Below are 48,139 nucleotides of genomic sequence, written 5' to 3'. Positions count from 1 at the left end.
CGGCATGGGCACCGATATAGGCCCGCGCAGAAAAATCGTCACGGCCGACCAGATCACTCTTGCAATCCAGAACAGCCAAGATATATCTCAGACATGTTGAAACATAGAGAGACACAAAGAACCATGCGATTTTCCCAGCACCAGGGTCACCCCCGTCGTTTCGCCCAGGGCGAGTTCGGTGGCGGACGCGGCGGCGACTTCTTCGGCGGCGGGCGCGGAATGCGGGGTGGTCCGGGCGGCCCCGGCGGCCCGCGCGGCGGCGGCGGGCGGCGGCGCGTGTTCGACGCGGGCGAGCTCCGGCTCGTGCTGCTGCGCCTGATCGCCGATCAGCCCCGCCACGGCTACGATCTGATCCGCGCGATCGAGGACCGTACCGGCGGCGCCTACGCCCCCAGCCCCGGCGTGATCTACCCGACCATCACCATGTTGCAGGACATGGGCCATATCGACGAGGTGAAGGCCGAAGGCGCGCGCAAGGCGTTCGCCATCAGCACCGAAGGCAGCGCCCATCTGGCCGAGCGCCAGGCCGAGGCCGAGGCGCTGCTCGAACGGCTCGACCAGCTCGGCACCGTCGCCCGCAAGACGGACGGCGGGCCGGTGAAGCGCGCGACGATGAACCTGCGCGCGGTGCTGCACCAGCGGCTGCATCGGGAAGACGTGCCCGACGACATGCTGCACGACATCGCCGCGATCATCGACGAGGCCGCGCGCCGGATCGAGCGGCTGAAGCAGGGAGGCGACGCATGAACACGCTCGTGGCCCCCGTGCTCGTCGCCCAAGTGCCGACGCAGAGCGGCAGTCGCTATCTCCAGCAGCTGTGCAAGCACTGGAGCCACAAGTTCGCGGTGGATTTCACCCCCGAGCAGGGCATGGTGCCGCTGCCCTTCGGCCGGCTGGACCTGATCGCCCATCCCGACACGCTTGAGGTGCGGATCGCGCCGACATCGCCCGACGTGGTGGACAAGGCGAAGGAGGTGGTCGCCAGCCACCTCGACCGCTTCGCCTTCCGCGAGGCACCGCTGGCGTTCGACTGGCGCGAGGAGGGGTAAGGGGCGGGGGCGTCGGTCTTTGACCGGCGAGCCTGTCCTGTCCTCTCGCCCCTTACGTGATCCCGGCGAACGCCGGGATCACGCGGTCGCCGGAATGACGCGCTCGTCAGCGTGACGGGCTGGATCGGGACAACGGCGGTGTCGCGGCACCGCTCGCGTCGCGGGTTTCAGTCGGGCACCGCCCTCACGGGTTCGGCCCCATCCGGGGCGCGCGCCCGCCGGCCGCGCGCTGGCGGGCGATGCGCAGGTAGGTGTCGACCAGTTCCTGATTGACCTGATCCCAGCCGTAGCGCCGGCTCGCCTCGCGCCCTGCCGCGCCTGCCGTGCGACGGGCATCGGGATCGTCGCAATATTGCTGGATCGCATCGGCGAAGGCGGCGATGCCGCCGGGGCGGACCAGCCGCCCGGTCAGCCCGTCCGTCACGAGACTCTGGCTGCCGGTGGCGCGCGCGGCGATCACCGGCAGGCCCACCGCCATAGCCTCCAGCGTCACGTTGCCGAACGTCTCGGTGACGGACGGGTTGAACAGCATGTCGGCCGAGGCGACCGCGCGGCCGAGATCCTCGCCCTTCTGGAAGCCGGCGAACACCGCCTGCGGCAACCGCCGCTCGAACCATTCGCGCGCCGGCCCCTCGCCGATCACCAGCACGCGGTGGCGAACGCCACGCTTCTGCAACTGGTCGATCGTGTCGGAGAACACGTCGAGGCCCTTTTCCATCACCAGCCGGCCTACGAAGCCCACCACGACCTCATCGTCGGCAATGCCCAGCGAGCGCCGCCACTCCATGCTGCGGCGGGCGGGATTGAAGGTGTCCTCGTCCACCCCGCGCGTCCAGATGCCGACGTCGTAGCTCATCCGCTGCTCGCGCAGCAGTTGCGCCATCGACTCGCTCGGCGCCACGATCGCGTCGCAGCGGCGGTAGAAGCGGCGCAACGCCGCCAGCACCAGCGGCTCGAGAAAGGCGACGCCGTAATAGCGCGGATACGTCTCGAACCGGGTGTGGACCGAGGCGACGACCGGCCGCCCGTGCGCGCGCGCCAGCGAGACGGCGCGGTGGCCGAGAATCTCGGGGCTGGCGACGTGGAAGATCGTCGGATCGAATGCCGCGATGTCGCGCCGAACGCGCGGCGGGATCATGATCGGCGCGCGATATTCGCCGCGCCCGGGCAGCGCCAGCGCCGGCACGCCGACGACCTTGCCGACCGACGGGAAGGCCGGCTTGTCGGTGCGCGGTGAATAGATCCGCACCGCTGCGCCCTGCTTCAGCAGATAACCCACCAGCCTGTTCAGCGCCTGGTTCGCACCGTCGCGCACATAATTGTAATTGCCCGTGAACAGGGCAACGCGAAGTTCGGTAACGTCCATCGCCGCGCTCCTAGCCGCGTGTCCGGGAAAACGCCACCGGAACGGTGCCCGCCCGGTGCGGGTTGATGCCCGCGCAAGATGGAGGCGGCGATGGCGAACAGTTTCAAGGTCGGGCAGGCGGTGTCTTGGCAGTGGTCGGGCAACAAGGCCGAGGGTAAGGTGGCCGAACGGTTCGAGCGCAAGGTGCAGCGCACGTTCAAGGGATCGAAGATCGTCCGCAAGGGGACGAAGGATGACCCCGCCTATCTGGTCGAGCAAGAGGATGGGGCCAAGGCGCTGAAGCTGGGATCGGAACTGACGGCGGGGTAGGCCCGCCCGCCCGGCGGTATCCCGCTTCACCCGCGTCGATCGGGGCAGTAGATCGGGGCAAGGGCACCCTGTGCCAGCGGCGTTTCCCACCCGATGCCGAATGGTTGGCCCGCATGGTAAGGGGCGGGATCTCAGTCCTCGTTGTCGTTCGCCTTGTCCGAAGCGGCCGGATCGTCCGGGCGGGTCGGCGGCAGATGCCTGATCCGGCGGAGGCCCGCATACATCGGCAGCAGCAGCACCACGAGCAGCATCAGCGCGAAGAAGCCCTTGTTCACATCGTCCTCCCCTTAAATCGAAAACGCCGCCGCCCCCTTGGGGACGACGGCGCTTCGGGCATCACCGCAGTCGCGGATCAGCTGTTCAGATAGTCACCCGCATCGGCATCGGTGCCGTGCGTCTCGCCGACGACATCACCGAGCGGATCGTTGCCGGTATCGTCCTCCACCGGGCGGCGAAGCTCGGCGTCATGCTCCTCCTTGGCCGAGACGGGGGCCGCGATCGCCGCCGCGAACGACCGCTGCGAGGCCCGCAGCGCTGCATCGCGGCTGGAGGCGGTGACGCGCAGGCGGTTCATGCCCGCCCCGGTGCCCGCCGGGATGAGCCGGCCGACGATCACGTTCTCCTTCAACCCGTTCAGGTTGTCGATCTTGCCCTGCACCGATGCCTCGGTGAGCACGCGCGTCGTCTCCTGGAAGGACGCCGCCGAGATGAAGCTGCGGGTCTGCAGCGACGCCTTGGTGATGCCCAGCAGGATCGGCTTGCCCTCGGCCGGTGCGCGGTTTTCGAGCACCAGCTTGGCGTTCGCCTCGTCCATCTCCTCACGGTCGAGCTGTTCGCCCGGCAGGAAGGTGCTGTCGCCGGCCGCCGTGATCTCGACCTTCTGCAGCATCTGGCGAACGATCGTCTCGATGTGCTTGTCGTTGATCTTCACGCCCTGCAGACGATAGACCTCCTGGATTTCCGACACGAGATATTCCGCGAGCGGCTCGATGCCGAGCACCTCCAGAATATCGTGCGGATCGGGCGAGCCGCCGATCAGGTTGTCGCCACGCTTGACGTGATCGCCTTCCTGAACGTCGATCACCTTGGACTTCGGGATCAGGTAGTCGATCGGATCGCTGCCGTCGTCCGGACGGATGCTGATCTTGCGCTTGGCCTTGTAGTCCTTGCCGAATTCGACACGGCCCGAAACCTTGGCAATGATCGCATTCTCCTTCGGCTTGCGCGCCTCGAACAGCTCCGCCACGCGCGGCAGACCGCCCGTGATGTCGCGGGTCTTGGCGGCTTCGCGCGGCACGCGGGCAAGCACGTCGCCCGCCTGCACCGACTGGCCGTCCTCGACCGCCACGATCGAGCCGGGGATCAGCCGCGAGACACCCGCCTCACCGCTGTTCTCGTCGAGCAGGGTGATGCGCGGACGGAAATCGTCCTTCTTGGCCTTCAGGTGATCCTCGGTGATGACACGCTGCGAGATACCCGTCGCATCGTCCGTCTCCTCGCGAACCGTGCGGTTCTCGATCATGTCCTGGAAGCGGACGGTGCCCTTCTTCTCGGTGATGACGGGCATGAACGACGGATCCCACTCGGCGATGCGATCGCCCTTGGAGACGATCGCGCCGTCGGCGATCAGCAGGCTGGCGCCGTAGGGCAGGCGATGCGTCGCCCGCTCGCGGCCATCCAGATCGACGATCGCGATCTCGCCGTTGCGGGCGAGCGTGACGCGACGGCCACGGGTATCCACGATCGTCGGGATGTCGCGATACTGGAGCGTACCGTCGGCCACCGCGTCGAGGTTCGACACCTGGTTGAGCTGCGCCGCGCCGCCGATGTGGAACGTCCGCATCGTCAGCTGGGTGCCCGGCTCGCCGATCGACTGCGCCGCGATGACGCCGACGGCCTCGCCGATGTTCACCGGCGTGCCGCGGGCCAGATCGCGCCCGTAGCAGGTGGCGCACACGCCGCCCTTGGATTCACAGACCAGCGGGCTGCGGATCTGCACGGACTGCGGGCCGATCGCCTCGATCGTGGTGATCATCGCCTCGTCGAGCAGGGTGCCCTGCGGGACGACGATCTCGTTGGTCTTGCTGTCGACGATGTCCTCCGCCGTGGTGCGGCCGAGGATGCGCTCGCCCAGCGAGGCGATGGTGGTGCCGCCCTGGACGATCGCCTTCATCTCCAGCGACCGCTCGGTGCCGCAATCGATCTCGACGATCACGCAATCCTGCGACACGTCGACCAGACGACGAGTGAGGTAGCCCGAGTTCGCCGTCTTCAACGCCGTATCCGCGAGGCCCTTGCGGGCGCCGTGGGTGGAGTTGAAGTATTCGAGGACGGTCAGGCCTTCCTTGAAGTTCGAGATGATCGGCGTCTCGATGATCTCGCCCGACGGCTTGGCCATCAGGCCGCGCATGCCGGCGAGCTGCTTGATCTGCGCGGCCGAACCACGGGCACCGGAGTGCGCCATCATGTAGATCGCGTTGATCGGCGCCTCGCGGCCGTCCGGCAGGCGCTTGACCGCCTGGATCTCCTTCATCATCTCGCCGGCCACGCGGTCACCGCAGCGCGACCACGCATCGACGACCTTGTTGTACTTCTCCTGCTGGGTGATGAGGCCGTCCTGATACTGCTGCTCGTAATCCTTCACGAGCGCGCGCGTCTCCTCGACCAGCGGCACCTTGGCGTCCGGGATGATCATGTCGTCCTTGCCGAACGAGATGCCGGCCTGGAACGCGTGCTTGAAGCCCAGCGCCATGATGGCGTCGGCGAACAGCACCGTCTCCTTCTGGCCGGTGTGCCGGTACACCTCGTCGATCACGTCGCCCACGTCCTTCTTGGTAAGGAGGCGGTTGACGGTCTCGAACGGCACCTTGGCGGATTTCGGCAGCGTCTCGCCGAGCAGCATCCGGCCCGGCGTCGTCTCGACGCGCTTCATGTAGGTGGCGCCAGCCTCGTCTGTCTGCGGCACGCGGCTGATGATCTTGGTGTGCAGCGTCACCGCCTTGGCGTTGAGCGCCTGATGCACCTCGCTCATGTCGGCGATCATCATGCCCTCGCCCGGCTCGGCGGTCTTCTCCATCGAGAGATAATAGAGACCCAGCACCATATCCTGCGACGGCACGATGATCGGCTTGCCGTTGGCGGGCGACAGGATGTTGTTGGTCGACATCATCAGCACGCGCGCCTCGAGCTGGGCTTCCAGCGAGAGGGGAACGTGGACGGCCATCTGGTCGCCGTCGAAGTCGGCGTTAAACGCGGAGCAGACGAGCGGGTGCAGCTGGATCGCCTTGCCCTCGATCAGCACAGGCTCGAACGCCTGGATGCCCAGACGATGGAGCGTGGGCGCGCGGTTCAGCAGCACGGGATGCTCGCGGATCACCTCGTCGAGGATGTCCCAGACCTCCTTGCGCTCCTTCTCCACCCACTTCTTCGCCTGCTTGAGCGTCATGCTCAGGCCCTTGGCGTCGAGGCGCGCGTAGATGAACGGCTTGAACAGCTCGAGCGCCATCTTCTTGGGCAGGCCGCACTGATGCAGCTTCAGCTCCGGCCCGGTCACGATGACCGAACGGCCCGAATAATCGACGCGCTTGCCGAGCAGGTTCTGGCGGAAGCGGCCCTGCTTGCCCTTGAGCATGTCGGACAGCGACTTGAGCGGACGCTTGTTGGCGCCCGTGATCGTGCGGCCGCGACGGCCGTTGTCGAACAGCGCGTCGACCGACTCCTGCAACATGCGCTTCTCGTTGCGGACGATGATGTCCGGCGCGCGCAGTTCCATCAGCCGCTTGAGGCGGTTGTTGCGGTTGATGACGCGGCGGTACAGATCGTTGAGATCGGACGTCGCGAAACGGCCGCCGTCAAGCGGCACCAGCGGGCGCAGCTCGGGCGGGATAACCGGCACGACCTCGAGGATCATCCACTCCGGGCGGTTGCCGGATTCGAGGAAGCTCTCGACGACCTTCAATCGCTTGATGATCTTCTTCGGCTTCAGCTCGGACTTGGTGACGGCCAGCTCTTCGAGCAGCTGGGTCTTCTCGCCCTCGAGGTCGAGTTCCTCCAGCATCCGGCGCACGGCCTCGGCGCCGATCCCGGCGGAGAAGGCGTCCTCGCCATACTGGTCCTGCGCTTCGAGGAGTTCGTCCTCGGTCATCAGCGAGTATTTCTCGAGCGGGGTCAGGCCCGGCTCGATGACGATGTACGCCTCGAAGTACAGCACCCGCTCAAGCTGCTTGAGCTGCATGTCGAGCAGCAGGCCGATGCGCGACGGCAGCGACTTCAGGAACCAGATGTGCGCGACCGGGGCGGCCAGCTCGATATGGCCCATCCGCTCGCGGCGGACTTTCGAGACGGTGACCTCGACGCCGCACTTCTCGCAGACGATGCCCTTGTACTTCATGCGCTTGTACTTGCCGCACAGGCACTCGTAATCCTTGATCGGACCGAAGATGCGCGCGCAGAACAGGCCGTCACGCTCGGGCTTGAACGTGCGGTAGTTGATGGTCTCGGGCTTCTTGATCTCGCCGAAGGACCACGACCGGATCCGCTCGGGGGAAGCGATGCCGATCTGGATCTGGTCGAAGGTCTCTGCCTTGACGATCGGATTGGCGAAGTTGGTCAGTTCGTTCATGTTTTCGTCCCTCTAGAGGGTAAAAATGGATCGCGCGGAACCGGCCCCTGCCCGCCGAAGGCAGGGGCCAGGCCTGTTACTCCGCGGCGATGGCCGTGCCGTTCTCGTCGAGCTGCTCGACGGTGTTCAGCTCCACGTTCAGGCCCAGCGAGCGCATTTCCTTGACGAGCACGTTGAAGCTCTCCGGGATGCCCGCCTCGAACGTGTCGTCGCCCTTGACGATCGCCTCGTACACCTTGGTGCGGCCGACGACGTCGTCCGACTTCACCGTCAGCATTTCCTGCAACGTGTACGCCGCGCCGTAGGCTTGGAGCGCCCAGACCTCCATCTCGCCGAACCGCTGGCCGCCGAACTGGGCCTTGCCGCCCAGCGGCTGCTGGGTGACGAGGCTGTACGGCCCGATCGAGCGCGCGTGGATCTTGTCGTCGACCAGATGGTGCAGCTTGAGCATGTAGATGTATCCGACCGTCACCTTGCGATCGAACATCTCGCCGGTGCGACCGTCGAACAGATCGCTCTGTCCGCTCTCGTCCAGCCCGGCGCGGCGCAGCATCTCGGCCACGTCGGCCTCGCGGGCGCCGTCGAACACCGGCGTCGCCATCGGCACGCCGTTCTTCAGCACGCGCGCCATCTCGATGATCTGCTCGGCCGAACGGGCCTCGATCTCATCGTGATACTGCTCGCCGTACACCGTCTTCAGCCGCTCCACGACGGGGGTGGGCATGTCGCCCGCCACCGCGTTCGGATTGGCCTCGCGCCACTCCTCCAGCGCCTGCGTCACCTGCTGGCCGAGGCCGCGCGCGGCCCAGCCGAGGTGCGTCTCGAAGATCTGCCCCACGTTCATCCGCGACGGCACGCCGAGCGGGTTGAGCACGATATCCACCGGCGTCCCGTCGGCGAGGAACGGCATGTCCTCGTTCGGCAGGATGCGGCTGATGACGCCCTTGTTGCCGTGGCGCCCGGCCATCTTGTCGCCCGGCTGCAGCTTGCGCTTCACCGCGACGAACACCTTGACCATCTTGAGCACGCCCGGCGGCAGCTCGTCGCCGCGCTGCAGCTTCTCGACGCGATCCTCGAACCGCTTGACGATGACGTTGACCGCCTCGTCATACTGGCCCTTCACCGCTTCGAGATCGGCCTGGCGCGCGTCGTCCTGCACGGCGAACTTCCACCATTCGCGCTTGTCGATCGAGGTCAGCAGTTCCTCGTCGATCAGGCTGCCCTTGCGGACGCCCTTCGGCGCGGCGGTGGCCGTCTGGCCGAGCAGCATGTCCTTGAGGCGCGAGTAGTTCGCCCGGTTGAGGATGCCGCGCTCGTCTTCGCGGTCCTTGGTCAGCCGGTCGATCTCCTCGCGCTCGATCGCCATCGCGCGCTCGTCCTTGTCGATGCCGTGACGGTTGAAGACGCGCACGTCCACCACCGTGCCGGCCACGCCCGGCGGCAGGCGCAGCGACGTATCGCGCACGTCCGACGCCTTCTCGCCGAAGATGGCGCGGAGGAGCTTTTCCTCCGGCGTCATCGGGCTTTCGCCCTTCGGCGTGATCTTGCCGCACAGGATGTCGCCCGGCTCGACCTCGGCGCCGATGTAGACGATGCCCGCCTCGTCGAGGTTGCGCAGGGCCTCCTCGCCGACGTTCGGGATATCGCGGGTGATGTCCTCCGGCCCCAGCTTGGTGTCGCGGGCCATCACCTCGAACTCGTCGATATGGATCGACGTGAAGACGTCGTCCTTCACGATCCGCTCGGAAATGAGGATGGAATCCTCATAGTTGTAGCCGTTCCACGGCATGAACGCGACGAGGGTGTTGCGACCCAGCGCCAGCTCGCCGAACTCCGTCGACGGGCCGTCGGCGAGGATGTCGCCGGCCTGCACCACGTCGCCCACCTTCACCAGCGGGCGCTGGTTGATGCAGGTCGACTGGTTGGAGCGCTGGAACTTCATCAGCGTGTAGATATCCACGCCCGACTTGCCCGCGTCCGTCTCGCCGATCGCGCGGATCACGATGCGCGCGGCATCGACCTGATCGACGATACCTGCACGACGCGCGCCGATCGCGGCGCCGGAATCGCGCGCCACGGTCTCTTCCATGCCGGTGCCGACGAACGGCGCCTCGGCACGGACGAGCGGCACGGCCTGACGCTGCATGTTCGAGCCCATCAGCGCGCGGTTCGCGTCATCGTTCTCCAGGAACGGGATCAGCGAGGCGGCGACGGACACCAGCTGCTTGGGGCTGACGTCCATCAGCGTGATGTGCTCGCGCGGGGCGATCAGGAACTCGCCGGCCTCGCGGCTGGAGATCAGCTCCTCGACGAAGTGGCCCTCTGCATCCAGCTCGGCGTTGGCCTGCGCGATCGTGTGCTTGGCCTCCTCCATCGCCGACAGATAGACGACGTCCTGCGTCACCTTGTGGTCGATCACCTTGCGGTACGGCGTCTCGATGAAGCCGTACTTGTTCACCCGGCTGAACGACGCCAGCGAGTTGATGAGGCCGATGTTCGGGCCTTCCGGCGTCTCGATCGGGCAGATGCGGCCGTAATGCGTCGGGTGGACGTCGCGGACCTCGAAGCCCGCGCGCTCCCGCGTCAGGCCGCCCGGCCCGAGCGCCGACACGCGACGCTTGTGCGTCACTTCGGAGAGCGGATTGGTCTGATCCATGAACTGCGACAGCTGCGAGGAGCCGAAGAATTCACGCACCGCGGCCACCGCCGGCTTGGCGTTGATGAGGTCGTTCGGCATCACGGTGGAGACATCCACCGACGACATCCGCTCCTTCACCGCGCGCTCCATGCGAAGCAGGCCGACGCGGTACTGGTTCTCCAGCAACTCGCCCACCGAACGCACGCGGCGGTTGCCGAGATTGTCGATGTCGTCGATCTCGCCCTTGCCGTCCTTCAGGTTCACCAGCGTCTTGACGACCTCGAGGATGTCCTCGGCGCGCAGCGTGGTGACGGTGTCCTCGACGTCGAGGTCGAGGCGCATGTTCAGCTTCACGCGGCCCACGGCCGACAGGTCGTAGCGTTCCGGATCGAAGAACAGGCCGCCGAACAGCGCCTCGGCCGTCTCCTTCGTCGGCGGCTCGCCCGGGCGCATGACGCGGTAGATCTCGGACAGCGCGTGATCGCGGTCCTCCACCTTGTCCGCCTTCAGCGTGTTGCGGATCCACGGGCCGGTCGAGATGTGGTCGATGTCGAGCAGGTCGATCGACTCGATCCCGGCCTGGTCCAACGCCTCGAGGTTCTCGGGCGTCACTTCGTCGCCCGCCTCGATGTAGATGCGGCCCGTCGTCTCGTCGATCAGGTCGAACGCGGAATAGCGGCCGAAGATCTCCTCGGTGGGGATCAGCAGTGTCGACAGGCCGTCCTTGCCGGCCTTGTTGGCGGCACGGGGGCTGATCTTCTGGCCGGAGGCGAACACGACCTCGCCGCTCTCGCCGTTCACCACGTCGAAGCTGGGCTTCTGGCCACGCCAGTTCTCGGGGAGGAAGGGCACCTTCCAGCCGCCGTCGCCGCGCACGTAGGTGGCGGTCTTGTAGAACTGGTTGAGGATGTCCTCGCCGTTCAGGCCCAGCGCGTACAGCAGCGACGTGACCGGCAGCTTGCGCTTGCGATCGATGCGGACGTTGACGATGTCCTTGGCGTCGAACTCGAAATCGAGCCACGAGCCGCGATACGGAATCACGCGGGCGGCGAACAGATACTTGCCAGACGCATGGGTCTTGCCGCGATCATGATCGAACAGCACGCCCGGCGAGCGGTGCATCTGGCTGACGATCACGCGCTCGGTGCCGTTGACGATGAACGTGCCGTTCCCCGTCATCAGCGGCATGTCGCCCATGTAGACGTCCTGCTCCTTGATATCGAGCACGGAGCGGGTCTCGGTATCCTGATCGACTTCGAACACGATCAGGCGCAGCGTCACGCGCATCGGCGCCGCATAGGTGATGCCGCGCTGGCGGCACTCGTCGATGTCGTACTTCGGCTGTTCCAGCTCGTAGTTCACGAAATCAAGCTCGGCGGTGCCGGCGAAATCGCGGATCGGGAACACCGAGCGCAGGGTCTTCTCGAGGCCCGAGATATAGTCGTCCTCGGGCCGCGAGCGCAGGAACTGCTCGTAGCTTTCGCGCTGCACCTCAATCAGGTTCGGCATTTGCACGACTTCGTGGATGTTGCCGAAGACCTTGCGGATACGCTTCTTCGCGGTGCCGGCCCGGACGGGGGCCTGCTGTACGGGCTGGGACGCCATGCTTATTACCTCGCGCTCGTCAAATCCGTGCCGCCTCGCTGCGACGTGGGGCCTGTCCGCAAACTCTCGTCCACGAAAAAAAGTGCGGGTCCGGGCCATCGGAACCGCACTGCCTGCGCTGGGGTTTACCCGCCGTCGCCTTCAATTCGTCGCGATCCGAGCGCAACCCGGATCGTGTCCCGAAGGCGGGACGGGTGATTTCCGGTGCCTTTGGGGCATCACGGGAACCGTTTCGTATCTGCCATATAGGCCGACTGTTGGAGATTGGGAAGGGGCTTGACGCGGCCGCCCGTGCCGCCAGCCTGTCGGTGGCCGTCATGCCGGCGGCAGCCATGCGGTGGAGCTGCGAATGGATGTACACCGCCCGCTCCCGATGTCGGCCCCGGCATGAGCCGGATCTCGTGCATCATGGCCTCGCGCGGGGCTGCGTTTCCCGCCCGTCTCGCGATCGAATGCTATCGGCGGCAGAGCTGGGCCGATCGCGAGCTGATCGTCGTGTCGGCTGATCGCAATGCGGCGGTGGCGGGGCTGGTCGCCGCGCTGGGCGATCCCTCGATCCGCTTCATCGCCGCCCCGCCCGACACGCCCGTCGGTCCTCTGCGCAATCTCGGCATCGCGGCGGCGACGGGCGAGCTGATCGCGGTGTGGGACGATGACGACCTTTGCCATCCCGAACGGCTGGCATGGCAGCATGAGGCGATGGCGGCGCGGGATGCCGTCGCGTGCATGATCGGCCGGGTGCTGCTGTGGTGGCCCGAACGGCGACGGCTGGCGGCGGGCGCGTGGCGGACGTGGGAGAACAGCCTGCTCGCCCGGCGTGACGCGATGCCGGCCTATTCGGCCCGCCCGCGTGGCAGCGATACCGAGGTGGTCGATACGCTGCGGGCGCTGGGGCCGCCGGCGCTGGTGGAACGGCTGGACGCCTATCTCTACGTCGTCCACGGCGGCAACCTGTGGGGCGCGGACCATTTCGAGATGCTGTTCGCCAACGCCGCCGAGCTGGCCCCGGCCGATTATGACGCCGCGATCGCCGCGCTGGGCCGGCACATGCCGCTCACCGCCTGCCTGCGTGGTTACGGCCTGTCGGCACCCGCCTAGTGCGCGAGCAGCGTGGGGGCGTCGACGGTGAACTTGAAGCCCAGCACCAGCGCATCGCGCGCGTTGCGGCGGCGGAACGGATCGCCCAGCTGATCCGGGTTCACGATATACTGCACGTTGGGCGATATCCGCAGCGCGGGGGCGATCTGCGCGCCATAGGCCAGCTCCATCATATACTGGTGGCGCGGCAGATCGTCCGTCCGCGCACCGACCGAGGCCCGCGCCGCGCGCAGCCCGCGCAGGGCCAGATCGCTGAACCGCTGGTCGTTGACCATGAAGCCGATCGTATCCCGGTCCCGCCCGCGGAACGTGCCCGTCTGCAACAGCCCAAGTTCGAGGAAGCGCGTCTCGATCACCCGGCCGGACAGGTTCTTCATCGCCACGCCGAAGAGCGTGAGCCCGCGCTGCGAGTGGTCGTCCGGCCGCCAGACCATCTGGTCGAAGCGGACGAAGCCGCCGGCCCGGCCATGCCGCGTGAGGGCGGGCTGCCCGCTCAGCAGCGCGATGGCACCGGCCGCATCCACCAGCGGATCGGCATAGTCGCCGCGATCGATCCAGCCGCCGGCCTGATAATGGCGTGGCAGGCGATCGTTGGCGAAGTCGGTGCCGTAGCCCAGCTCGAACGGCACGATCACGCCGGTGGTGCCCTTGAAGCTGGCGGTGAAGCCGCTGTCGTTCGCCCGCTTGCGGCGCGGGTTCACCTCGTAGGCGCCGACGTGGAGATACAGCTTGTCGGTGAGATGCGCGGTCGCGTGCGCGCCCCAGCTGGAGGCGGGGAAGTAGGTGAAGTTGCTGGTCTTGAACACGAAGGTGGGGTTGCCGCACGCCGAGTTCGACTGGAAATGGCAATAGATCGGGGAGTTGAGGAAGGCGATGTTCGCCACCGTCTTGCCGGCCTCGATCTCCAGCCGGCCGCCCGCCAGTTTCTGCTGCCAGGTGAGGATGGCGAGGTGGGTGTTCTGCGTGCCGAACACCTCCTGCACCGAGGTGCTGGTGCCGATGCGGGTGGCGGCGAGGTTCTGCCCGTGGCGGTTGGTGACCGCCAGATGCACGGTGCCGCCCGCCACCCCGGCGATCCGCGCCATGTCCAGATCGGCGCCGAGGAACACCTGCCCGGTATAGGCCGCGCCCTGCCGCACCCCGCCGCTGGGGTTGGCCGCCGCCTCGCCGGTATAGTTCAGCAGCAGCGTGACGCCGTCCTTCTCGAACGGTTGAAACGGGCGCCGCGCCGGCGCGGCGGGAAGGATGCCGAGCGTGGTCGCGGCATCTTCGGCGCTGCCGGCGGACTGGTCCTGCGCCAACGCCGGGCCGGCCGCCAGCAAGGCCAGGGCGCAGGCCGCGCCATGCGTGATCGGGTGCATCGCCATCGCCCCGGTCAGGCCGTCGCCGGCAGCGGCTTCTTCACCAGCGCCAGCAGCAGCGCGCTCACGATCGTGCCCGCCACCAGCGCCACGACGTAGCCGAGCAGGTGGGTGACGGCGCCCGGGATCGGCAGCACGAACGCGCCGCCGTGCGGCACCTTCAGCTCGGCCCCCACCATCATCGAGATCGCGCCCGCCAGCCCCGATCCCGCCATCAGCGCCGGGATCACCCGTAACGGATCGCGCGCGGCGAAGGGGATCGCGCCTTCGCTCACGAAGGCGAGGCCCAGCACGGCGGCGGCGTTGCCCGCCTCTCGCTCGTCGGGGGTGAAGCGGTTGGCGAACAGCTTCGTCGCCAGTGCCAGTGCCAGCGGCGGCGTCATCCCGCCCACCATCGTGGCGGCCATCGGGGTATAGACCTGGCTGGCGATCAGCCCGACCGAAAAGGCATAGGCCGCCTTGTTGACCGGCCCGCCCATGTCGAACGCCATCATCGCCCCCAGCAGCAGGCCGAGGAACAGCGCGTTCGATCCGGTGAGGCTGCGCAGCCACGCGGTCAGCCATTCGAGGAGCGCCGCCACCGGCGTGCCGACCACGTAGATCATCACCAGCCCGGTCAGCAGCGTGCCCAGCACCGGCAGGATCAGCACCGGCTTCAGCCCCTCCAGCGTTTTGGGCAGGCGGATGGTACGCGACAGGAAATCGGTGCCGTACCCCGCGACGAACCCGGCCGCGATGCCGCCGATGAAGCCCGCGCCCAGGCTGGCGGCCAGCATCCCGCCGATCATGCCCGGTGCGATGCCGGGCCGGTCGGCGATGGAAAAGGCGATGTAGCCGGCAAGCGCGGGCACGATCAGCGCGAAGCCGCCCTTGGCCCCGATCTCGAACAGCGCGTGGGCGAAGGTGCCCTTCTGCGCGTCGTCGCCGGCGTAGATGCCGCCCAGCGCGAAGGCGAGCGCGATCAGCAGCCCGCCCGCCACCACGAACGGCAGCATGAACGACACGCCGGTCATCAGGTGCTTGTACGGCCCGGTGCGGCCGGCGGGGGCATCGGCGCCGGCTGCCGCGTCGGTGCTGCCGCCCTGCATCGTCGCCTCGGCGAAGGCGCGCCCGATCAACGCCTGCCCGCCGGTGATCGCCGGCTTGGTGTTGCTGGCGAACACGCGCTTGCCGGCGAAGCGGGCGCGATCCACCTCGCGGTCGGCGGCGATGATGACGATGTCGGCCGCCGCGATCTCGGCGGCCGTCAGCGCATCCTGCGCGCCGACCGAGCCTTGCGTTTCCACGCGGATCTCGTCGCCCAGCGCGGCGGCGGCGGCGGTCAGCCCCTCGGCCGCCATGAAGGTGTGGGCGATGCCGGTGGGGCAGGAGGTAATCGCCACGATCCGCCGTTTGCCCACAGGCGCGGGCGCCTCGGCGCCGCCGGGCACGGCCGCGAGCACGCCCTGCGGATCGGCCAGCACCTGTTCGATCGAGGCATGGTGGCGCGGCAGCCCGGCGAAGCGGGCGTCGGCGGTATCGGTGGCACCCACCAGCAGCAGGCGATCGCCCGCCGCCGGCGCCGTGCCGTCCGCCGGGGCGAGGATGCCGTCGGCGGTCCGCACCTCCACCTCGATCGCCTCGCTGCGTGCGGCGGCGGCATCGCGCAGCGCCTCGCCCGCCAGCACGCCCGCGACGCGGCTCGTACCGGCATCGATGCTGACCCGGATGGTGCTCATGCCTGCTCTCCCGCATCGGTTATCGTCACATCGTGCGCCAGCGCGTTCACCGTGCCGCGTTCGGGCAGGTTGGGGCCGGGGCGGCCCAGCTTGGCGACGGCGAAGGCGGTGCCGAGCCGGGCGATCCGCTCCAGCCCTGCACCTTCCTTGAGCGCGGCGGCGATCCCCGCCACCATCGCATCGCCTGCGCCCACCGTGCTGGCCAGCGCCCCCGCCGGCAGCCGCGCCACCAGCGCACCCTCGGCCGACAGGAACAGCGCGCCCTCCGCCCCCATCGAGACGACCACCAGCGCGATACCGCGCGCGTGGAGCGCCCGTGCCTCGGCCGCCACGTCGGCGATGCGGTCGAGCGGGCGGCCACGCCAGTCGGCCAGCTCGCGCCGGTTGGGCTTGATCGCATAGGGCGCCGCCGGCCCTTCCAGCGCGGCGGTGAGCGCCACGCCGCTGGCATCGAGCAGCAGCCGCGCACCGCGCGCCGAAAGCGTGGCGGCCAGCGTGGCGTAGTGATCGGGCGCGCAGCCCGGCGGCAGGCTGCCCGCCGCGATCACCAGCGTGCCGGGCGTGGCGGCCTCGGCCAGCGTGCGTTCCACCTCGGCCAGCGCCGCCGGGGGCACGACCGGGCCGGGCAGGTTGATGTCGGTCGTCTCGCCGGCATCGACCAGCTTGATGTTGGTCCGCGTCTCGCCGGCCACGCGCACCAGTCGGTCGGTGATCGGCTTGGCGGCGAACAGCGCATCGAACGCGGCGGGATTGTCCGCGCCGAGGATGCCGCAGGCCGTGACGGGCACGCCCCAGTCGGCGAGGCAGGAGGCGACGTTGATGCCCTTGCCGCCCGCGTCGCGCCGCACGGATTGCGCGCGGTGCACCTCGCCGCGCAGTAGCCGGTCCAGCATCACCGTCTGGTCGATCGCGGGGTTGAGCGTGAGCGTGACGACGGTCATGCACCGGCTCCCGTATCCAGCGCGCGCACCTCGGCGGCGCTTTCGGCCGCCAGCGCGCGTTCGACCAGCGCCTGAAGCGTGGCCATGTCCGTGCCCCGCAGCCGTGCCTTCACCGCCGGGATGTCGCGCGGCGTCATCGAGAGTTCGCCCACCCCCAGCCCGGTGAGCAGCGCCGCGCCGAACGGATCGCCGGCGATGCCGCCGCACACCCCCACCCAGCGGCCGTGCAGCTTCGCGCCCGCCACCGTCATGCGGATCAGGCGGAGGACGGCGGGGTGCAGGCTGTCCGCGTCGCCGGCCAGATCGGGGTTCTGGCGGTCTATCGCCAGCGCATATTGGGTGAGGTCGTTGGTGCCGATCGAGAAGAAATCGACGTGCGCCGCCAGCAGGTCGGCATTGATCGCGGCCGCCGGAACCTCGATCATGATGCCCACCGGCACCGTGGGGGCGTCGAGTTCGGCCCGGATCGCCTCGCACCGCGCCTTCAGCGCCGTCACCTCGTGCACCGAGGTAATCATCGGGAACATGATCGAGAGATCGCCGCCGACCTTCGCCGCGCGGTACAGCGCGCGCAGTTGCGGATCGAGCAGGTCGGGCCGGCGCAGCAGCAGCCGCGCGCCGCGCACGCCGAGGAACGGGTTCTCCTCGTGCGGCAGCTTCAGGTGCGCCACCTGCTTGTCCCCGCCGATATCCAGCGCGCGCACGATCAGCGGGCGGCCCTCCAGCGCGTCGATCATGCCGCGATAGGTTTCGTACTGTTCGTCCTCGGTGGGGGTGTCGCCGCGTTCGAGGAACAGGAACTCGGTCCGCATCAGCCCCACGCCCTCGCCGCCCTGTTGCAGCGCCAGCGGCACCTGATCGGGGCGGTTGACGTTGGCAGCGATGGCGATCTCGTGCCCGTCGCGCAGCGTGGCCGGTCGGCCACGCTCGGCCTCCTCGGTCGCGCGTTTGGCCGCCAGCGCATCGATCCAGTCGCGCGCGGCGGCGAGATCGGCGTCCGATGGATCGAGCCACAGCCGGCCGGCATCGCCATCGACGATCACGGTGGCCCCGTCCGCGACGTCGAGCAACCCGGCGCCGCCCGCCACCACGGCGGGCAGGCCCAGCGTGCGGGCAAGGATCGCGGTGTGCGAGGTCGGCCCGCCGAGCGCGGTGGCGAGGCCCGCCACCTTCGACACGTCGAGGCTGGCGGTATCGGACGGCGACAGGTCGGCGGCGACGACGATCGCCGGCCCCTCGGCGATGTCACCCAGCGACCGTCCGGCCAGCGCCGGATCGATCTGCGCCAGCACCCGCCGGCCGACATCGTGCAGGTCCGCCGCGCGCGCCGCCAGCACCGGGTTGCCCAGCGCGGAAAGCTGTCCGGCCATCCGCTCGATCGCCGCGTTCCAGCTCCACGCCACGCCGTGGCCGGCCACCATCAACTGGCAGGCCAGCGTGATGAGATCGGTATCGTCGAGCAGCCCGGCCTGCGCCTTGAAGATCGCCGCGTCGCCCGCGCCCAGCCGCCGCGCGGTGTCATCGACCAGCGCCTTCATCTGGAGGCGGGTGCGGGCGAGGGCATCCTCCAGCAGCGCCGCGCCGTCGCCGAGCGGGACGGGGCTGTCCGGAATCGCGGCATCCGCCTGCACCAGCAGATGCACCCGCCCGATCGCGAGGCCGGGACTTGCGGCGACGCCCTCGATCGCGGTGAGCGCACCGGCCGGCTGCCACCCGCGCACGGGGCGCTGCGCGGCGCGCTCTGCGGCGCGGGCGGCATCGGCTTTCTCCTGCGCGGAAAGCCCGGTGACGACGCCGAGGAAACGCCGCAGCGCCGCCGTCGCATCGTTCCCCGAAGCCGAGATGGTGACGGTATCGCCCGCCTTCAGCCCCAGTTGCAGCAGCGACACCAGCGCCCGCGCATCCGCCGCCTCGTCGCCGTGGCGGATGCGGATCGGCAGGCCGGCGGCGCGCGCGGCCTCCGCCCATGCGGAGGCGGGGCGGGCGTGGAGGCCGGCGGGATAGTCGATCGTCCATTCAAGGGTTTCGGCGAGGTCGGTCGCGGCGGTGGCGGGCGCGGGGGGCGCGCCGTCCTCGCTCAGCGCCGCCACGATCTCGGCCGGGTCGCCGGTGGCGATCAACGCCGCCAGCCGCGCCTCGTCCTGGATCAGCCGGGTGAGGCGGCGCAGGATGGCGATGTGCGCGTCCGATCGCGCGGCGATGCCCACGACGAGGCGGGCGACCTGCCCCGGGTTCCATTCCACCCCGCCCGGCACCTGCAACACGGCGATGCCGTCGCGCCGCACCAGCCCCTTGTCCTCGCCGAGGCCATGCGGGATCGCGACGCCACCGCCGAGGAAGGTGTTCGCCACCGCCTCGCGCCGCGCCATGCTCTCGACATAGCCCGCCTCGACGCAGCCCGCGGCGACGAGCAGCTGACCCGCCTCGCGGATCGCGGCGGCCTTGTCGGCGGGGGAGGCGGCGAGACGCACCAGTTCCTCGGGCAGCAGCCGCACGGGCGCAACGGTCGACATCTCACCTCTCCTTATTTGACCGTAAGAAAACGTTTTCACGGCGATTTGTCAAGCGGGCTGTCATGGTGTTAACATTGCCGGCAAGCAGAACGGGAAACGGTTTCTTGGGCACGATCGGCATCAGGGACGTGGCGAAGGCGGCGGGTGTATCGCCTGCCACCGTCTCGCGCACGCTGGCCGGGCGGGCGGTGGACCCGGCAATGCGTGCGGCGGTGGAGGCGGCGGTCAGGGAGACCGGCTACCGCCCCAACCTGGCCGCAAGGCGGCTGCGATCACGCGATACCGGCACGATCGGGCTGATCGTGGCCGATATCCGCAACCCGTTCTTCACCGCCATCGCCCGCGCGGTGGAGGAGGCGGCCTATGCGCGCGGCCTGCGCGTGATCCTGTGCAACACCGACGAGGACCCGGCGCGCGAGACGCTGTACCTGCGGCTGATGGAGGAGGAGCGCGTGACCGGCGTGATCCTGGCCCCCACGCGCGAGACGCCGGCGGTGCGCGCCGCCGATCTGGCGGTGCCGGTGGTGCTGATCGACCGCAGCCCGCCCGGCGGCGACCATGACGCGGTGCTGCTGGACAACCGCGCCGCCAGCACGATGCTGGTCGATCACCTCCATGCGCAGGGCTACACCCGCATCGCCGGGCTGTTCGGCGCGACGAGCATGACCGGGCACGAGCGCCGCGCAGGCTACCTCGCCGCGACCGCGCGGCTGGGGCTGGCGGCGGATGCGCGCGCCGTGCCGCATGGCCCGGGCGAGACGGAGGCGGTGGTGGCAGCGCTTCTGGCCCGCGCCGATCCGCCCGACGCGCTGATCGCCAGCAACGGCGTGATGCTGCTCTCGGTGATCCGCGCCCTGAACGCGGCGGGGGCGGGGCAGGCCGGGCCGGCGATCGCCGGCTTCGACAACGAGCCGTGGACCGAGGTCGTCTGCGGCGGCGTCACGCTGATCGAGCAGCCGGTGGAGCAGATCGGCGGCGAAGCGATGGCGATGTTGCTCGACCGGCTCCACCAGCCAGACGCATCCCGGCGGACGGTGATGCTGGGCGGCCGGCTGATCGTGCGCGGCTCCACCGCGCGGCGTGAATGAGATTCCACCTCCCGATCTGAAATGATATATTGTCTCTCCCGCCGGGCGTGGCTATCGCGGTGCCGCCGATCGCATCGGGTCGTTGCGGATGCGGCGATATAACATATTCAGGGATGTCCCCATGTTGCCTCTGCTCCTGATGTCCGCCGACGCCGTGATCGCCCCCGCCACGGCCGGCGACGCCGCCACCGCGTTCCATGCCGCTGCCCCCGCCGAGATCGTCGTGACCGCCCCCTACCAGCGCGACCGGGCAGACGTGCTCTCCGGCGTCGCGGTGTTGCAGGGCGCGGACCTGACCCGCGCGCTGCGCCCGACGATCGGCGAGACGCTGGCGCGCACCCCCGGCGTATCGGCCACCTCGTTCGGCCCCAACGCCTCGCGCCCCGTGCTGCGCGGTCTGCAAGGGGAGCGGGTGCGCGTGCTGACCGACGGCATCGGCTCGATCGACGTGTCGAACACCTCGGTCGATCATGCCGTGGCGATCAACCCCCTGCTCGCCGAGCGGGTGGAGGTGCTGCGCGGCCCGGCGGCGCTGCTCTACGGGTCGGCCGCGATCGGCGGTGTCGTCAACGTGCTGGACAAGCGCATCCCCCGCGCGGTGCCGGACGAGCCGATCCATGTCGATGCCATCGCCAGCTACGGCTCGGCGGCGGACGAGCGTTCGATCGGCGGCGCGGTGGACGTGCCAGTGTCTCGCACGATCGTGGTCCATGCCGACGGCAGCTACCTGAAGACGGACGACCTGCGGATCGGCGGCCCCGTGCTCTCGCGACAGGCGCGGGCGGATGCGCTGGCCTCGGCGGCGGCGGGTGCCTCCACCGGCGACATCGACTTCGCCGCCAACGCCGCGCTGAAGGACCGCCTGCCCAATTCGGCGAGCGAGACGTGGACCGCCGGCGTCGGCGCGGCGGTGATTACCGATGGCGGCAGCTTCGGCCTCGCCTACAGCCATTACGACAGCCTCTACGGCGTCCCCATCCGCTTCGCCACCGCGCCGGGCGAGGAGCAGGAGGCGCCCCGGCTCGACCTGAAGCAGAATCGCGTCGATGCCCGCGCCGAGGTGAATACCGGCGGCGGCCTGTTCCAGACGATCCGCGCCCGCTTCGGCTATGCCACCTACCGCCATTTCGAGCTGGAGGAGGACGGATCGGTCGGCACCGCCTTCTACAACAAGGGGATGGAGGGGCGGCTGGAGCTGGTGCAGGCCGATCGCGGCGCGTGGAAGGGCGCCAGCGGCGTGCAATATACCGCACGCGACTTCGACGTGGTGGGCGACGAGGCGTTCCTGCCGCGCAACCAGAGCCAGCAGGTCGGCTTCTTCACGCTCCAGCAGCTCGATTTCGGGCGGTTCAAGCTGGAGGCGGGCGGCCGCTACGAACATAGCGCGATCGAGGCGAAGCCGCTGGCGGGGCAGGGGCAGTTCTTCGACGGGAAGCGCCGGTTCGATGCGTATTCGGTGTCGGGCGGCGCCTCCTACGGGCTGTTCGACGGCTGGCGGCTGGGCGTGAACCTGTCCCGCACCGAGCGCGCGCCTTCGGCTGAGGAACTGTACGCCAACGGCCCGCACGCCGGCACCGAGGCGTACGAGATCGGCAACCCCGATTTCGCCAAGGAGCGGTCGGTGGGCGTGGAAACCGTGCTGCGCGGCAAGGGCGCCGGCTACACGTTCGAGGCGTCGGCCTATTACAACCGCTTCTCGAACTTCATCTACGAGGACCGCACCGGCGAGATCGAGGATGGCCTGCCGGTGTACCAGGGCCGCCAGGCCGACGCGCGCTATTATGGCGTGGAGGCGCAGGGATCGCTTGATCTGGCGCGGATCGGCGGCACGACGGTGACGGCGGACGCGCTGGGCGACTATGTCCACGCGCGCATTCTCGGCGTCGGCCCGGCGCCGCGCATCCCGCCGCTGCGGCTGCTCGGCGGGCTTGCCGCCAATGCCGAGAAGCTGGGCGGGCGCGTGGAGGTGGAATATAGCGCGAAGCAGGAGCGCGTCTCCGCGTTCGAGACGGAGACGGGCAGCTTCACCCTCGTCAACGCCTCGCTCGACATCCGGCCGTGGGGCACGGAGCGGCCGCTCAGCTTCGCGCTGTCGGCGAACAATATCTTCGACGTGAACGCCCGCCGCCACGCCAGCTTCCTCAAGGATTTCGCGCCGCTGGCCGGGCGCGACATCCGCGTGACCGCGCGCGCGAGTTTCTAGGCGGGCGCGGGTTGCCACCGGCGCGGCGCGGGGCTAATCCGCGCCGGTGTGATGGGTCCATAGCTCAGTTGGTAGAGCAACGGACTTTCGATGGGAGCCCGGCCGGGAAACCGGCCGCGGAAACAGGTGTCAAAGTCGGGGAACCCTCTGGTCAGCGATGGCCGTGGCAATCCCGAGCCAAGCCGGCCCCCGGGTCGGAAGGTGTAGAGGCCAGACGGCACCCACCGCAGCGCCACGGGCGGCGGTGAAGGGATGGTCCAGACCGACAAACGCCTCCCTGTGCGGGGGCGGCGCGGAAACGCGTAGCGGGATGTAATCTGTAGGCCTCGGGTTCGAGTCCCGATGGACCCACCACACGATCCTGCCGCCGAAGCCTGGCTTCGGGCGGCGGACAGGGAAGCGTGGCCGAGTGGTTGAAGGCACTGGTCTTGAAAACCAGCGACGGGGCAACCCGTTCGTGGGTTCGAATCCCACCGCTTCCGCCAGCGCCGCGCCGGAATGCGCGCGGCGAGCCGCCATGCCGGAAGCAACGCCCCCGCGATCATGAACGAAGTTTAATTGACGCCACGGCCGCGTGCCGCGCGTTTGCGCCGGACCTGATCTGATCCAGCACCATGGCGGACGAATGCACAAACCCTTGCCCGACCGGGCCGAACAGAAGCGCCTGGCCGCCGAAGCCGCCGTCGGTCAGGTCGCCGACGGCATGATCGTCGGCATCGGCACGGGTAGTACCGCCGCCTATGCCATCGCCGCGCTCGGCCGCCGGGTGGGCGAGGGGCTGCGGGTGACGGGGGTCGCGACCTCCCTCGCAACGGCGGCCGCCGCGCGGGCGGCGGGCATCGCGATCGTCGATCTGGCGCCGATCGACCGGATCGACCTGTGCATCGACGGCGTCGACGAGATCGACGCGGGGTTGCGGGCGATCAAGGGCGCCGGCGGCGCGATGTTGCGCGAGAAGATCGTCGCCGCCGCCGCCGACCGGATGATCGCGATCGCGGACGAGACCAAACGGGTCGGGCAACTGGGGCGGAAGCCGGTGCCGGTGGAGGTGCTGCCGATGGCGCAGGCGTTCGTCGTCCGTGAAATAGCACGGCTCGGCGGGGACGCTACGGTGCGGTGCGATCCAGCCGGCACTGCGGTACGGAGCGATCAGGGCAACATCATCATCGACGCGGCGTTCGGCGCGATCGCCGATCCCGCCGCGTTGGCGACTGCCCTTTCGACCGTTCCCGGCATCCTCGGGCATGGGCTGTTCCTGGTCGAGATCGACACGCTCTACCTCGGCACGGCCGACGGCGTCGTTACGGTCGATCGCGATCGGGAAAGCGGCGAGCCGCCCGCCGCTCGCATCCAACGCCCGGCGCGGTCGTTATGACCGTCGAACGATCATATCGGAGTTTCGCGATGAATGGCCAATCGACGGCGCCGACCCTCCACGAGGATGGGTCGGCCGGGCGCCTTGCGATCGACACGATCCGCACGCTGGCGATGGATGCGGTGCAAAAGGCCAATTCCGGCCACCCCGGCACACCGATGGCGCTGGCGCCGGTGGGCCATACCCTGTGGCACGATTATCTGCGCTACGACCCGACGACGCCGGACTGGCCGAACCGCGATCGCTTCGTGCTGTCGGTCGGCCATGCCTCGATGCTGCTCTACGCGCTGCTGCATCTTGCCGGCGTGGAGGAAATCGATGCCGACGGCCGCAAGACCGGCGAGCCCGCCGTCAGCCTCGACGACATCAGGCAGTTCCGGCAGCTCGGTTCCAAGACGCCGGGCCATCCCGAATATCGCATGACGACCGGAGTGGAGACGACGACCGGCCCGCTGGGGCAGGGGTGCGGCAACTCGGTCGGCATGGCGATCGCCGAACGGGCGCTGGCCGCCCGCTTCAACCGCGACGGCTTCCCGCTGTTCGACCACGATGTCTACGTGCTGTGCGGCGATGGCGACATGATGGAGGGCGTCTCGGGCGAGGCGGCCTCGATCGCCGGGCACCTTGCCCTGTCCAACCTGTGCTGGATCTACGACAGCAACTCGATCTCGATCGAGGGATCGACCGATCTCGCCTTTACCGAGGATGTGGGCAAGCGGTTCGAGGCGTACGGCTGGAACGTCATTCATGTCGACGATGCCAACGATACGCGTGCCGTCGCGGCGGCGCTGGACGCGTTCAAGGCGACGGCCGACCGGCCGACCTTCATCGTCGTGCGATCGGTGATCGGCTACGGTTCCCCGCGCGCCGGCAGCGAGAAGGCGCATGGCGAGGCGCTGGGTGCGGAGAATGTCGCGGCGACCAAGAAGGCCTACGGCTGGCCCGAGGACGCGCAGTTCCTCGTCCCCGACGGGGTGAAGGAAGGGTTCACGGCGGCGCTGTCCGGGCGCGGCCAGCCGCTGCGCGAGCAGTGGGAGGCCATGTTCAAGCGCTACGCCGCGGACTTCCCGACCGAAGCGGCCGAGTTCGACCTGCTGCGGCAGGGCAAGATGGCGGAGGGCTGGGATGCCGACGTGCCGGTATTCCCTGCCGACGCCAAGGGCATCGCCTCGCGCGAGGCGGGCGGCAAGGTGCTGAACGCGATCGCGCCGCACGTGCCGATGCTGATGGGCGGCGCCGCCGATCTCTCGCCCTCGACCAAGACGAACCTGACGTTCGACGGCGCGGGATCGTTCGAGCCGGGGGATTACAGCGGCCGCAATATGCACTTCGGCGTGCGCGAACATGCGATGGGGTCGATCGCCAACGGCATGGCGCTCACCTATCTGCGGTCGTACACCGGCACGTTCCTCGTGTTCGCGGACTACATGCGCGCGCCGATCCGCCTCGCCGCGATCATGGAGGTGCCGGTCGTCTTCGTGTTCACCCACGATTCGATCGGGGTGGGCGAGGATGGCCCGACGCACCAGCCGATCGAGCATCTGGCGACGTTGCGCGCCATTCCCGGCCTCGACACGATCCGCCCCGGCGACGCCAACGAAACCGCCGAGGCGTGGAAGGTGGCGCTGACCCATACCAGCGAGCCGACCGCGCTCATCCTCTCGCGTCAGGCGCTGCCGACGATCGATCGCGGCACCTATGCCCCGGCGGCGGGGCTGGCGAAGGGCGCCTACATCCTCGCCGATGCGGCCGATGGCGATCCCGAGGTCATCCTGATCGGCACCGGCAGCGAGGTGTCGCTGGTGGTGGCGGCCCACGAGAAGCTGGCCGCGCAGGGCGTGCGTTCGCGCGTGGTGTCGATGCCGAGCTGGTATCTGTTCGAGAAGCAGGATGCCGCCTACCGCGACAGCGTGTTCCCGCCGGCGGTGAAGGCGCGGCTGGCCGTGGAGCAGGCCGGGTCGCTCGGCTGGGATCGCTATGTCGGCCATGACGGCGCGACGATCACCATGTCCACCTTCGGCGCCTCCGCGCCGCTCGCCAAGCTTCAGGAAAAGTTCGGCTTCACCACCGACAACATCATCGAGGTCGCGCGCGGCCTGATCGAGAAGGCAAAGTGATGACCAGCAGGCTGCAACAGCTTCACGAGGCGGGCCAGGCGGTCTGGCTCGATTTCGTCGATCGCAAATTTTTGAAGGCAGACGGGCTGAAGAAGCTGGTCGCCGAGGACGGGCTGACCGGCGTCACTTCCAACCCGTCGATCTTCGAGAAGGCCATGGGATCGGGCGAAGCCTATGACGAGGGGTTCAACGCCTTCCTCGGCAAGGCCGACGCGAGCGTGACCGATACTTACGAGGCGCAGGCGATCGCCGATATCCAGGGCGCGGCGGACGACCTGCGGCCGGTGTACGACCGGCTCGACGGCCGCGATGGCTATGTCAGCCTCGAGGTCTCGCCCTATCTCGCCAACGATACGGACGCCACGATCGCCGAAGCGCGGCGGCTGTGGGCGGCGGTCGACCGGCCGAACCTGATGGTCAAGGTGCCCGGCACCGATGCCGGCACGCCTGCGATCCGCCGGCTGATCGCGAACGGGATCAACATCAACGTCACGCTGCTGTTCTCGCAGGATGCGTATCAGGCGGTGGCCGAGGCGTTCATCGCCGGGCTGGAAAAGCGCGTGAAGGAGGGGGCGCCGATCGATCGGATCGCCAGCGTCGCCAGCTTCTTCGTCAGCCGCATCGATGCGCAGATCGACAAGGCGATCGATACGCGGATGGAGGCCGGCGACCCCGAGGCGGACGCGTTGAAGGCGATCCGAGGCAAGGTGGCGATCGCCAACGCCAAACTGGCCTACGTCCATTATCAGGAGCTGATCGCCGGCGATCGCTGGCAGGCGCTTGCGGCGAAGGGTGCGATGCCGCAGCGGCTGCTGTGGGCGTCGACCGGCACCAAGGATCCGGCCTACCCGGATACGCTCTACATCGACACGCTGATCGGCCGCGATACGGTCAACACGATGCCGCCCAAGACGATGGACGCCTTCCGCGACCACGGCACCGTCGCGGAGACGCTGACCGGCGACATCGAGGGCGCGCGGCACGTGCTGGCCGAGGCGCGGCGGCTGGGTCTGGATCTCGGGCAGGTGACGGCCGATCTCGTCGGGTCCGGCGTCACTCAGTTCGCGGACGCCGCCGATCAGCTGCTCGGCGCGGTGGCGGGAAAGCGCAACGCATTCCTCGGCGATCGGCTGAACGGCATGACCGCGCAGCTGCCCGCATCGCTCGACAAGGCGGTCGAGGCGCGTCTGGAAACGGCGCGGGCGGACGCCTGGTCGCGGCGGCTATGGGCCGGTGACGCGGGCCTGTGGACCGGCGGGGACGAGGCGAAATGGCTCGGCTGGCTGGCCGCCGCGAAGGGCGAACAGGTCGATCAGGCGGCACTTGCCACGTTTGGCGAAAAAGCCAGGAGCTACAAGGATGCGGTGCTGCTCGGCATGGGCGGATCGAGCCTTGGGCCGGAGGTGCTGTCGCTGATCCTCGGTTCGGCGGCGGGCTCGCCGAAGCTGCATGTGCTCGACACCACCGATCCGGGGCAGATCGCGACGGTGCTGGCGGCGATCGACCCGGCGGGGACCCTGTTCATCGTCTCGTCCAAATCCGGATCGACGATGGAGCCGGAACTGCTGCGCGCCTTCTTCTTCGAGAAGGCGGGCGGGCAGGGGGCGCATTTCGTCGCCGTGACCGATCCCGGATCGCATCTGGAGAAGACGGCGGCCAGGGACGGGTTCGCGGCGGTCTTCGCCGGTGATCCGGCGATCGGCGGGCGCTATTCGGTGCTGTCGGCGTTCGGCATGGTGCCGGCGGCGGCGATGGGAATAGACGTGGCGGCCTTCTACACGGCGACGGCGCCGATGGTGTTCGCCTGCGGCCCCGATGCGCCGCCTGCGGCCAATCCCGGCGTGCGGCTGGGCGCCATCCTCGGCGAGGCGGCGGCGATCGGGCGCGACAAGCTGACGATCGTGCCGTCCGCCGGGCTGGCACCCTTCGGTGCATGGCTGGAGCAGTTGATCGCCGAATCCACCGGCAAGCAGGGCAAGGGCATTGTGCCCGTCGATCTGGAGCCGGTCGGCACGCCGGAAAGCTACGGCACCGACCGGGTTTTCGTCCATCTGCATCTTGCGGGTGACGAGGACGACGGGCTGGAGACGAAGCTGAAGGCGCTGGCGGCGGCCGGCCATCCGCTCGTCTCGATCAGCGTCGCCTCGCGCGAGTTGATCGGGCAGGAATTCTTCCGCTGGGAGATCGCCACCGCGGTCGCCGGGGCGGTGATCGGGATCGATCCGTTCAACCAGCCCGATGTGGAGGATGCCAAGATCGCGACCCGCAAGCTGGTCGACGCCTATGAGAAATCGGGCGCGCTCGAACCCGAGACACCGCTCTACGAGGATGCCGAGATCGCCATCTTCGCCGCCGGGGACGCCTCGCTGGCGCCGACCGACCCGGTGGCGATCCTGTCCGCGCGGCTCGCGGGGCTGGGCGCCGGGGATTATCTCGGCATCCTCGCCTATGTCGAGCGCGACGCGGCGCACGAGGCGGCGATCGCGCGCATCCGCACCGCGATCCGCGATGCCAGAGCAGTGGCGACCGTCGCGGGCTTCGGTCCGCGCTTCCTCCACTCGACCGGGCAGGCCTACAAGGGTGGCCCGGCGACCGGCATGTTCATCGAGGTGACGCGCGATCCCGATCCTGATCTGGCGATCCCGCATCACCGTGCCAGCTTCGGCACGGTGCAGCTGGCGCAGGCGCGCGGCGATCTCGACGTGCTTGCCGCGCGTGGCCAGCGGGTGCTGCGCATCCATCTGAAGCATGGCGATCTCGCGCGTCTCGAGACGCTCGTCACCGCCGCCCTCAACGCCTGAAACCGGAGTTATCCATGCGCCTCGCAATGATCGGCCTCGGCCGGATGGGAGCCAATATCGCACGCCGGCTGATGCGCGGCGGACACGAGGTCGTCGCCTTCGACCGCGATGAGAAGGCGGTGGCGACGATGGCCGGAGAGGGCGCGATCGCCGCGACCTCGCTGGAGGACGTCGTGGCCAGATTCGACGGGCAGCGCATCTTCTGGGTGATGCTGCCAGCCGGCGCGCCGACCGAGGAGACGATCGAGACGCTGACGAAGCTCGCCGCGCCCGGTGACATCATCATCGACGGCGGCAACACCTTCTACAAGGACGATATCCGCCGCGCCAAATCCTGCGCGATGGAGAAACTCCACTACGTCGACGTCGGCACGTCTGGCGGCGTGTGGGGGCTGGAACGCGGCTATTGCATGATGATCGGTGGCGAAGAGGCGACGGTCGACCTGCTGGAGCCGATCTTCGAGACGCTCGCGCCGGGCACGGGTGATCTCGTGCGCACCAAGGGGCGCGACGGCCTCGACAACCGCGCCGAGCGCGGCTATATCCATGCCGGGCCGGCGGGGGCGGGCCATTTCGTCAAGATGGTGCACAACGGGATCGAATACGGGCTGATGCAGGCTTATGCCGAGGGCTTCGACATCCTGAAGGGCAAATCGTCGGAAAAGCTGCCCGAGGACGAGCGCTTCTCGCTGAACCTGCCGGATATCGCCGAGGTATGGCGGCGGGGCAGTGTGATCTCGTCCTGGCTGCTCGACCTTACCGCGATCGGCCTCGCCGCCGATCACGATCTCGAACAGTTCACGGGCCACGTCTCCGACAGCGGCGAGGGCCAGTGGACGATCGATGCGGCGATGGAGGAAGCGGTGCCCGCCAACGTGCTGACCGCCGCGCTGTTCGCGCGCTATCGCTCGCGGGTCGATACAACCTTCGGCGACAAGCTGCTGTCGTCGATGCGGTACGGCTTCGGCGGCCATGTCGAGATGCCGCAGTGAGCGATCCGGTATCCACGCCCCCGGCGGCCGAACGCGCGCCGCCGGCGACGCTCGTGATCTTCGGGGCGATGGGCGATCTGGCGAAGCGGCTGCTGATGCCGTCGATCCTCAACCTGATGCGCGACGGACTGGTCGGAGACGACGTCGGCATCGTCGGGGTCAGCCACCACGATGCCGACGACGCGGCACTGCGCGACAGCCTCGGCCAGTTCGTCGGCAAGGGCGACGATGCCGAGACCGCCGGAGCGGCGTGGCAGGCGCTGGCCGGGCGGATCCATTACGTGCGCGGCAGCTTCGAGGATGCGGCGACCTATGCCACGCTGGCGGACAGGATCGAGGGCAACGCCGCCTTCTACCTTGCCACCGCGCCGGGCTTCTTCGGCACGATCGTCGATCGCCTTGCCGACGCCGGGATCCTCGACGAAAGCGCCGGCTTCCGCCGCGTTCTGATCGAGAAGCCGTTCGGGCATGACCTCGCCTCCGCGCAGGCACTCAACGCCCGTATCCTCGCGCGCATACCGGAGAGCCAGATCTACCGGGTCGATCATTTCCTCGGCAAGGAGACCGTGCAGAACATCATGGTCGCGCGCTTCGGCAATGCGCTGCTGGAGGCGGTGTGGAACAGCCGGTACATCGATCACGTCCAGATCACTGCCGCCGAGACGGTGGGTGTCGGTACACGCGGCACCTTCTACGATGCCACCGGTGCGCTGCGCGACATGGTGCCCAACCACCTGTTCCAGCTCCTCGCGATGATCGGCATGGAGCCGCCGAACAGTTTCGACGCCGAGGCGATCCGCAACGAGAAGGCCAAGCTGCTGGCGGCGGTGCGCGGCCCGCGGCCGGAGCGGGTAGAGCGGGACGCGGTGCGCGGCCGCTATCGCGCGGGCCAGGCCGGGGACGCCACCGTGCCGGCCTATCGCGAGGAACGGGATATCGCCGCGGACAGCCGCACCGAAACCTATGCCGCGATAAAGCTGGAGGTGGAGACATGGCGCTGGGCCGGCGTTCCCTTCTACCTGCGGACCGGCAAGGCGCTGGCGGCGCGTGACACGGAGATCGTGGTGATGTTCAAGCCGGTGCCCTTCGCCCTGTTCCGCGATACCGACGTGACGCGCCTGCCGCCGAACAGGCTGGTGCTGCAGGTGCAGCCCGATGAGGGCATAAGCCTGGACTTCGTGGTCAAGAAACCGGGGCCGGTGGTGGATACGCGCGAGGCGAGCCTCGACTTCCGCTATGCCGACAGCCTCCCGCTCGGCCATCGCACCGGCTACGAGACGTTGCTGTACGATGCGCTGACCGGCGACCAGACACTGTTCCAGCGCGCCGACATGATCGAGGCCGGCTGGGCGGCGGTGCAGCCCGTTCTCGACGAATGGGGCAAGGCGGGCGACCCGGAGGACTATGACGCCGGCAGCGCAGGCCCGGCGGCGGCGGACGAACTATTGGCGCGAGACGGCCGCCAGTGGCATCGGATCGGCGCATGAGCACATCCATCCGCCTGCTCATCAGCGATATCGACGGCACGCTGGTCCGCAAGGACAAGAGCCTGTCCGACGCCAACGGCGCGGCGGCGCGGCGTCTTGCCGATGCCGGTGTCGCGATGTCGCTCATCAGCGCCCGGCCGATGAGCGGGATGCACTGGATCGCCAAGGCGTTGCAGATCGGCGGGCCGATCGGTGCGTTTAATGGCGGCACGTTGTTCGATCCGGGCGGCGTCACCGCCCCGCCTGAACGGATCGACCCTGCGGTGGCGGCGCGGCTGATCGCCATCCTCGACGAGGCGGGGGTCGATATCTGGCTGTTCGCCGACGACCGCTGGTACGCGCGTGACAACGACAACCCGCATGTCCCGCGCGAGATCTTGTCGTCGGGCCACGAGGCGACGCTGCGCGACGATCTGGCGGCGCTGTGCGACCGGGCAGACAAGATCGTCGGCGTCAGCGACGACGTGGCGCTGCTCAAGACGATCGAGGACAGGGCCATCGCCTCGGCGGCCGGCAATGCCACCATCGCCCTGTCGCAACCTTATTTCCTCGACACGACTGCCCTGCGCGCGAACAAGGGCGACGGCGTCGCGGCGATCGCGGCGGCGGCGGGCGTGCCGCTGAAACAGGTGGCGGTGATCGGCGACATGGCCAACGACCTGCCGATGTTCGCGCGGGCCGGGCTGTCCATCGCGATGGGGCAGGCGCCCGACCATGTGCGCGCGGCGGCCGACTGGGTGACGGCCTCGAACGAGGAGGACGGCGTGGCACAGGCGATCGACCGGCTGATCGCGGAACGGCTGTGAGCCGCGCGATCAAGATCGCCCCGTCGGTGCTGGCGGCGGACTTCACCCGGCTCGGCGACGAGATACGGGCGGTCGAGCAAGCCGGCGCGGACTGGATCCATGTCGATATCATGGACGGTCGCTTCGTGCCGGACATCTCCTTCGGCCCGGACGTGGTGAAGGCGATCAAGCGGAGCGCGACGAAGCCGCTCAACGTCCACCTGATGATCGTCGAGCCGGAGCGGTCGCTGGAACGCTACCGCGATGCCGGTGCCGACCATCTGCTCGTCCAGTCCGAACCGGGATCGACGATCCACCTCCACCGCGTGCTGAGCCGCGTGCGCGAGCTTGGCTGTCGCCCCGGCGTCGTGATCGATCCGGCGACGCCGATCGCGTGGATCGAGCATGTGCTGCACCTCGTCGACATCATCCTGGTGATGACGGTCAACCCCGGTTTCGGCGGCCAGGCCTTCCTGCCAGAGATGCTGCCCAAAATCGCGGCGCTGCGGCGGCTCTGCGACGAACGCGGCCTCGGCCCGCATATCGAGGTGGATGGCGGGCAGGATGCGAAGACCGTCCGCAGCACCGTGGAGGCAGGCGCGGACGTCATCGTCTCCGGCACCGGCATTTTCGGCGCCCCGGATTACGGCAAGGCGATCGCCGCGATCCGGGACGCCGGCTGACGCCGCCTATTTCTGGCAGGCGACGATCGCGGCGATCACCGACAGCGTCTCCTCCGGGTCGCGGACGCGAACGGTATCGAGGCCCAGTTCCTTGGCGGGATAATCGTTGCCGCCTGGGAAGATCGCATCGCCGATGAACATCATCGCCTCCAGCGCGATGCCGCTGGCGGCGGACAGCTTCTTCAGGCCGTAGGCCTTGTCGACGCCTTCGCGGGTGATGTCGATCGAGGTGGCGCCGCCGATGTTGATCGACAGGCCGGGCAAGCGCTGGCGCAGATCGGCCTGGATGATCTTGCGCTTGGCGAAATCCGGGTCCCAATGCTCCTTTTCCTTGAGCGGCGCCTGCTGGCCCAGCGCGGAAAAGGTGATCTGGCTGCCGCGATCCTCGATCCGCTCGCCCCAGCTCTGCTCGGGGGTGAAGCCGGTGGCGGCCAGTGACGCATCGAAAGCGGCGATGATGTCCTTGCGCTGCTGCTCGTCGAACAGTTCGGCATAGACGGGCGCCCACTTGCCGTCATGCCGGTAGAGCTTCGTGCCGGTGGTGGGCATCAGCCACAGGCGATCGAGATCGGCGCGCGCCGGCAGCCGGCTGGCGACCTGCTTCTCGAACTGGGGCCAGTCACCGCCCGAGATCACCGCGATGTGGGCCACGCCGAGCAGGTCGGCGAGCGCCTCGCCCATCGCCTCGCCGAGCGGCTGCTTGCTCTCGGCCAGGGTGCCGTCGAGATCGAATGCCACCAGTTCTTTCATTGTCCATTACCTTCCGTCTGGAGAAACAAGGCGGGAGAGACACCAGCCGTCAGGCGGGCTCCATCACGCTGAGGAGATCGTCGACGCTCGCAACCGCGAACGCGCTGTGTTCGTCGCCGATGGCGTAGGGCAGCAGCACCCGCCGCTCATGTACCAGCCCGCCGCAGCTATAGGTGACGTTGGGCACGTAGCCGCCGCGCTGTTCCGCGCTGGGAAACAGCAGGGGCGAGGCGGTGCGCGCCAGCACGCGGGAGGGATCGTCCTTGTCGAGCAGGGTGGCGCCGATGCTGTAGCCACGGATCATGCCGACGCCGTGGGTGAACATCAGCCAGCCTTCCTCCAGCTCGATCGGCGATCCGCAATTGCCGATCTGGACAAACTCCCACGGATATTTGGGCGCCATGATCGGCGTCCCGGTTTCCCAGGTGTGGAGGTCGTCGGAGCGGAGCAGCCAGATGTTCTCGTTGTCCTGCCGCCCCAGCATCACGAACTGGCCGTTGATCCGGCGGGGGAACAGCGCCATGCCCTTGTACCCCGTCATCGCGCCCGCCAGCGGCCGCATCTGGAACGTGCGCAGATCGACCCCGCGCAGTAGTTCCTGACGGACCTCCTTGCCGTCGAAGGCGGTATAGGTGCCGATCAGGCTCTGGGCGCCGTCATGGTCGGTGAAGTTGACCATCCGCAGATCCTCGACGCCCTGACGCTGGCTGGGCAGGATCGGGAAGATCACCGTCTCGGAAACGTCGCGGCTGTCCTCGCACAACAGGCGCACCCAGCCTTCGTCCTGACGCTCGATCTGTGGCGGGATGCCCTGATCGCTGGCCGGATCGATGACGAGCGTGTCGCCCGGCCCCCATGTGCCGCTGCGGAAGGTGACGGACGAGATATGCCCCTCGCCGATGCCGCGCAGCGAGAGCAGGAAGCGGACGGCGCCCGCCTCGCAAGGATCGGGATCGGGCAGGCGGGCGATGCTGGGGTTGAACAGCGCGGCGGACTCGAATGCATATTCCTGGCTGAAATAGGCGCCGAGCAGCAGCTTGTCATACTCTTCCAAGTTGGCATCCGGGATCAGATGCTGCAGCTCGTCGAAGCGGCGCAGGAAGACCCGGTCGGCGTTGCGATGCCGCTCGTGCATCGGCTTGCGGATCTTCTCGAACATCCGCCGGCGCATCGCCAGGTCGAGCGACAGGATCCGGTGGGTGACAGCCTCCAGCCGCGAGGGGCGGCCGGCGCTGAACGCCTCGGGATATTCGAAACTGAAGGGCCGGATGACGGTACGCGAGGGATCGGGTCTCAGTTCGATATCGAGCTTGGTGAAGACATCTGCCGCTTGCATTCGATTCCCTCAGCTTGAAAGTTCACGTCCGGTCGGTTGGCGTCGCGCCGCTCCTGCCCTTCTGGTGAGCGCAGGCGGGGCTGATAGGTTGCGGCCGGCGACGTATCCGCAGAGATTATTCGATGATCCGGCACCGGCCCTTTCGGGACATAATTCCGTCGCGCCCCGTCGCTAGCCCATCCGGCGACGGGAAGCGCGCCATTCCGGCGTGCAAAAAGGGAGATCGGCATGTCACGCATCGCGATGATCGGTGCCGGCCATGTCGGCGCGACGGCGGCCTATGCGCTGATGTTGCGTGCGCTTGTGTCGGAAATCGTGCTGATCGACAGCGATCCGGGGCTGGCCGAGGCAGAGGCCGCCGACCTCGCCGATGCCAACGCGCTCGCGCGGCCGGCCCGGATATGGGCCGGCACCTATGCGGACGCGGCCTCGGCGACGATCGCCGTCGTGACCGCCGGGGCGGCGACGCATGGATCGGAAACCCGGCTGACGGTCGCCTCGCGCAGCGCCAGTATCGTCCGCGCCTGCGTATCGCAACTCGCGGGCGCGGGGTTCGGCGGGATCATCCTCGTGGCGGCCAATCCCGTCGATCTGATGGCGCTGGTGGCGCTGCGGGCATCCGGCCTCCCCGCCTCGCGCGTGATCGGCACCGGGACGCTGCTCGATACCGCGCGCCTCCGGCAGGCGCTCGCGGCGGAACTGCACGTCGCGCCTACCGCCATCGAGGCGCTGGTCGTGGGGGAACATGGCGACAGCGAGGTCGCCGCCTTTTTCGCCGCGCGGGTCGGGGGGCTTGGGCTGGCGCAGTTCCAGGCCCCGGCGCCCGATCGGGAGCATGTCGCGCGGGGGGTGCGCGAGGCGGGCTATCGCATCATCGCCGGCAAGGGGTACACGTCGTTCGGTATCGCCACGGCGATCGTTCGGATCTGCGAGGCCATCCTGCGCGACGAACGGGCGATCCTTCCCGTGTCGGTGGCGCTGACCGGCGAGTTCGGCATTACCGACCTGTATCTCAGCCTGCCGTGCCTCCTCGGCGCGGGCGGGATCGAACGGATATTGCTGCCCGACCTTGATGCGGCCGAGCAGGCGGGCCTGCGCGCATCCGCTGCGATCCTGCGGGAAAACCTCGCGGTCCTCGACGCGGGTTCCTGACCTTGGGCGCCGTGCCTGAAGGGCAAGCGGCATCCCGTGATGGACCGGTGGCAGATGCGGGATAGCAACCCGCATCGGGAGGGCCGGTCCTTGGGCAGTCGTTCAGCGGTCGATGCAGCGGGGTGGATATCCGACGGACGCCAGCTCTCGCGGATCGGCGATCCGTGAGGCGGCGGCGTTTCGACCGGCCGGTCGATGATGCAGCCAACGACGGGCTTGATCTGCCGCCGATGTTCCGCCGCTCGACCTACTGCGCGTAGTCGACGCTGGCACAACCAGTGCCGGATGCGCTTTCGACCATCTGTCGGGGGCGGGGCAACCCGCCAGGTCAGGCGTCGGCGGATGCCATCGCCCGGGCCTCGGCCAGCGCGCCCTGGGGGCTGGCCGCCAGCGCCTCGCCGATCAGCAGCAGGGTGGGGTCGTCGTCGCTGATCGTCTGCACGAGGAAGGGCAGGGCGGCGAGCCGGCCGCGGATCACCCGCTCCTCGGGCAGCGAGACGTTGACCGCGATCATCACCGGCGTGTCCGGATCGCGGCCCGCGCGGACCAGTTCGCGCGCCACCTCGGGGGCGGCGGCGCGGCCCATATAGACGGCCAGCGTGGTGTCTGCGCCGGCCAGTGCCGTCCAGTCGAGGTCGAGCGGCTCGCCGGCGCGGGTATGCGCCGTCACGAAGGTGAGCCGCCGCGCCAGCCCGCGCAGGGTGAGCGACGCAGCCCCGCTCGCCGCTGCCGCACTCGCCGCGGTGATGCCGGGGCAGACGTGGACGGCGATGCCGTGCGCCGCCAGATGGCCGATCTCCTCGGTGGAGCGGCCGAAGATCGAGGGGTCGCCGCCCTTCAGCCGCACCACCCGCTTGCCCGCCCGTGCGGCTGCCAGCAGCAGGTCGTTGATCCCCTCCTGCGGCTTGGAATGGCGGCCGGATCGCTTGCCCACGCTCACCAGTTCGGTGCCGGGGGCTGCCAGCGCCAGCACGCCGGGGCCAACGAGCGCATCGAAGAACAGGATGTCGGCCGCCGCGATCAGCCGCTCGGCCCGCCTCGTCAGCAGGTCCGGGTCGCCGGGGCCGGCGCCCACCAGCCAGACGGTGCCGGGGGCGATCGGGCCGGGGGCGATAAGATCATGGTGCCGCATCGTGCAGTTCCTCGATGGCAGTCTATACGCGCGTCGCCGTCAGGCGGCGAGGGCGGTCGTGAGCAGCGCCATCCGCGCGATCAGCACGCGGCCGGCATCCACCTTCACCGGGATGGTGGGGGTGCAGCCCTTGTCCTCGCCCTGCGCCTCGCCGGTGGCCAGCGCGATCTTCCAGTTGTGCAGCGGGCAGGTGACCGAGTGGCCATGGACGATGCCCTGGCTCAATGGCCCCTGCTTGTGCGGGCAGCGGTTGACGAGCGCGAACACCGCATTGTCCCCGGTGCGGAAGATGGCGATCTCCTCGCCGCCCACCACCGGCACGGTGCGTGCCCCGCGCAGGGGGATTTCTGCCAGCGCGCCGATGTCGATCCAGTCGCCGATCATGTGCCTTACTCCGCCGCGAGGATTTCGAGGGGGCGGAACTCGCCCAGATGTGCGTGCTGCTCGCGTTCCGCGCCGGCGACGCGCGCCGCCCACGGATCGTCCTGACAGAACTTCTGCGAATACAGGAACCGTTCGGCCAGCGCGTCGCGCAGCGGCTGATCGTCGACGATGCGGTCCTTGATATATTGCAGCCCGACGCGCTCGATCCACGGCGCGGTGCGTTCCAGATAGTGCGCCTCCTCGCGGTAGAGCTGGGTGAAGGCGGCGCAATAATGCATCGCCTCCGCCTCGGTCGCCACCTTGCACAGGAAGTCGGTGGCGCGCACCTTGATGCCGCCGTTGCCGCCGACGTGCAGCTCGTAGCCGCTGTCCACGCAGACGATGCCGAAGTCCTTGATCGTGGCCTCCGCGCAATTGCGCGGGCAGCCCGAGACGGCGATCTTGAACTTGTGCGGCATCCAGCTGCCCCACGTCATCTGCTCGATCCTGACGCCGAGGCCGGTGGAATCCTGCGTGCCGAAGCGGCACCAGTCGGAGCCGACGCAGGTCTTCACCGTGCGCAGCGACTTGCCGTAGGCGTGGCCGGAAACCATGCCGGCGGCGTTCAGATCGGCCCACACGGCGGGCAGATCCTCCTTCCTGATACCGAAGATGTCGAGCCGCTGGCCGCCCGTCACCTTCACCATCGGCGCGTTGAACTTCTCCACCACGTCGGCGATGGCGCGCAACTCGCGCGGGTTCGTCAGGCCGCCCCACATGCGCGGCACGACCGAATAGGTGCCGTCCTTCTGGATGTTGGCGTGCATCCGCTCGTTGACGAAGCGGCTCTGCTGGTCGTCGACATACTCGCCCGGAAGCGCGCACAGCAGGTAGTAATTGAGCGCGGGGCGGCAGGAGGAGCAGCCGTCCGGCGTGGACCAGTGCAGCGTCTGCATCACTTCGGGGATGGCGCGCATGCCCTGCGCCACGATCTCGCGGCGTACTTCCTCATGGCCGTAGGTGGTGCACTTGCACAAAGTCTTGATCGTCAGGTCGCCGCCGTAATCGGCGCCCAGCGTCAGCGACAGCAGGCTCTCGACGATGCTGGTGCACGATCCGCACGAGGCCGAGGCCTTGCAGGTGGAGCGCACCGCATCGAGGCTGACCGCGCCGCCGACGATCGACTGCACGACCTTGGCCTTCGACACGCCGTTGCAGCCGCAGATCTCGGCATCGTCGCCCATCGCGGCGACCATCGCGTGCGGATCGTCGTTGCCGCCGCCAAGCGCGAAGGCCTGACCGAAGATCAGCTTCTCGCGGATCTCCGAAACATCCTCGCCCTTGCGGAGCATGTCGAAGTACCAGTTGCCGTCGGCGGTGTCGCCGTACAGCACCGCGCCGACGATCCGGTCGTCCTTCACCACCACGCGCTTGTAGATGCCGCGCGCGGCATCGCGCATCACGATATCCTCCGCGCCGTCGCCGCCGGAGAAGTCCCCGGCCGAGAACACGTCGATCCCCGAGACCTTGAGCTTGGTGGAGGTGACGGAACCGCGATAGCCGCTGTGCTGCTCGACCAGCCCGTCGGCCAGCGCGCGGCACATGTCCCACAGGGGGGCGACGAGGCCGTAGACCTGCCCGTCATGCTCGACGCATTCGCCCACCGCGAGGATATCCGGATCGGAGGTGACCATATGGTCGTCCACCATGATCCCGCGCCCCACTGCCAGCCCGGCCGCCGCCGCGATCTTCGTGTTCGGGCGGATGCCGACCGCCATCACCACCAGCGAGGCGGGGATCAGCGTGCCGTCCTTCAGCCGCACGCCCTCGACATGCGTGTCGCCGACGATCTCGGCGGTGTTCGCTTCCGTGAGGATGGTCTGGCCGCGCCGCTCCAGCTCGCTCTTCAGCAGCCAGCCGGCCGCCTCGTCGAGCTGGCGCTCCATCAGCGTGCCCATCAGGTGGATGACGGTCACCTTCATGCCGCGCAGCGACAGGCCGTGCGCCGCCTCCAGCCCCAGCAGCCCGCCGCCGATCACCACGGCATCGCCGCCGCGACCGGCCGCGTCGAGCATGTGCTCCACGTCGCGCATGTCGCGGAAGGTGATGACGCCGGGCAGATCCTTGCCGGGCACCGGGATGATGAACGGATCGGAGCCGGTGGCGATCAGCAGCTTGTCGTAGGTCGCCTCGACACCGCTTTCGGAGCGGACGACGCGCGCCTCGCGGTCGATGCCCACCACCGGATCGCCGGTGATGAGGCGGATGTTGTTGCCCTCGTACCAGGCGTGATCGTTGATGACGATCTGGTCGAACGTCTTCTCGCCCGCCAGCACCGGCGACAGCATGATGCGGTTGTAGTTCACCAGCGATTCCGCGCCGATGATCGTGACGGCGTAGCGGCCGGGATCACGCTCCAGCAGTTCCTCGACGGCGCGGCAGCCGGCCATGCCGTTGCCGATCACCACCAGATGCTCGCGTCCTTCGAGGTGCATGTCGGGGAAGTCGTCCGCTATCGTGTCCATCACGAAACTCCAGCAGCCCGGGGGCCGAAAACGAAAAAGGCCGCCATGCGGACACTGGGTTTTCCAGTGCCTGCATGGCGGCCTTGCCATCGCCGCCTGACCGGCCTGGGCCGGGGGCGACATGCCCCGCCGTTTCGTCATCGAAGCGGGAGGGCTATGAGCGAGCGGGCATCCTTGCCCGTTCGATTGAGAGGATGCCGTGATTCGTTCCCAAGCTCAAGTGCGATTTTCGCATTGCAGCAATATCGGGAAATCCGCCCGCCACGCCGGGGCGGCGGGCAGGGGGCATCACAGCATCCAGTCGACCGACAGCCAGAGCTTCTTCGTGTCGGTGGCGAACCGCTTCGCGTCGTAATCGGCATAGCGCGCCGAAACGACGTATTTGCCCAGCTTCGCGCTCGCCAGCAGGTCGATCTCGTTGCCGTAGCGGATGTCGAGCCGGTCGCTGCGGAAACGATGGTAGGTCGCCTGGAAGCTCAGCAGGTCGATCGGCCCGACCTTCTTGAACGCATAGCCGCCGCCGCCGTACAGGTCGCGCAGGCCGTTGGCGGGCGTCGTCAGGAACTTGTCGGCCCACCCGTTGAACTTGAACAGGGTGGCGAGCGGGGTCTGGAAGCTGGTCAATGCCACGCCCTTGTCGGCGCCCAGCACCTCGTAACCGGCGTTCAGCTTCAGCGCGGCGATATCGAGTGTGCCGTCCGCCAGATAATAATCCGCGCGATAGTCGTTGGGGTTGCGGTGATAGTCGCTCTGCCGCGCGTAGCTTGCCTGATAGGACAGCTTCACCGTCTTCGACAGCGGCCGGCTGCCGGCGAAGCGTCCGCCGTAGGTCTGGCTGGACAGGCGATAGCCCTGTACGGCGAACTCGTCCTGATCGACCAGATAGGCAAAGCCGGTCAGCGTGCCGATCGGCGTGGCGTAGCTGAGGTTTGCCAGCACGTTGTCCCCCGACACCGCCTGCTGGCGCAGGCCCGCGCCGTCGATCCCCCAGATCGAGCGGACGCTCCACACATAGCTGACGTCGGCCTTCAGCCCCTTGATCGGGGTGACTTCTGCCCGCACCGCGTCGAAGCTCTGGCCGTTCTGGCGGAAGCCGACCGGGCCGACGAAGCGCTCGTCGTCCAGCGCGATCTTCTGCCGGCCGGCGGTCAGCGCCAGCGCCTTGGACTTGTACTGGATCTGCGCGCGATACAGCGCGATATCCTGCGGATCGGCGACGATCGGCCGGTTGGCCGGGCCGTGCAGCCCGTCGTTATAGTCGTTGACGATGCCCAGGGTGCCCTGCCCCTCGGCCAGGACGGACCAGTGGCCGGTGGTGGCGGCAAGGCCGCCGCGCACGCGCATCGTCAGCGCATCGGCATCGCGGGCGAGGCCATCCTGATCGACGCCCTCGTAGCGCAGGCGGGCCTCGGCGAGCGGCTTGAGCACGATGGGCTGGGCACAGGCCGGCCCGGCGACGGCCGCGATGGCCGCCGTCAGCAGATATCTCGATTTCATGGTGATCCCCCGATCGGCCCTCCCCGCATTCGGGGGAGGGCCAGCAGTCAGTCAGTCAGGCGTCAGATCCGCACGCCCTGGATGGCGGCGCCCCAGGTGGTGCGCCACTTGCGCTTCACCATCGTCAGCCCGACCAGCGCGACGATCGCGAAGCCGGCGAAGATCAGGAAGCCGGACTGGTACACGCCCGTCATCTGCTTGGCGAAGCCGAGCGAGGAGGCGAGGTAGAAGCCACCGATGCCGCCGGCGAAGCCGACGAGGCCGGTCATCACGCCGATCTCCGCGCGGAACCGCTGCGGCACCAGCTGGAAGACCGCGCCGTTGCCGGTGCCCAGTGCCAGCATGGCGACGACGAACATGCCGAGCGCGGCGGCAAGATGCGTCGGCCCGGTGCTGACGCCGACCAAGGCGGCGGCCGCGACGACATAGACGAACGACAGCGTCTTGATGCCACCGATCCGGTCGGCCAGCGCGCCGCCCACCGGGCGGATGAGCGAGCCGGCGAACACGCAGGCGGCGGTGCAGTAGCCGGCGGTCACCGGGGTCAGCGCGAACTGGTCGACGAAGTAGATCGAGAGCGAGGCGGCCAGCCCGACGAAGCCACCGAAGGTGACGGCGTAGAACAGCATGAACCACCACGCATCGGCCTGCCGCAGCGGCTCCAGATACTCGACGAACTTCTTGGGTGCGGGCTGTCCCGGCGCATCCTTGGCCATCGCCATGTACAGCACGAACACGATCGACAGCGGGATCACAGCGAGGCCGAGCACGGCGTTCCAGCCGAACATCTTGGCCAGCGTCGGCGCGAACAGCGAGGCGATCACCGTGCCCGAATTGCCCATGCCGGCGATGCCCATCGCCTTGCCCTGATGCTCGCCCGAGTACCAGCGGCTGGCCAGCGGCAGCGCGATGGCGAACGAGGCACCGGCAAAGCCGAGGATCACGCCCAGCACCAGCGTGCCGGCGAAGCTGTGCACGCCCAGCATGTAGGCCGAAAGCAGGCCGAAGATCACGATCAGCTGGCTGATCGCGCCCGACCGCTTCGGCCCGATGCGATCGACCAGCAGGCCGTTGACGACGCGCAGGATCGCGCCGGCCAGCGTCGGCGTCGCCACCATCAATCCCTTCTGCGCCGGAGTAAGGCCGAGATCGGTGGCGATGTTCGGCCCCAGCGGGCCGAGCAGCACCCACACCATGAAGGCGAGATCGAAATAGAGGAAGGAAGCTATCAGCGTAGGCCTGTGGCCCGCGCTCCAGAAGCTCGATTTCATTGGTGGACTCCCGTTAGGAACTTGACGGTGAAAGGGTGCCTGATCCATCCGGACCGCGGCGAGGGGTGGACATGCACGGCGACGGCAAGCTCGAGATCGCGGCAGGCTTCGCCAGCGCGCGCGGCCCCCGGCCGGACAATCAGGATTTCGGCGGTGTCGACCTCGGCAGCGAGACCGACCGCGCGGTACGAGGCATCGTGGCGGCCGTGGCGGACGGGGTGGGCGGCGCCAAGGCCGGCCGCGCCGCCGCCGAACTGGCCGTCCGCAGCTTCATCGACGGCTATCGCGCGGCCAATCCGGTCAGCGGCATCGCCGCCGGCGGGCTGATGGCGATGCGCGGCTACAATCGCTGGCTGCACGAGCGCGGCCGGATCGACCCGGGAATGACCGGGGCCGCCACCACCTTCACCGCGCTGGTGCTGCGCGGGCGCGAGGCGGTGGCGCTGCATCTGGGCGACAGCCGCGCCTGGCATTTTCGCGACGGCGTGCTCACCCGGCTGACCGACGATCACGTCCTGCCGCAGCCCGATCTCAACCATGTGCTGTACCGCGCGGTGGGCATTGAGGCGGACGTGAGACTGGATGTGCGCGCCCAGTCGATCGAGCCGCACGACCGGCTGCTGATCGCCAGCGACGGGGTGCACGGCGTCCTCTCCGACCGGGTGCTGGCCCGCCTGCTGGGCGCGCGGGCGAGCGCGCAAACCGATGCCGATGCGATCGTGGCGGCGGCGGGCGCCGCCAACACGCGCGACAATGCGACCGCCATCGTGATCGATATCCTCGGCGTGACGGCGATCGACCAGGATATCGTCGGCGCGGAGGTGGCGCGGCTGCCGATCCTGCCGCCCCCGAAGGCCGGCGACGTGGTGGACGGCTTCGCGCTCGACCGGCTGCTGTCCGACGGGCGCTATACCCGGCTGTTCGTGGGCCGTGACGCGACCGGCGAGGTGCCGGGCGATATCGTGGTGAAGTTTCCCAAGCCGGCGCTGCTCTCCGAGGCGGGCGCGCGGGCCGGTTTCCTGCGCGAAGGCTTTCTCGGCCGGCGCATCGACAACCCGCATGTCGGCCGCACGCTGCCCGTGCCGGGCGACCGCCAGAGCCGGCTCTACACGGTGATGCCCCACCATGAAGGCGAGACGCTGGAGCAGCGGCTGCTGCGCGTGCCGCCCTCGATCGCGCGCGGCGTTGTGCTGGCGACCGGCGTGGCGCGCGGGGTGGCGGCGCTGCACCGGCTCGGCGTCGCGCACCGCGACATCAAGCCCGAGAACGTGATCGTGGGGGTGGGCGATCGTACGCGCCTGATCGATCTCGGCGTCGCGCGTTTGGCCGCCCTCGCCGAGTTCGCCGAAAGCGAGACGCCCGGCACGCCCAGCTACATGGCGCCCGAGATGTTCGACGGGGAGGCCGGCAATCCCGCGACCGACCAATATGCGCTGGGCGTCACGATCTACCGCCTGTTCACCGGCCGCTATCCTTACGGCGAGGTGGAGGCGTTCAGCCATCCCCGCTTCGGGGCACCCGTGTCGCCCGCCCGCTACCGGCCGGACATGCCCGCCTGGCTGGAGGCGGTGATCCTGCGCGCCGTCGCCGTCGATCCCGCGCAGCGGTTCGGCGATGTCGAGGAACTCATCCACCGGCTGGAGGCGGGCAGCACCCGCGCCGTGCCGCATCGCGTGCGGCCGCCGCTGATGGAGAGCCATCCGGTCCGGGTGTGGCAGGTGGTGTCGCTGATCCTCGCCATCGCGCTGCTGGTGTCGCTGGCGCATCGCTGAGGGATCGGCGGCGCCTGCGACAGCACGCGCGGAGGCCGGCCCGCCGCGGCGGTCGATCGTCCGGTCACTGTCGGTCACCTCGTTCAAATGAACATCCCCCGATGTCGCGAAGACAAGAAAAAAGCCGCCTCCGGCCCGCCGCGATGCGGTGGCCGGACAGCGGCTTTGCTGTCGAACTGTGAGGCGGGCAGGCCCTGCGCTGGGCCGTTCCGCCATCGTCATCGCGCACACCCGGCGCGATGACCCTATGTTTCCGATTCGTGGCTTGTTCGCAAGTGCAAAAAATTAACCCGCGATCATCCGTGAAAGCTGGCGAGATAGGCGTCGATTGCGGCGGGGTCGAACACCCGGCCGTCGAAGAAGCGATCGGCCCCCAGCGTCAGCGCCTCACCGCTGTATGCGCCCACTGGCAGCGGTGCGGACAGCGCCCCTTCCAGCTTGGACGACGCGCCCGGCATCGTCGCGCCGGTGCCGGCCAGCGCTCGGCGGTAGATATCGGAGCGGAATACCCTGGCGGCGGTCGCCTCGGCCGCGGCGCTCGGCTCCACCATCCGCCAGCGCACGAACTGCGAATAGATCCACGCCGCCTGGCTGCGCCACGGGAAGGCCGTCGCTTCACGATGGAACAGCATGAAATCGGGTACGGCCACCGGATCGGTGCCGCGCCGCAGCGTCAGCCGCCCTTCCAGCGCCGGCAGGATCAGCCCGGCCGGCTGGCCGACATAGGTCTCCGCCGCCAGCATGTCGGCCAGCGCGGGGCGATTCTCCGGCGTGTCGCACCATGCCGCCGCCTGCGACAGTGCGCGCAGCAGTCGATCGACCGTATCGGGGTTCGCCTCCGCCCAATCCTCGCGCAGGGCCACCACCTTTTCCACGCCTCGCTGCCAGATGTTCGCGCCGACCGAGACGATCTCGCCCAGCCCGTCGGCCACCGCCACGCTGCTCCACGGTTCGCCCGCGATGAAGCCGTCGATCTCGCCCGCGCGCATCGCCTCGGCCATCAGCGAGGGCGGCAGCACCCGCAGCGAGATGTCGCGATCGGGATCGACCCCGGCATAGGCCAGCCAGTAGCGCAGCATCAGCGCGTGGCTGGAAAAGCGGTGGACGATGCCGATCACCGGCTTGCGGCGATGCAGCCCGATGGCGGCGGCGAAATCATGCGCGGTCGCGACCGGATCGACGATGCGGTTCTGCATCTCCGGATCGAGCGCGGCGGCGAAGTCGGCCGCCAGCGTCAGTGCATTGCCGTTGGTGCTCAGCTTGAACGGCGCGGCGATGGCGGCCGGGTGCTGGCTGAGGCCCAGCGACACGGCCACCGCCAGCGGCGCCAGCATCTGTGCGGCCTGCACCTGCCCGAACACCAGCCGGTCGCGCACCGTGGCCCAACTCGTATCGCGCAGCAGCCGCAGGTCGATCCCCTCCGCCTCGGCGAAGCCCTGCTCGCGCGCGGCCACCAGCACCGCGCTGTCGGTGAGGGGCAGGAAGGCGATGGAAAGCGGCGTCACTTGGCGGCTCCGGCGGGCGCGGCGAACAGCGCGCTGGCGGTGATGAGCGCGTCGGCCACCTCCACCAGCCGACGGCCCTGGTTCATCGCGGTGCTGCGCAACAGGGCGTAGGCGTCCGGCTCGGAAAGGCCGCGCGTCTGCATCAATATCCCCTTGGCCTTGTCGATCGTCTTGCGGGTGGCGAGTTCGGTGCGCGCCTCGTCCAGCTCGGTCCGCAGCTTGGCGAAGGCGTTGAAGCGGCGGATCGCCAGTTCCACCACCGGCTTCACCCGCTCCTTCCGCAGCCCGTCCACCACATAGGCGGAGACGCCCGCATCGATCGCAGCACCGATCATCGCCTCATCGGACTGATCGACGAACATCGCGATCGGGCGGGCCAGCGCGCGGCTGACGGTGAGCATCTCCTCCAGCGAGTCGCGGCTCGGGTTGCCGAGGTCGATCAGCACCACGTCCGGCGCCATCCGTTCCAGCCGGGCGACGAAACCACCGCGCGGAGGCACGATATCGATGTCGGTATAGCCCGCCTCGCGCAGGCCGTCCTCGAGGATCGTGGCGCGCAGGCCCGGTTCGTCGACGATCACGATACGCAATCCCGGCTCCCCTTTTGCTGCAACCGCGAAGAACCCTGTTCCGCCCGTGCCGCTACGTCAACCGGCCAGTGCTTCTATCCGCCCCGCCGCTACCTTCAGATCCTCGACGAAGCGGGCATATTCCTCATCCGCCTTCGCCTTGTCCGGGATGCGCAGCAGATAGCTGGGGTGCACCGTGACCCACCCCTCGCCGCCGTCGGCCAGCGTGTGCGCCCGGCCCCGCGCGCCGGAGATGGTGACGACCTTGCCCAGCAGCGACCGCGCCGCCGTCGCCCCCAGCGCCACCGTCACGGGCGGGCGGATCAGGACACGCTCCTGCTCGATCCACCAGCGGCAGGCATCGATCTCCGGCCCGCCGGGCTTGGCATGGATGCGCCGCTTGCCCCGCTGCTCGAACTTGAAATGCTTGACCGCGTTGGTGACGTACACGGTGCCGCGATCGATCCCGGCCTCAGCCAATGCCCGGTCGAACACCTGCCCCGCCGGGCCGACAAAGGGTTTGCCCGCCAGATCCTCGTTGTCGCCCGGCTGCTCGCCCACGAACATCAGGCGCGCGTCCACCGCGCCTTCGCCGAACACCGTCTGGGTGGCGGGCTTGTAGAGCGGACAGCGGGTGCAGGCCGCCGCCTCCTCGCGCAGCGCCTCCCATGCGATCCGGCTGTTGCCGCCGACCTCGCGGCGATCATCCGCCTGCTTTACCTCTGCCGTTGCGATCATCCCGCTCTCCCGTGCCTGCGCGCCCGCGATCAGGCCGGGCACCAGCGCGGTCTCGGGCATGTTCTTCCAGTACTTCTTCGGCATCTCGCGCAGCATCGAGCCGATCTTCACGCGCGCGGGGTTGAAGGTGGAGGCGTAGTAGGTCTTCCACGTCTCCTCCAGCGGATCGCCTTGCGGGGCATCCTCGCGGCGGGCGGGCGGGCCTTCGATCAGGGTCGTGCCGTCCCAGTGGATCGACAGGTCGGGCGTCAGGATCGACCAGCGCATCGTGGCGAAGCGGCGGACGAAGAAGGCGGCGTTGATGCGGACGATGTGATGCTCCGGCTCGAACCATGCGACGAAACGGGGGCCGTCGCCCTCATCCAGCTCGCGGAAGCGGACGAACGCGCGCATCTTGTGCACGTCGCGGCGCACGCCCTTGGCGAGTTCCTCGATCCGGCGGAGCAGCGGGTCGGCATGATCCTCGATCAGGCCCGGCGCGTCGCGCAGGCGCAGCAGCATCGTGTAGAGCAAGGCGAAGCGTTCGGGATCGCTGTGGCAGATCGCATCGCGCGCCAACGCAACGAATGCACGCGGCACCGTGAAGGCGGCATCGGCCGGCGCATCGATCACCGCCTCGTCGGCGAACAGATCACCCGGCCCGTCGCCCGCCTGCCACACCACGTCTTCCGGGGGCACACGGCCCAGCGCGAGCGTGCGGGCGGCGGGCCGGGTGATCTGTTCGCCGACGAGGCGGTGATCGATGCGCCGGCCGATGCCGCCTTCACGGTGCCGCGTGC

The 48,139-nt window shown here is 68.8% G+C and carries 33 protein-coding genes and 1 tRNA gene; 16 read left to right on the top strand and 18 right to left on the bottom strand.

The features are described 5' to 3' along the window. Positions 1–123: 123 nt before the first annotated feature. Positions 124–747, top strand: a complete 624-nt coding sequence (locus tag FOY91_RS08070) for a PadR family transcriptional regulator (RefSeq protein ID WP_203234526.1) — start codon at positions 124–126, stop codon at positions 745–747. Continuing rightward, positions 744–1,049 (top strand): DUF2218 domain-containing protein, encoded by a 306-nt coding sequence (locus tag FOY91_RS08065; RefSeq protein WP_145149901.1) that lies wholly within the window; start codon positions 744–746, stop codon positions 1,047–1,049. Before FOY91_RS08070 ends, FOY91_RS08065 begins: the two co-directional genes overlap by 4 nt. Positions 1,050–1,233: 184 nt before the next feature. Here FOY91_RS08065 and FOY91_RS08060 read toward each other — a convergent pair whose 3' ends face one another. After that, positions 1,234–2,415: a glycosyltransferase family 4 protein gene (locus tag FOY91_RS08060; RefSeq protein ID WP_145149900.1), complete on the bottom strand. Its 1,182-nt coding sequence runs from the start codon at positions 2,413–2,415 to the stop codon at positions 1,234–1,236. A gap of 90 nt (positions 2,416–2,505) precedes the next feature. On the opposite strand from FOY91_RS08060, the gene FOY91_RS08055 reads away from it, so the two are divergent. Then, positions 2,506–2,724 carry a hypervirulence associated TUDOR domain-containing protein gene (locus FOY91_RS08055; RefSeq protein ID WP_145149898.1) on the top strand — a complete coding sequence of 73 codons (219 nt, stop codon included), beginning with the start codon at positions 2,506–2,508 and terminating at the stop codon, positions 2,722–2,724. Positions 2,725–2,855: 131 nt separating this feature from the next. On the opposite strand, the gene FOY91_RS21630 is transcribed toward FOY91_RS08055, so the two are convergent. From FOY91_RS21630 to rpoB, 3 genes are all read right to left on the bottom strand, one after another. Beyond that, positions 2,856–2,999, bottom strand: a complete 144-nt coding sequence (locus FOY91_RS21630) for a hypothetical protein (protein WP_162527174.1) — start codon at positions 2,997–2,999, stop codon at positions 2,856–2,858. A gap of 77 nt (positions 3,000–3,076) precedes the next feature. After that, positions 3,077–7,345, bottom strand: coding sequence for a DNA-directed RNA polymerase subunit beta' (gene rpoC / locus FOY91_RS08050; protein WP_145149896.1), 4,269 nt, complete (start codon positions 7,343–7,345; stop codon positions 3,077–3,079). A 76-nt stretch (positions 7,346–7,421) separates the two neighbouring features. Then, positions 7,422–11,588, bottom strand: coding sequence for a DNA-directed RNA polymerase subunit beta (gene rpoB, locus FOY91_RS08045; protein ID WP_145149894.1), 4,167 nt, complete (start codon positions 11,586–11,588; stop codon positions 7,422–7,424). A 387-nt stretch (positions 11,589–11,975) separates the two neighbouring features. Between rpoB and FOY91_RS08040 the strand changes: the two genes are divergently transcribed. Further along, entirely contained in the window at positions 11,976–12,686 is a 711-nt protein-coding gene (locus FOY91_RS08040; protein ID WP_145149892.1) for a glycosyltransferase family 2 protein, read from the top strand. Here FOY91_RS08040 and FOY91_RS08035 read toward each other — a convergent pair. Genes FOY91_RS08035 through ptsP form a run of 4 tightly spaced genes read right to left on the bottom strand, consistent with a single transcriptional unit; the run spans position 12,683 to position 19,219 of the window. After that, entirely contained in the window at positions 12,683–14,047 is a 1,365-nt protein-coding gene (locus tag FOY91_RS08035) for a carbohydrate porin (RefSeq protein ID WP_145149890.1), read from the bottom strand. The genes FOY91_RS08040 and FOY91_RS08035 overlap by 4 nt on opposite strands. A 14-nt stretch (positions 14,048–14,061) precedes the next feature. Continuing rightward, positions 14,062–15,765 carry a fructose-specific PTS transporter subunit EIIC gene (locus FOY91_RS08030; RefSeq protein WP_145149888.1) on the bottom strand — a complete coding sequence of 568 codons (1,704 nt, stop codon included), beginning with the start codon at positions 15,763–15,765 and terminating at the stop codon, positions 14,062–14,064. Beyond that, the gene (gene pfkB, locus FOY91_RS08025) at positions 15,762–16,706 is read right to left on the bottom strand and encodes a 1-phosphofructokinase (protein WP_145149886.1); all 945 of its coding nucleotides are present in this window, start codon (positions 16,704–16,706) and stop codon (positions 15,762–15,764) included. Before pfkB ends, FOY91_RS08030 begins: the two co-directional genes overlap by 4 nt. After that, on the bottom strand, positions 16,703–19,219 hold the full coding sequence (gene ptsP / locus FOY91_RS08020) for a phosphoenolpyruvate--protein phosphotransferase (RefSeq protein ID WP_145149883.1): 2,517 nt from the start codon (positions 19,217–19,219) through the stop codon (positions 16,703–16,705). The genes pfkB and ptsP overlap by 4 nt, the downstream gene beginning before the upstream one ends. Before the next feature lie 104 nt (positions 19,220–19,323). Between ptsP and FOY91_RS08015 the strand changes: the two genes are divergently transcribed. The 10 genes from FOY91_RS08015 to rpe all read left to right on the top strand — a co-directional run bounded on the left by FOY91_RS08015 (position 19,324) and on the right by rpe (position 32,750). After that, complete coding sequence (locus tag FOY91_RS08015; protein ID WP_238995301.1) at positions 19,324–20,307, top strand: LacI family DNA-binding transcriptional regulator; 984 nt, start codon at positions 19,324–19,326, stop codon at positions 20,305–20,307. Positions 20,308–20,428: 121 nt separating this feature from the next. Continuing rightward, complete coding sequence (locus FOY91_RS08010; RefSeq protein ID WP_145149879.1) at positions 20,429–22,510, top strand: TonB-dependent receptor; 2,082 nt, start codon at positions 20,429–20,431, stop codon at positions 22,508–22,510. 395 nt (positions 22,511–22,905) lie between these two features. Beyond that, a tRNA-Ser gene (locus FOY91_RS08005) sits at positions 22,906–22,995 on the top strand. A 140-nt stretch (positions 22,996–23,135) separates the two neighbouring features. Further along, positions 23,136–23,885, top strand: a complete 750-nt coding sequence (gene rpiA / locus FOY91_RS08000) for a ribose-5-phosphate isomerase RpiA (protein ID WP_145149877.1) — start codon at positions 23,136–23,138, stop codon at positions 23,883–23,885. A gap of 29 nt (positions 23,886–23,914) precedes the next feature. Further along, positions 23,915–26,002, top strand: coding sequence for a transketolase (gene tkt, locus FOY91_RS07995; protein WP_145149876.1), 2,088 nt, complete (start codon positions 23,915–23,917; stop codon positions 26,000–26,002). Next, positions 26,002–28,803 carry a bifunctional transaldolase/phosoglucose isomerase gene (locus FOY91_RS07990; protein ID WP_145149874.1) on the top strand — a complete coding sequence of 934 codons (2,802 nt, stop codon included), beginning with the start codon at positions 26,002–26,004 and terminating at the stop codon, positions 28,801–28,803. Before tkt ends, FOY91_RS07990 begins: the two co-directional genes overlap by 1 nt. Before the next feature lie 14 nt (positions 28,804–28,817). Next, complete coding sequence (gene gnd / locus FOY91_RS07985) at positions 28,818–29,795, top strand: phosphogluconate dehydrogenase (NAD(+)-dependent, decarboxylating) (RefSeq protein WP_145149872.1); 978 nt, start codon at positions 28,818–28,820, stop codon at positions 29,793–29,795. Continuing rightward, entirely contained in the window at positions 29,792–31,282 is a 1,491-nt protein-coding gene (gene zwf / locus FOY91_RS07980) for a glucose-6-phosphate dehydrogenase (RefSeq protein ID WP_145149870.1), read from the top strand. The genes gnd and zwf overlap by 4 nt, the downstream gene beginning before the upstream one ends. Beyond that, complete coding sequence (locus tag FOY91_RS07975; protein WP_145149868.1) at positions 31,279–32,088, top strand: Cof-type HAD-IIB family hydrolase; 810 nt, start codon at positions 31,279–31,281, stop codon at positions 32,086–32,088. The genes zwf and FOY91_RS07975 overlap by 4 nt, the downstream gene beginning before the upstream one ends. Next, a complete protein-coding gene (rpe, locus tag FOY91_RS07970; protein ID WP_145149866.1) occupies positions 32,085–32,750 on the top strand; it encodes a ribulose-phosphate 3-epimerase in 666 nt (221 codons plus the stop codon). Before FOY91_RS07975 ends, rpe begins: the two co-directional genes overlap by 4 nt. 6 nt (positions 32,751–32,756) lie before the next feature. On the opposite strand, the gene FOY91_RS07965 is transcribed toward rpe, so the two are convergent. Further along, positions 32,757–33,500, bottom strand: a complete 744-nt coding sequence (locus FOY91_RS07965) for an HAD-IIB family hydrolase (RefSeq protein WP_145149864.1) — start codon at positions 33,498–33,500, stop codon at positions 32,757–32,759. Positions 33,501–33,549: 49 nt separating this feature from the next. Beyond that, a complete protein-coding gene (locus tag FOY91_RS07960) occupies positions 33,550–34,836 on the bottom strand; it encodes a glycoside hydrolase family 130 protein (protein ID WP_145149862.1) in 1,287 nt (428 codons plus the stop codon). A gap of 228 nt (positions 34,837–35,064) precedes the next feature. On the opposite strand from FOY91_RS07960, the gene FOY91_RS07955 reads away from it, so the two are divergent. Continuing rightward, the gene (locus FOY91_RS07955) at positions 35,065–35,988 is read left to right on the top strand and encodes an L-lactate dehydrogenase (RefSeq protein ID WP_145149860.1); all 924 of its coding nucleotides are present in this window, start codon (positions 35,065–35,067) and stop codon (positions 35,986–35,988) included. A 328-nt stretch (positions 35,989–36,316) separates the two neighbouring features. Here FOY91_RS07955 and cobA read toward each other — a convergent pair whose 3' ends face one another. From cobA to FOY91_RS07930, 5 genes are all read right to left on the bottom strand, one after another. Beyond that, a complete protein-coding gene (gene cobA / locus FOY91_RS07950; RefSeq protein WP_145149858.1) occupies positions 36,317–37,120 on the bottom strand; it encodes a uroporphyrinogen-III C-methyltransferase in 804 nt (267 codons plus the stop codon). Between the two features lie 39 nt (positions 37,121–37,159). Then, positions 37,160–37,504: a nitrite reductase small subunit NirD gene (gene nirD, locus FOY91_RS07945; protein ID WP_203234524.1), complete on the bottom strand. Its 345-nt coding sequence runs from the start codon at positions 37,502–37,504 to the stop codon at positions 37,160–37,162. A 5-nt stretch (positions 37,505–37,509) separates the two neighbouring features. Then, positions 37,510–40,008 (bottom strand): nitrite reductase large subunit NirB, encoded by a 2,499-nt coding sequence (gene nirB, locus FOY91_RS07940; RefSeq protein ID WP_145149856.1) that lies wholly within the window; start codon positions 40,006–40,008, stop codon positions 37,510–37,512. A 288-nt stretch (positions 40,009–40,296) separates the two neighbouring features. Continuing rightward, positions 40,297–41,505: a hypothetical protein gene (locus FOY91_RS07935; RefSeq protein WP_145149854.1), complete on the bottom strand. Its 1,209-nt coding sequence runs from the start codon at positions 41,503–41,505 to the stop codon at positions 40,297–40,299. A 62-nt stretch (positions 41,506–41,567) separates the two neighbouring features. Then, the gene (locus FOY91_RS07930; protein WP_203234523.1) at positions 41,568–42,776 is read right to left on the bottom strand and encodes a nitrate/nitrite transporter; all 1,209 of its coding nucleotides are present in this window, start codon (positions 42,774–42,776) and stop codon (positions 41,568–41,570) included. A 71-nt stretch (positions 42,777–42,847) separates the two neighbouring features. Between FOY91_RS07930 and FOY91_RS07925 the strand changes: the two genes are divergently transcribed. Continuing rightward, positions 42,848–44,548, top strand: a complete 1,701-nt coding sequence (locus FOY91_RS07925; protein ID WP_145149850.1) for a bifunctional protein-serine/threonine kinase/phosphatase — start codon at positions 42,848–42,850, stop codon at positions 44,546–44,548. Positions 44,549–44,844: 296 nt separating this feature from the next. On the opposite strand, the gene FOY91_RS07920 is transcribed toward FOY91_RS07925, so the two are convergent. From FOY91_RS07920 to FOY91_RS07910, 3 genes are read right to left on the bottom strand one after another with little or no spacing between them, the layout of a single operon-like run. Further along, complete coding sequence (locus tag FOY91_RS07920; protein ID WP_145149848.1) at positions 44,845–46,053, bottom strand: CmpA/NrtA family ABC transporter substrate-binding protein; 1,209 nt, start codon at positions 46,051–46,053, stop codon at positions 44,845–44,847. Continuing rightward, the gene (locus FOY91_RS07915) at positions 46,050–46,643 is read right to left on the bottom strand and encodes an ANTAR domain-containing response regulator (RefSeq protein ID WP_145149845.1); all 594 of its coding nucleotides are present in this window, start codon (positions 46,641–46,643) and stop codon (positions 46,050–46,052) included. The genes FOY91_RS07920 and FOY91_RS07915 overlap by 4 nt, the downstream gene beginning before the upstream one ends. A gap of 57 nt (positions 46,644–46,700) precedes the next feature. Continuing rightward, a complete protein-coding gene (locus tag FOY91_RS07910; RefSeq protein WP_145149905.1) occupies positions 46,701–48,116 on the bottom strand; it encodes a UdgX family uracil-DNA binding protein in 1,416 nt (471 codons plus the stop codon). Positions 48,117–48,139: the final 23 nt, after the last annotated feature.

This window comes from Alterirhizorhabdus solaris, assembly GCF_007785815.1.
In the GTDB taxonomy this organism is placed as follows: domain Bacteria; phylum Pseudomonadota; class Alphaproteobacteria; order Sphingomonadales; family Sphingomonadaceae; genus Alterirhizorhabdus; species Alterirhizorhabdus solaris.
Note: the sequence above shows the minus strand (reverse complement) of the source record. Positions and strands in the feature narration are given on the sequence as shown.

Coding starts and splice junctions, on each gene's coding strand:
- FOY91_RS08070 (WP_203234526.1), top strand. CDS start 124: ATGCGATTTTCCCAGCACCAGGGTCACCCCCGTCGTTTCGCCCAGGGC.
- FOY91_RS08065 (WP_145149901.1), top strand. CDS start 744: ATGAACACGCTCGTGGCCCCCGTGCTCGTCGCCCAAGTGCCGACGCAG.
- FOY91_RS08060 (WP_145149900.1), bottom strand. CDS start 2,415: ATGGACGTTACCGAACTTCGCGTTGCCCTGTTCACGGGCAATTACAAT.
- FOY91_RS08055 (WP_145149898.1), top strand. CDS start 2,506: ATGGCGAACAGTTTCAAGGTCGGGCAGGCGGTGTCTTGGCAGTGGTCG.
- rpoC (WP_145149896.1), bottom strand. CDS start 7,345: ATGAACGAACTGACCAACTTCGCCAATCCGATCGTCAAGGCAGAGACC.
- rpoB (WP_145149894.1), bottom strand. CDS start 11,588: ATGGCGTCCCAGCCCGTACAGCAGGCCCCCGTCCGGGCCGGCACCGCG.
- FOY91_RS08040 (WP_145149892.1), top strand. CDS start 11,976: ATGAGCCGGATCTCGTGCATCATGGCCTCGCGCGGGGCTGCGTTTCCC.
- FOY91_RS08035 (WP_145149890.1), bottom strand. CDS start 14,047: ATGCACCCGATCACGCATGGCGCGGCCTGCGCCCTGGCCTTGCTGGCG.
- FOY91_RS08030 (WP_145149888.1), bottom strand. CDS start 15,765: ATGAGCACCATCCGGGTCAGCATCGATGCCGGTACGAGCCGCGTCGCG.
- pfkB (WP_145149886.1), bottom strand. CDS start 16,706: ATGACCGTCGTCACGCTCACGCTCAACCCCGCGATCGACCAGACGGTG.
- ptsP (WP_145149883.1), bottom strand. CDS start 19,219: ATGTCGACCGTTGCGCCCGTGCGGCTGCTGCCCGAGGAACTGGTGCGT.
- FOY91_RS08010 (WP_145149879.1), top strand. CDS start 20,429: ATGTTGCCTCTGCTCCTGATGTCCGCCGACGCCGTGATCGCCCCCGCC.
- rpiA (WP_145149877.1), top strand. CDS start 23,136: ATGCACAAACCCTTGCCCGACCGGGCCGAACAGAAGCGCCTGGCCGCC.
- tkt (WP_145149876.1), top strand. CDS start 23,915: ATGAATGGCCAATCGACGGCGCCGACCCTCCACGAGGATGGGTCGGCC.
- FOY91_RS07990 (WP_145149874.1), top strand. CDS start 26,002: ATGACCAGCAGGCTGCAACAGCTTCACGAGGCGGGCCAGGCGGTCTGG.
- gnd (WP_145149872.1), top strand. CDS start 28,818: ATGCGCCTCGCAATGATCGGCCTCGGCCGGATGGGAGCCAATATCGCA.
- FOY91_RS07975 (WP_145149868.1), top strand. CDS start 31,279: ATGAGCACATCCATCCGCCTGCTCATCAGCGATATCGACGGCACGCTG.
- FOY91_RS07965 (WP_145149864.1), bottom strand. CDS start 33,500: ATGAAAGAACTGGTGGCATTCGATCTCGACGGCACCCTGGCCGAGAGC.
- FOY91_RS07960 (WP_145149862.1), bottom strand. CDS start 34,836: ATGCAAGCGGCAGATGTCTTCACCAAGCTCGATATCGAACTGAGACCC.
- FOY91_RS07955 (WP_145149860.1), top strand. CDS start 35,065: ATGTCACGCATCGCGATGATCGGTGCCGGCCATGTCGGCGCGACGGCG.
- cobA (WP_145149858.1), bottom strand. CDS start 37,120: ATGCGGCACCATGATCTTATCGCCCCCGGCCCGATCGCCCCCGGCACC.
- nirD (WP_203234524.1), bottom strand. CDS start 37,504: ATGATCGGCGACTGGATCGACATCGGCGCGCTGGCAGAAATCCCCCTG.
- nirB (WP_145149856.1), bottom strand. CDS start 40,008: ATGGACACGATAGCGGACGACTTCCCCGACATGCACCTCGAAGGACGC.
- FOY91_RS07935 (WP_145149854.1), bottom strand. CDS start 41,505: ATGAAATCGAGATATCTGCTGACGGCGGCCATCGCGGCCGTCGCCGGG.
- FOY91_RS07930 (WP_203234523.1), bottom strand. CDS start 42,776: ATGAAATCGAGCTTCTGGAGCGCGGGCCACAGGCCTACGCTGATAGCT.
- FOY91_RS07925 (WP_145149850.1), top strand. CDS start 42,848: ATGCACGGCGACGGCAAGCTCGAGATCGCGGCAGGCTTCGCCAGCGCG.